The organism is Methylomarinum vadi (assembly GCF_000733935.1).
Lineage (GTDB): Bacteria > Pseudomonadota > Gammaproteobacteria > Methylococcales > Methylomonadaceae > Methylomarinum > Methylomarinum vadi.
The window spans coordinates 1,782,501-1,839,629 of the sequence record NZ_JPON01000001.1 but is presented as its reverse complement, the minus strand read 5'-3'; the positions used below and the strand labels follow the sequence as shown (position 1 = coordinate 1,839,629).

The 57,129-nt window shown below is 51.9% G+C and carries 56 protein-coding genes and 2 pseudogenes (2 of these 58 running past the window's edge); 38 read left to right on the top strand and 20 right to left on the bottom strand.

What is annotated here, in order from left to right; all coding sequences use genetic code 11:
* The 6 genes and pseudogenes from EP25_RS0109345 to EP25_RS21895 all read left to right on the top strand — a co-directional run.
* On the top strand, nt 1-677 hold the 3' portion of the coding sequence (locus tag EP25_RS0109345) for an ammonium transporter (RefSeq protein WP_031433618.1). It extends 613 nt beyond the left edge of the window; the window shows 677 of its 1,290 coding nt (coding positions 614-1,290); its start codon lies off the left edge, out of view; it ends in the stop codon at nt 675-677.
* Between the two features lie 239 nt (nt 678-916).
* A complete protein-coding gene (locus EP25_RS0109340; RefSeq protein WP_031433617.1) occupies nt 917-1,396 on the top strand; it encodes an MASE1 domain-containing protein in 480 nt (159 codons plus the stop codon).
* A gap of 71 nt (nt 1,397-1,467) precedes the next feature.
* A pseudogene (locus tag EP25_RS0109335) lies at nt 1,468-2,375 on the top strand (tyrosine-type recombinase/integrase).
* Nucleotides 2,372-3,469, top strand: a complete 1,098-nt coding sequence (locus EP25_RS0109325) for an IS91 family transposase (protein WP_036300033.1) — start codon at nt 2,372-2,374, stop codon at nt 3,467-3,469. The pseudogene EP25_RS0109335 and the gene EP25_RS0109325 overlap by 4 nt, the downstream one beginning before the upstream one ends.
* A gap of 336 nt (nt 3,470-3,805) precedes the next feature.
* Nucleotides 3,806-4,948 (top strand): hypothetical protein, encoded by a 1,143-nt coding sequence (locus tag EP25_RS0109315; RefSeq protein WP_031433616.1) that lies wholly within the window; start codon nt 3,806-3,808, stop codon nt 4,946-4,948.
* Between the two features lie 12 nt (nt 4,949-4,960).
* Nucleotides 4,961-6,127, top strand: coding sequence for a diguanylate cyclase domain-containing protein (locus tag EP25_RS21895; protein WP_031433615.1), 1,167 nt, complete (start codon nt 4,961-4,963; stop codon nt 6,125-6,127).
* Between the two features lie 12 nt (nt 6,128-6,139).
* Here the strand turns inward: EP25_RS21895 and EP25_RS0109305 are convergent, their stop codons facing one another.
* The 5 genes from EP25_RS0109305 to EP25_RS0109285 all read right to left on the bottom strand — a co-directional run bounded on the left by EP25_RS0109305 (nt 6,140) and on the right by EP25_RS0109285 (nt 11,530).
* Entirely contained in the window at nt 6,140-7,036 is an 897-nt protein-coding gene (locus EP25_RS0109305) for a sulfite exporter TauE/SafE family protein (protein ID WP_031433614.1), read from the bottom strand.
* A 9-nt stretch (nt 7,037-7,045) separates the two neighbouring features.
* On the bottom strand, nt 7,046-7,762 hold the full coding sequence (locus EP25_RS0109300; RefSeq protein WP_031433613.1) for an MBL fold metallo-hydrolase: 717 nt from the start codon (nt 7,760-7,762) through the stop codon (nt 7,046-7,048).
* Nucleotides 7,763-7,845: 83 nt separating this feature from the next.
* Entirely contained in the window at nt 7,846-8,769 is a 924-nt protein-coding gene (gene hemF, locus EP25_RS0109295; RefSeq protein ID WP_031433612.1) for an oxygen-dependent coproporphyrinogen oxidase, read from the bottom strand.
* Between the two features lie 93 nt (nt 8,770-8,862).
* The gene (locus EP25_RS0109290; protein ID WP_084191000.1) at nt 8,863-10,821 is read right to left on the bottom strand and encodes a sensor histidine kinase; all 1,959 of its coding nucleotides are present in this window, start codon (nt 10,819-10,821) and stop codon (nt 8,863-8,865) included.
* Between the two features lie 13 nt (nt 10,822-10,834).
* Nucleotides 10,835-11,530, bottom strand: coding sequence for a response regulator transcription factor (locus tag EP25_RS0109285; RefSeq protein ID WP_031433610.1), 696 nt, complete (start codon nt 11,528-11,530; stop codon nt 10,835-10,837).
* Nucleotides 11,531-11,693: 163 nt separating this feature from the next.
* Between EP25_RS0109285 and EP25_RS0109280 the strand changes: the two genes are divergently transcribed.
* Both EP25_RS0109280 and EP25_RS0109275 read left to right on the top strand, forming a co-directional pair.
* Nucleotides 11,694-13,091, top strand: coding sequence for a VWA domain-containing protein (locus EP25_RS0109280; protein WP_031433609.1), 1,398 nt, complete (start codon nt 11,694-11,696; stop codon nt 13,089-13,091).
* A gap of 112 nt (nt 13,092-13,203) precedes the next feature.
* Complete coding sequence (locus EP25_RS0109275; RefSeq protein WP_031433608.1) at nt 13,204-14,658, top strand: helicase HerA-like domain-containing protein; 1,455 nt, start codon at nt 13,204-13,206, stop codon at nt 14,656-14,658.
* Nucleotides 14,659-14,722: 64 nt separating this feature from the next.
* On the opposite strand, the gene EP25_RS0109270 is transcribed toward EP25_RS0109275, so the two are convergent.
* Together EP25_RS0109270 and EP25_RS0109260 are read right to left on the bottom strand one after the other, a co-directional pair.
* Nucleotides 14,723-15,079 (bottom strand): HvfA family oxazolone/thioamide-modified RiPP metallophore, encoded by a 357-nt coding sequence (locus tag EP25_RS0109270; protein ID WP_031433607.1) that lies wholly within the window; start codon nt 15,077-15,079, stop codon nt 14,723-14,725.
* A gap of 320 nt (nt 15,080-15,399) precedes the next feature.
* Nucleotides 15,400-15,588 (bottom strand): hypothetical protein, encoded by a 189-nt coding sequence (locus tag EP25_RS0109260; RefSeq protein WP_031433606.1) that lies wholly within the window; start codon nt 15,586-15,588, stop codon nt 15,400-15,402.
* Between the two features lie 221 nt (nt 15,589-15,809).
* Between EP25_RS0109260 and pap the strand changes: the two genes are divergently transcribed.
* From pap to EP25_RS0109235, 5 genes are read left to right on the top strand one after another with little or no spacing between them, the layout of a single operon-like run.
* Nucleotides 15,810-17,327 carry a polyphosphate:AMP phosphotransferase gene (pap, locus tag EP25_RS0109255; RefSeq protein ID WP_031433605.1) on the top strand — a complete coding sequence of 506 codons (1,518 nt, stop codon included), beginning with the start codon at nt 15,810-15,812 and terminating at the stop codon, nt 17,325-17,327.
* Complete coding sequence (locus EP25_RS0109250) at nt 17,327-18,205, top strand: TRAP transporter TatT component family protein (RefSeq protein WP_152555627.1); 879 nt, start codon at nt 17,327-17,329, stop codon at nt 18,203-18,205. Before pap ends, EP25_RS0109250 begins: the two co-directional genes overlap by 1 nt.
* Before the next feature lie 15 nt (nt 18,206-18,220).
* Complete coding sequence (locus EP25_RS0109245) at nt 18,221-19,228, top strand: TRAP transporter substrate-binding protein (protein ID WP_031433603.1); 1,008 nt, start codon at nt 18,221-18,223, stop codon at nt 19,226-19,228.
* A complete protein-coding gene (locus tag EP25_RS0109240) occupies nt 19,225-19,713 on the top strand; it encodes a TRAP transporter small permease (protein ID WP_031433602.1) in 489 nt (162 codons plus the stop codon). Before EP25_RS0109245 ends, EP25_RS0109240 begins: the two co-directional genes overlap by 4 nt.
* A 4-nt stretch (nt 19,714-19,717) precedes the next feature.
* Nucleotides 19,718-20,998, top strand: coding sequence for a TRAP transporter large permease (locus EP25_RS0109235; RefSeq protein ID WP_031433601.1), 1,281 nt, complete (start codon nt 19,718-19,720; stop codon nt 20,996-20,998).
* A 29-nt stretch (nt 20,999-21,027) separates the two neighbouring features.
* Here the strand turns inward: EP25_RS0109235 and ppgK are convergent, their stop codons facing one another.
* Nucleotides 21,028-21,777, bottom strand: a complete 750-nt coding sequence (ppgK, locus tag EP25_RS0109230; RefSeq protein ID WP_031433600.1) for a polyphosphate--glucose phosphotransferase — start codon at nt 21,775-21,777, stop codon at nt 21,028-21,030.
* A 158-nt stretch (nt 21,778-21,935) separates the two neighbouring features.
* Here ppgK and EP25_RS0109225 point away from each other — a divergent pair, with 158 nt between their 5' ends.
* Nucleotides 21,936-22,787 (top strand): DNA ligase, encoded by an 852-nt coding sequence (locus EP25_RS0109225; protein ID WP_031433599.1) that lies wholly within the window; start codon nt 21,936-21,938, stop codon nt 22,785-22,787.
* A gap of 26 nt (nt 22,788-22,813) precedes the next feature.
* Here the strand turns inward: EP25_RS0109225 and EP25_RS0109220 are convergent, their stop codons facing one another.
* Nucleotides 22,814-23,308: a flagella synthesis protein FlgN gene (locus EP25_RS0109220; RefSeq protein ID WP_031433598.1), complete on the bottom strand. Its 495-nt coding sequence runs from the start codon at nt 23,306-23,308 to the stop codon at nt 22,814-22,816.
* Between the two features lie 2 nt (nt 23,309-23,310).
* The gene (gene flgM / locus EP25_RS0109215) at nt 23,311-23,616 is read right to left on the bottom strand and encodes a flagellar biosynthesis anti-sigma factor FlgM (RefSeq protein ID WP_031433597.1); all 306 of its coding nucleotides are present in this window, start codon (nt 23,614-23,616) and stop codon (nt 23,311-23,313) included.
* A gap of 155 nt (nt 23,617-23,771) precedes the next feature.
* Between flgM and tnpA the strand changes: the two are divergent.
* A pseudogene (tnpA, locus tag EP25_RS0109210) lies at nt 23,772-24,203 on the top strand (IS200/IS605 family transposase).
* 41 nt (nt 24,204-24,244) lie between these two features.
* Here the strand turns inward: tnpA and flgA are convergent.
* A complete protein-coding gene (gene flgA, locus EP25_RS0109200) occupies nt 24,245-24,970 on the bottom strand; it encodes a flagellar basal body P-ring formation chaperone FlgA (protein WP_051906505.1) in 726 nt (241 codons plus the stop codon).
* A gap of 282 nt (nt 24,971-25,252) precedes the next feature.
* Here flgA and EP25_RS0109195 point away from each other — a divergent pair, with 282 nt between their 5' ends.
* From EP25_RS0109195 to flgL, 13 genes are all read left to right on the top strand, one after another.
* Complete coding sequence (locus tag EP25_RS0109195; RefSeq protein ID WP_031433595.1) at nt 25,253-26,188, top strand: chemotaxis protein CheV; 936 nt, start codon at nt 25,253-25,255, stop codon at nt 26,186-26,188.
* 59 nt (nt 26,189-26,247) lie between these two features.
* The gene (locus tag EP25_RS0109190) at nt 26,248-27,102 is read left to right on the top strand and encodes a CheR family methyltransferase (RefSeq protein WP_031433594.1); all 855 of its coding nucleotides are present in this window, start codon (nt 26,248-26,250) and stop codon (nt 27,100-27,102) included.
* 448 nt (nt 27,103-27,550) lie between these two features.
* Nucleotides 27,551-27,949 carry a flagellar basal body rod protein FlgB gene (gene flgB, locus EP25_RS0109175; protein ID WP_031433593.1) on the top strand — a complete coding sequence of 133 codons (399 nt, stop codon included), beginning with the start codon at nt 27,551-27,553 and terminating at the stop codon, nt 27,947-27,949.
* A 2-nt stretch (nt 27,950-27,951) separates the two neighbouring features.
* Entirely contained in the window at nt 27,952-28,368 is a 417-nt protein-coding gene (gene flgC / locus EP25_RS0109170) for a flagellar basal body rod protein FlgC (protein ID WP_031433592.1), read from the top strand.
* A gap of 10 nt (nt 28,369-28,378) precedes the next feature.
* Nucleotides 28,379-29,053 (top strand): flagellar hook assembly protein FlgD, encoded by a 675-nt coding sequence (locus EP25_RS0109165; RefSeq protein WP_031433591.1) that lies wholly within the window; start codon nt 28,379-28,381, stop codon nt 29,051-29,053.
* 14 nt (nt 29,054-29,067) lie between these two features.
* Nucleotides 29,068-30,396, top strand: coding sequence for a flagellar hook protein FlgE (gene flgE, locus EP25_RS0109160; RefSeq protein ID WP_031433590.1), 1,329 nt, complete (start codon nt 29,068-29,070; stop codon nt 30,394-30,396).
* A gap of 17 nt (nt 30,397-30,413) precedes the next feature.
* Nucleotides 30,414-31,154: a flagellar basal-body rod protein FlgF gene (flgF, locus tag EP25_RS0109155; RefSeq protein ID WP_031433589.1), complete on the top strand. Its 741-nt coding sequence runs from the start codon at nt 30,414-30,416 to the stop codon at nt 31,152-31,154.
* Between the two features lie 49 nt (nt 31,155-31,203).
* Nucleotides 31,204-31,992, top strand: coding sequence for a flagellar basal-body rod protein FlgG (gene flgG, locus EP25_RS0109150; RefSeq protein WP_031433588.1), 789 nt, complete (start codon nt 31,204-31,206; stop codon nt 31,990-31,992).
* Between the two features lie 14 nt (nt 31,993-32,006).
* Nucleotides 32,007-32,678, top strand: coding sequence for a flagellar basal body L-ring protein FlgH (locus tag EP25_RS0109145; RefSeq protein ID WP_031433587.1), 672 nt, complete (start codon nt 32,007-32,009; stop codon nt 32,676-32,678).
* A 10-nt stretch (nt 32,679-32,688) separates the two neighbouring features.
* Nucleotides 32,689-33,786, top strand: coding sequence for a flagellar basal body P-ring protein FlgI (locus EP25_RS0109140; protein ID WP_031433586.1), 1,098 nt, complete (start codon nt 32,689-32,691; stop codon nt 33,784-33,786).
* A 13-nt stretch (nt 33,787-33,799) separates the two neighbouring features.
* Nucleotides 33,800-34,780, top strand: coding sequence for a flagellar assembly peptidoglycan hydrolase FlgJ (flgJ, locus tag EP25_RS0109135; RefSeq protein WP_031433585.1), 981 nt, complete (start codon nt 33,800-33,802; stop codon nt 34,778-34,780).
* A gap of 55 nt (nt 34,781-34,835) precedes the next feature.
* Nucleotides 34,836-36,548 carry a flagellar hook-associated protein FlgK gene (gene flgK / locus EP25_RS0109130; protein WP_031433584.1) on the top strand — a complete coding sequence of 571 codons (1,713 nt, stop codon included), beginning with the start codon at nt 34,836-34,838 and terminating at the stop codon, nt 36,546-36,548.
* Nucleotides 36,549-36,556: 8 nt separating this feature from the next.
* Nucleotides 36,557-38,200: a flagellar hook-associated protein FlgL gene (gene flgL, locus EP25_RS23870; RefSeq protein WP_084190999.1), complete on the top strand. Its 1,644-nt coding sequence runs from the start codon at nt 36,557-36,559 to the stop codon at nt 38,198-38,200.
* Here flgL and EP25_RS0109115 read toward each other — a convergent pair.
* The gene (locus EP25_RS0109115) at nt 38,197-38,931 is read right to left on the bottom strand and encodes a flagellar brake protein (protein ID WP_031433583.1); all 735 of its coding nucleotides are present in this window, start codon (nt 38,929-38,931) and stop codon (nt 38,197-38,199) included. The genes flgL and EP25_RS0109115 overlap by 4 nt on opposite strands.
* 89 nt (nt 38,932-39,020) lie before the next feature.
* On the opposite strand from EP25_RS0109115, the gene EP25_RS0109110 reads away from it, so the two are divergent.
* From EP25_RS0109110 to rimO, 4 genes are all read left to right on the top strand, one after another.
* Nucleotides 39,021-39,341 carry a DMT family transporter gene (locus EP25_RS0109110; protein WP_031433582.1) on the top strand — a complete coding sequence of 107 codons (321 nt, stop codon included), beginning with the start codon at nt 39,021-39,023 and terminating at the stop codon, nt 39,339-39,341.
* On the top strand, nt 39,341-39,634 hold the full coding sequence (locus tag EP25_RS0109105; RefSeq protein WP_031433581.1) for a DsrH/TusB family sulfur relay protein: 294 nt from the start codon (nt 39,341-39,343) through the stop codon (nt 39,632-39,634). Before EP25_RS0109110 ends, EP25_RS0109105 begins: the two co-directional genes overlap by 1 nt.
* The gene (locus tag EP25_RS0109100; RefSeq protein ID WP_031433580.1) at nt 39,625-39,957 is read left to right on the top strand and encodes a TusE/DsrC/DsvC family sulfur relay protein; all 333 of its coding nucleotides are present in this window, start codon (nt 39,625-39,627) and stop codon (nt 39,955-39,957) included. Before EP25_RS0109105 ends, EP25_RS0109100 begins: the two co-directional genes overlap by 10 nt.
* Nucleotides 39,958-40,093: 136 nt before the next feature.
* Nucleotides 40,094-41,404, top strand: a complete 1,311-nt coding sequence (rimO, locus tag EP25_RS0109095; RefSeq protein WP_031433579.1) for a 30S ribosomal protein S12 methylthiotransferase RimO — start codon at nt 40,094-40,096, stop codon at nt 41,402-41,404.
* Between the two features lie 121 nt (nt 41,405-41,525).
* On the opposite strand, the gene EP25_RS0109090 is transcribed toward rimO, so the two are convergent.
* The 4 genes from EP25_RS0109090 to EP25_RS0109075 form a co-directional block, all read right to left on the bottom strand.
* Nucleotides 41,526-41,735 (bottom strand): cold-shock protein, encoded by a 210-nt coding sequence (locus tag EP25_RS0109090; protein ID WP_031433578.1) that lies wholly within the window; start codon nt 41,733-41,735, stop codon nt 41,526-41,528.
* A gap of 672 nt (nt 41,736-42,407) precedes the next feature.
* On the bottom strand, nt 42,408-43,454 hold the full coding sequence (hypE, locus tag EP25_RS0109085; RefSeq protein ID WP_031433577.1) for a hydrogenase expression/formation protein HypE: 1,047 nt from the start codon (nt 43,452-43,454) through the stop codon (nt 42,408-42,410).
* Complete coding sequence (hypD, locus tag EP25_RS0109080; protein ID WP_031433576.1) at nt 43,447-44,538, bottom strand: hydrogenase formation protein HypD; 1,092 nt, start codon at nt 44,536-44,538, stop codon at nt 43,447-43,449. The genes hypE and hypD overlap by 8 nt, the downstream gene beginning before the upstream one ends.
* The gene (locus tag EP25_RS0109075; RefSeq protein ID WP_031433575.1) at nt 44,535-44,777 is read right to left on the bottom strand and encodes a HypC/HybG/HupF family hydrogenase formation chaperone; all 243 of its coding nucleotides are present in this window, start codon (nt 44,775-44,777) and stop codon (nt 44,535-44,537) included. Before EP25_RS0109075 ends, hypD begins: the two co-directional genes overlap by 4 nt.
* Before the next feature lie 341 nt (nt 44,778-45,118).
* Here EP25_RS0109075 and secA point away from each other — a divergent pair, with 341 nt between their 5' ends.
* From secA to trmL, 3 genes are all read left to right on the top strand, one after another.
* Entirely contained in the window at nt 45,119-47,863 is a 2,745-nt protein-coding gene (gene secA, locus EP25_RS0109070; RefSeq protein WP_031433574.1) for a preprotein translocase subunit SecA, read from the top strand.
* Between the two features lie 120 nt (nt 47,864-47,983).
* The gene (locus tag EP25_RS0109065) at nt 47,984-50,485 is read left to right on the top strand and encodes a glycogen/starch/alpha-glucan phosphorylase (protein WP_031433573.1); all 2,502 of its coding nucleotides are present in this window, start codon (nt 47,984-47,986) and stop codon (nt 50,483-50,485) included.
* Nucleotides 50,485-50,958 carry a tRNA (uridine(34)/cytosine(34)/5-carboxymethylaminomethyluridine(34)-2'-O)-methyltransferase TrmL gene (gene trmL / locus EP25_RS0109060; protein ID WP_031433572.1) on the top strand — a complete coding sequence of 158 codons (474 nt, stop codon included), beginning with the start codon at nt 50,485-50,487 and terminating at the stop codon, nt 50,956-50,958. Before EP25_RS0109065 ends, trmL begins: the two co-directional genes overlap by 1 nt.
* A gap of 34 nt (nt 50,959-50,992) precedes the next feature.
* Here trmL and EP25_RS0109055 read toward each other — a convergent pair whose 3' ends face one another.
* The gene (locus tag EP25_RS0109055; RefSeq protein ID WP_031433571.1) at nt 50,993-51,838 is read right to left on the bottom strand and encodes a sulfurtransferase; all 846 of its coding nucleotides are present in this window, start codon (nt 51,836-51,838) and stop codon (nt 50,993-50,995) included.
* 2 nt (nt 51,839-51,840) lie between these two features.
* The gene (locus EP25_RS0109050) at nt 51,841-52,818 is read right to left on the bottom strand and encodes an NAD(P)H-quinone oxidoreductase (protein WP_031433570.1); all 978 of its coding nucleotides are present in this window, start codon (nt 52,816-52,818) and stop codon (nt 51,841-51,843) included.
* Nucleotides 52,819-52,899: 81 nt separating this feature from the next.
* Between EP25_RS0109050 and argC the strand changes: the two genes are divergently transcribed.
* Nucleotides 52,900-53,931 (top strand): N-acetyl-gamma-glutamyl-phosphate reductase, encoded by a 1,032-nt coding sequence (gene argC / locus EP25_RS0109045; RefSeq protein ID WP_031433569.1) that lies wholly within the window; start codon nt 52,900-52,902, stop codon nt 53,929-53,931.
* Nucleotides 53,932-53,996: 65 nt separating this feature from the next.
* The gene (gene erpA, locus EP25_RS0109040; RefSeq protein ID WP_031433568.1) at nt 53,997-54,329 is read left to right on the top strand and encodes an iron-sulfur cluster insertion protein ErpA; all 333 of its coding nucleotides are present in this window, start codon (nt 53,997-53,999) and stop codon (nt 54,327-54,329) included.
* On the opposite strand, the gene EP25_RS0109035 is transcribed toward erpA, so the two are convergent.
* A complete protein-coding gene (locus EP25_RS0109035; protein ID WP_084190998.1) occupies nt 54,312-55,436 on the bottom strand; it encodes an anhydro-N-acetylmuramic acid kinase in 1,125 nt (374 codons plus the stop codon). The two genes, erpA and EP25_RS0109035, sit on opposite strands and share 18 nt — an antisense overlap.
* Before the next feature lie 5 nt (nt 55,437-55,441).
* Nucleotides 55,442-56,782, bottom strand: a complete 1,341-nt coding sequence (locus EP25_RS0109030; RefSeq protein WP_031433566.1) for an OapA family protein — start codon at nt 56,780-56,782, stop codon at nt 55,442-55,444.
* A 164-nt stretch (nt 56,783-56,946) separates the two neighbouring features.
* Here EP25_RS0109030 and tyrS point away from each other — a divergent pair, with 164 nt between their 5' ends.
* Nucleotides 56,947-57,129, top strand: the beginning of a protein-coding gene (gene tyrS, locus EP25_RS0109025; protein ID WP_036300398.1) for a tyrosine--tRNA ligase. Its footprint extends 1,002 nt past the window's final position; 183 of the gene's 1,185 nt are visible here — the first part of the coding sequence; the start codon lies at nt 56,947-56,949; its stop codon lies beyond the right edge, outside the window.

The following is a 57,129-nucleotide window of genomic DNA, read 5'->3' as shown; positions in this document are numbered from 1 at the left end:
TCGGTAACCGTAAAGGCTTCCCGACCACGCCGATGCCGCCGCATAATATGACGATGGTGGTGACCGGCGCCGGAATGCTGTGGGTGGGATGGTTCGGCTTCAACGGCGGTAGCGCGTTGACCGCCGACGGCTCCGCCGGCATGGCTATCCTGGTCACGCATATAGCCGCCGCCGCTGGCTCGTTAACCTGGATGACGATCGAATGGATGCGCTTCGGCAAACCCAGCGTGCTGGGTATTGTGACCGGCATGGTGGCTGGGTTGGGCACGATCACTCCGGCTTCCGGTTTCGTTGGTCCCGCGGGCGGTTTGTTTATCGGTATCGCTGCCGGAGCACTCTGTTTTTACGCCACCCAATATATGAAGCGGGTGTTGAAAATCGATGATTCCTTGGACGTTTTTCCGGTACACGGCGTCGGCGGCATCGTCGGTTCGATTTTAACCGGCGTGTTTGCCGCCGAAAGCTTCGGGGGCCTGGGACTGGCTGGTGTCAGTATCGGCGAACAAGTTACTGTGCAGGCCTTGGCCGTATTGGTGACCATCGTCTGGAGCGCCGTATTCAGTTTTGTGATCTTGAAAGTCATCGAGAAGACGATCGGGCTTCGGGTCACTAACGACGAAGAGGTGGAAGGCCTCGATATCGTGCTGCACGAAGAGACCGGCTACCATAACCTCTAAGCGGGGCAGTTTAAGTCCTACTTAACCAATCTTTGTTCGCATCCGCTCCGGCAAGCCGTTTTTAGGGTTGCCGGAGTTTTGCTTTTCTGAGTCTTCAAGCAGCGTATTTAGCGCTATTCGAACGGGTTTGCCGACCAGGAAACTTGGAATGAGGGAGATGAGCTACTAGACTTTTAACACAACCAAAGACCAACGCCTCGTCTTTGCGTGTGCATTAATACTCCACTCTCGATAAAATCATGCAGCAAAGAAAGGTATTGCGCGTCATTCGAGATAATTTCCTGCTATTTCTGGTTTATTATCTCGCCGGCCATTTGTCCATGGAATTTTTGGCTACGCCGCCCAGCAATGCGGCGGCAATTTGGCCTCCGGCCGGCATATCGCTCGCGGCGGTGTTGGCATGCGGTTATTCCGTTTTACCCGCCGTGTTTATAGGCGATTTGGTCATCGCGATGGAAATTTTCGGGTTCGCCGATTTTTCCGCCATCGTTTTTTCATTGATGGTCGGCTTTCAGGCGTGTTGGGCGGCCTGGTTTGGCGGTTTTCTGATCAATGGCTTGCTCGGTAAAAACAATCCGTTATTGGATAATCGTTCGATAGTGATGTTTTTGCTGCTCGGCGGTCCGGTCAGCCATATTGGACCCTCGGTATTGGCGATCGCCACGGAACTGTGGTTGGACGAAGCCGCTAACGCGGAGAAAAGCGGCAGTAGCCGGTAATTTATAAAATGTAATCTCACGCCCTCTTTTAAGAGGGATTATTCCATGACGAATCATGAGGTTACGCGACAATGACAACATCATTCGAATCCCATTTCAAGCAAAACTATCAAAGCCATCTGAAACACCTCAAACTTAAAGGGTTGCAGCCCAAGACGATCGAGGCCTATGCCCGTGCGATTCGACGTATCGGCCAGTATTTCAACGAAGACATCAATGCGTTGACCGAACAGCAACTGACCGATTATTTCACCGATTTGCTGGAGTCGCATTCTTGGAGTGCGGTCAAGTTGGACCTGTACGGTCTCAAGTTTTATTACACCCATGTACTGCGCAAGCCTTGGGTCGCGCCGCAGTTGGTCAAGCCGCCGAAGGCGCAACGTTTGCCGGATATCGTCACTGTCGACGAGGCGCGGTGTATCTTCCAGTCCACGCGTATTCTCAGTTACCGGGTGTTCTTTTTCACGCTCTACAGTCTAGGTTTGCGCCTCGGCGAGGGATTGCGTCTTGAGGTTGGGGATATCGATGCCGGTCGCCAACGCGTGCATATCCGAGATGCCAAGGGCAATAAGGATAGACTGGTGCCGTTGCCGGCTGCCACCCTGGATTTGCTACGCCGCTTCTGGCAAGTTCACCGGCATCCGGTCATGTTGTTTCCCAATCGCCATGGCGGTTTGAAGGGCGCGCAGCGCGCGCAGAGCCCTTTGGATCGCGGTGGCGTGCAAAAGGCTCTGCGCCAAGTCGCGCAAGACTGCGGTTTAAAAAAAAGATTACCCCGCACTGTCTGCGGCATAGCTATGCCACACATTTGATTGAAGCGGGCGTCGATCTACTGGAAGTGCAGAAAATCCTCGGTCACCACAGTATCCTCACCACTGCCCGCTATACTCACCTGACCGACGGCACGAATCAAAATACCGGCCAGTTGATTAATGCCTTAATGAATGGCTTCGACATCGACTGGGGGGCGGTCAAATGATCTTGCTTTCCGCCATCATCCAAACCTTCGAAGCCGAGTTTCTGGTCGCTTACCAGGGTCGCTTGTCACCCAGTCAGCGTCAGGCGCTGGCCGCGATGAAACACTGCCGCACGTCGCAAGGCCCTGTGATGTTGGCGCAATGCGATGATTGCGATCGGCAACGCTTGGTGCCGCATTCCTGCGGCCATCGCAGCTGCCCGCATTGCCAGTCGCACGAATCGCAACAATGGCTGGAAAGGCAGTTGCAGAAGCAGGTGCCGGCCGAATATTTTTTGCTGACGTTTACTTTGCCCAAAGAACTCAGGCCGTTGGCCTGGCAACAGCAACGTACGTTGTATGATCTGCTGATCCGCTGTAGTTGGGATACCGTCAACACCTTCACCCGCAACGATCAACAGCTTCAGGGCAATGCCGGTGCTATTGCTGTGTTGCATACCCATTCCCGCCGATTGGATTACCATCCGCATGTACACTTGGTGATGCCGGCGGCCGCCATCGATCCTGATAAACGACTGTGGCGCACCAAACAGGGTAAAAAGGGCCGGAAAGGCTATTTGTTCAATCACAAGGCAGTGGCCAAAGTGTTTCGGGCCAAATTGCTTGAAGCGATCTCGCAGGCCGGTTTGACATTGCCTGACTACTATCCGCAACAATGGGTCGTTGACGTCAAGTCGGTCGGACGCGGCGATAAAGCCTTGGTTTATCTGGGACGTTATCTCTATAAGGGCGTTATCCAGGAAAAGGACATTATTGCCTGCCGAGATGGCCAAGTAACCTTCCGTTACCAGGACAGCAAAACCAAAAAGTGGCAGACTCGAACACTACCCGGCGTGAAGTTTCTGTGGCTGATGCTCCGCCATGTTCTGCCCAAAGGCTTTAGGCGGACTCGCAACTTCGGCTTTTTGCACCCCAACAGCAAACGGCTGATTCGTCTGCTGCAAGTCTTGCTCGGCGTCAATCCCAATCGTGCTATCGCTTGGCTCAGGCCCCGCCCGAAACTCCAATGCCCATGTTGTGGTGGAACCCTGCAGATTATCAAAACGCGCATTCTCGGTTCTTCGGCTGTCATGGCATTGAATTCGACCAAAGCGTAGAGGCAAAACCGGTTATGTAAGCGGCATTTCTCACTGACCCAAACCGATCATCGGGCATTTTAGCACCGAGGCTTTCGTTCGGTCTGAATTCAGGGCAAAATGCCGCTAAAATCCGAAATTCCGGGTGTGATGATCAGCATCACGCCCATTTCAGCCCGTTTATCGACGTCAACGCTTGAAATGGGCCAACACATCCCCCAATCCTTCGAAAAGCTATTTTCTTATATAACGCTCCCTCCGAATACCGGGCTTGTCCAACAAACGGTTCAGATTGTGGCTCGCTCCGCGATTACAATCTAACCTTATTCGTTAGGCGCGATCAATCCCGGCGATACGATGTCCAGCATTTTTACCTGGTGGCTGGGCGGCAGTATCGGCGTCATTTTGTTTACACCGCTGGTTTTAATCTTCATTGCGCAACCGCGCTCGGCTTGGCAACCGCGTATCATCCCCGTCTTTTTACCGCTTATTTTCCTGTGCGTTGCCGGGGTTTGGTTTTTTACTTTCATTAAAATGGACGAACAAAAAAGGTTGCAACATCTGTTCGAACAAACCGCTTCTGTCGTGCATCGACAGGTTATCGAGGAAGGCTCGGAGCTGGTCGAAAAAGGGGAGGACCTGCGCCTGTTCATCAGCGCTTACGGCGGAATATCGCAAACGGAGTTCCGTATTCTTAGCCGAGCGGCCTTGCATGAGCGCTTTGAAATTGCCGCACTGTCCTGGATTCCCGGCACTAGGCTTAATGCAACCGTTGCTCAAGCGGCCGAGAAAGTTGGATTGATCGAGCCATATTTTGCCCATGATTTGCTGCAACTGATCGGCCGTGCCGATAAGAGCGAATGGTATGCGATGCTTCATCGCCTACAAGATCGTGGCGCAGTTGGATTGATCGAGCCGATAACAGTGAAATCCGCGAACGGTTCCCGCACCCTGGCGGCAATGGCCTTGCGTGTAGATCCTTATGAGGGCGAGGAAGGACGGGTTGGGGCCAACAATGACGGTGTGTTGGGTTTTCTGACGCTTTTTTTCGATTACGACAAATGGCTCTACAAGGCGCAACAATTGGCCGATAGCCGCAACATCACGTTACGGCTGAGCAAAAAGGCCGCTGCCGAACCCAAGGCAGGCGGTTCCGAAGCCGTCATTACCGATTATGGTTTCGAAATAACGATGCCGGTTAACGTATTGGGAACGGTTTGGAGGTTTACTTATCGACCGAGCGACGAATTTATTATCAGTCACACGACATTCTCGTATTGGTGGGTTGTAATAGCCGGCTTTTGCGTCATTAGCCTGTTCGGCTTCTTGCTTCTGTCCACGACCGGACAGACGCTGCAAACGCAGAATTTGGTGGATGAACGCACCCATCAATTGAACAATGAGCGGCGCTTGTTGGAATCGATACTGAACAATATCAGGGAAGGCATCGTCGCCTGCGACAGAAGGGGGAGGCTGACCATGTTGAATAGGGCCGCCTAGGAACAATACGGTTTGGAAGCCCGCAACCTTTCTCCGAGGGAATGGGCCGACTATTATCGGCTATTGGAAGCGGATGGAAAAACGCAGTTGCTATTGATGCGTAATCCGCTGTATCAGGCGTTAACCGGAAAATCGGTTGCGGCCTTCGAGATGATGATGAGACTGCCCGATGAGTCGCTTATCGCTTTGTCGGTCAATAGCCAGCCGCTACGGGACGACCAGAACAAGATCGTCGGGGCCGTGGCCTCCTTCCAGGACATTACCAGCCGGAAGAAAAATGTTAATGAACTGAAGAAGTTATCCCTGGCGGTTCAACACAGCCCCAGCGGGATCATGATGACCGATATTTCCGGCAGGATCGAATATGTCAATGACAAATTCGAACAAATCAACGGCTATACGCTGGCCGAGATCATAGGCAAAAATCCCAGCTTTCTGAAGTCGGGCCGGACATCGGAGCAAACCTATAAGGAACTTTGGGAAACGTTATTGAGCGGCCGCGATTGGCAGGGGGAAATCCTCAATCAAAAGAAAAACGGTGAGTATTACTGGTCGATACAATTCATTTCCCCGGTGAAGGATGAGCAAAATAAATTGACTCACTTTGTCTGTATCATGGAAGACGTGACCGAAGTGCGCAAAAAGTCGGAAATGATTTCCTATCAGGCCAGTCATGATGATTTGACCGGTTTGCTGAATCGGCGGGAATGCGAGAAGCGCCTGGAAAGAGTGATCAAAGGCGCCAGGGCCAACAATACCCGCCATGTGTTTTGTTTCCTGGACCTGGATAAATTCAAGATCGTCAACGATACCTGCGGCCACCTTGCCGGCGATGATTTATTGCGCGGCATAGCTGGTCTGTTAGGCAAACAACTGCGTCAGCGGGATACGCTGGCACGATTAGGCGGCGACGAATTCGGCATCATCATGGAGCATTGCCAGTTAAAACAAGCCCGGGAAATTGCGGAAAAGATCTGCCTTGAAATCTGCAGTTACAATTTTCATTGGCAGGGACATTGTTTCAAGATCGGCGTCAGCATCGGCCTGACCGAAGTCAATAAGCTTTCCGCCGATTTTACCACGGTGATCGAGCAGGCCGACCAGGCTTGTTACCGGGTCAAAAAACAAGGCCGGGGACAAGTGGCCTTGTTTTCGGACAATAACATCGTGCCGTTCTGAGTTGGACTGGTGCTATTGCTGGTTGGGTTTCTGCCAATGCAGCCAGCTCCATAAACGGTACAGCATTAGCATGACGACGATGCTGACGGCGCCGGTCACGAATTCTTTGTGTTGTATCAGTAATTGTTTGATCTGTTCGATCAGTTGCGCCGACAGTTGCTGGTACAACAGCAGGCAGCCCAGCGCGAACACGAAGAAGCCGAAACCCTTTTTCAAATAACGGCTATCGATGTATTTGCTCAGGCTGCTGCCGATAAAGCTGCCGCCTATAGTGCAAGCCAAGACTATTAGCGTCAGATCCCGGTCTATCGCCATGTGGTTGGCATGGCCGGCCAGGGCCGCCGTCGATTGCAAAACGATGATGAACAGCGATGTGCCGATGGCGGCCTGAATGGGCAGGCCGGCCAGTAGAGACAAGGCCGGCACCAGCAAAAAACCGCCGCCGACGCCGATCAAGCCGGTGACGACGCCGACCAGGATGCCGTCGAATAGTATCGCGGCAAACGGCAGGTCCATCGGGCAAAAATCGCCGACACTGTTGCTTTCGTTCGCGGCCGCGTTTTTATTGCGGATCATCGCAAACGAGGCTAACAACATGACGGTGGAGAATAACACCAGCAAAATGGGGCCGGGAATGAATGCCGCCAGCCTGCCGCCGATAAAAGCGCCCAGCATGCCGGCGATGCCAAACGTGAAACCGGTTTTCCAGCATACCATTTTGCGTTTGGCATAACGAACCGTCGTGATGGCGCTGCTGATTCCGACCACGATCAATGACGTGACGATGGCGCTTTTGGCCGGCTGATCCGCCAGGTAGACCAGCATCGGTACGGTCAGGATGGAACCGCCACCTCCCAGTAGTCCCAGCAGGATACCGATGACAATGGCCGAGCCGGTGATTAATGCCATGTCGGCCGCTTAACCTTGGATGATGGCGCCCCGGTCCTTGTCCGGTTGGCCGCAGGATTGATTGGCGGGCAATGCCTCATCGATGAATTTGGGATAGGGCAGGTCGAGCTTGTTCATGATGTCGATAAATTCCTCGCGCGATTTATTGTTGCCGAGGCGGGCATTGAGAGCCTTTTCCTGTTTGATGGTCGAGACGGTCATGCCTTTATAGTCGTGGCCGGGATACACCAGGGTATCGTCGGGCAGGGTAAACAGTTTTTGCGTGATGCTGTCGTACATAACGCCCGAGTCGCCCTGCTGGAAATCGGTGCGGCCGCAGCCGTTGATCAACAGGCAATCGCCCGTAAAGACGCGGTCATCCACCAAATAACTGGTGCAGCCGTTGGTATGGCCGGGAGTGTGCAGTACCTTGATCTCGATGTCGCCGACTTGCAGTTCCACGCCGTCGGTGACCAGCAGGTCGGCGCACATCGCGCCGGCATCGCGGTGGACCACGCCCTTGCTGCCGATGCGGTCGCGCAGATCGCCGGCGCCGGTAATATGGTCGGCATGAACGTGGGTTTCCAGCGTATAGACCAGGTTTAGGTCCAGCGCCTCCAATTGTTCGATATAGAAATCAACTTCGCTGGCGACCGTATCGATCAGGATGGCCTTACGGGTATATTCGCAGCCCAATAGATAGGTGTAGGTGGAGGTTACCGGTTCGAAAAATTGTCGGAAAATCATAACAGTCCTCCTGCAAATGGTTGCTGAAATTGTTTATTATTAAACACTAATATACAAAGAAAAGCCAGTCTTTATGGGCGATGTTAGCCGTCGTTTTCGCTCAGCCAGTCTCGGGGTTGCAAATAATGTTCGTACAATAGGGCTTCGCGGCTGCCGGCTTCCGGTTGCCAGTTGTATTTCCAGTGCGCGACCGGCGGCATGGACATCAGGATAGATTCGGTGCGGCCGCCCGATTGCAGGCCGAACAGCGTGCCGCGGTCGTAAACCAGGTTGAATTCTACATAGCGGCCGCGCCGGTAAAGCTGAAACTCTCTCTCGCGTTGGCCGTAGGGCGTATCCTTGCGTTTTTTCACGATCGGCAGGTAGGCATCGAGATAATGGTTGCCGACGCTTTGCATGAAGGCAAAGCTTCGTTCGAAACCCCATGCGTTCAAATCGTCGAAGAACAAACCGCCGACGCCGCGGGTTTCCTGGCGATGTTTCAGATAAAAGTAGTCGTCGCACCATTTTTTGTAAAGGGGGTAGACCTCTTCGCCGAACGGCTGGCAAGCCTTGCGCGCGGTTTCGTGCCAGTGGATCACGTCTTCCTTGAAAGGGTAAAACGGAGTCAAATCGAAACCGCCGCCAAACCACCAGATCGCTTCCTCGCCTGGTTTTTCCGCGATGAAAAAACGCACGTTGGCATGGGAAGTCGGTACGTAAGGGTTGCGCGGATGGATGACCAAGGAAACGCCCATGGCTTGAAAGCGGCGGTTGGCCAGTTCCGGCCGCGCGGCCGTCGCCGAGGCCGGCAGCTTGTCGCCGTGGACATGGGAAAAATTGACGCCGCCCTGCTCGATGACCTCGCCGCCGCTTAAAACCCGGGTCCGGCCGCCGCCCCCTTCCGCTCGTTGCCAATTATCTTCCAGAAAGCGGGCTTTTGTTTCGACGCCTTCCAATGTTTGGCAGATGCGGTCCTGTAAATCGAGTAAATAGTCTTTAACGCGGTCGATATGGTCGTTGTTCATTGCTATCGGGTTTTTATTGTTGCGAGGGTGACAAGCGATTCAGCTGTATGAATACTTTTGATTTTACCGGAAACGGTCGGTCCGTTGGGAAAATCAGTCCGCCGCGAATGCTTTGGCGGCGAAACGGATTTGGAATTCCGCGCCGGGCGAGCGATTGACCACGCTGACTTTTGCCTGCATCGACGCGGCCAGTTGCGCCACCAAGGCGAGGCCGATACCGGTGCCGGGGGTGGCGCGGGTCAATTCGTCGCCGGGCCGGTAGAACAACCGGAAGATTTTGTCTTGTTGGCGCCTGGCAATGCCGGGGCCGTAATCGCGAACATAAAATTCCAGCCATTTCGCCGTTAGACGATAGCCGATATCGATGACCGGTTTTTCCGCGCCGGCGGCAAATTTCAAGGCGTTGTCCACCAGATTGATGATGATTTGAAAAAAAGCGTCTTCATCGATCTCGATGGCGGCTGGCGGTTCTTGGTCTGCGGCGACCAGGTCGACCTTAAAACCGGCGTTGGCGACCTGGACTTCGATTTTTTCCGGGATTCTCTGTAACAGGCTGGCCGCCGGCGTTGGCTGCAGTTCGAGAGGATGGCGGCGATGATCGATACGGGCAAGTTGCAGCACATTGGCGATCAGACGTGACAGCCGCTCGCTTTCGAAGAAGATGAAGTCGTAATATTGTTGTTTTTTCCGTTCGTCGCCGATCCAGCCGGAGCGCAGCATTTCGCCGTACATCCGGATCGAGGTGATCGGCGTTTTCAGTTCGTGGCTGACCGCGGAAATAAAATTGCGTTGCTGCCGGCTTAATTCGATTTGGCGGCTCAGCAAACGGTAAAAGAACCACAGGCCGGCGATCAGCGTGAAGGCGATCGACCCTGCCAGTAGATCCACCAAACGGGTTTCGCCGCCGGCACCGCTAGATGCGTATATGATCTGCAATTCCAGCGGGTCGAAGGGCGGATTCAATGGGCGCTTGTATAGCGCTTGTTTCCCGTTGCCGGCGGCGAGCCTTAGTCGGGACAACATCTGTTGTCGATGAAGAATGCTGATGCTGGTTAAGCTTCCAGGGGTGGCGATGGATTGGGTCACGGCGTTAAAAAAAGTTTCGATAGCGACCAAAAAGCCTTGGGTGTAGCGGCTGTTGTCATGCCAGACATGGCGGTAAAAACAGAAGTAATGTTGTTTGACGATCAACAATTGGAGCGGCGAAATCTCGCTCTCGAAGCTCATTATCTCAATTTCGCCGGCATTGCCGGGTTCGGCTTCCTTCAGCATCGCGGCGTCGGCCCGCGAGGATTCGTCGACGACCGGTCGCGGCGGGCGTTTAAAAAAACTGCTGGCCATCGCCTGGTTGGGAAGTTGAACCTGTTCCTTGCGGTTTTGCCGCAAGCCGGATTGTTGTTTGCCGGGCCGGCTGGCAATGACGTCCGCATCCTTTGCCTTGGTCAGCTTTTTTGCCGCTCCGAGCGATTCGGTTTTTTCTGTCGCCTGGCCAACGATGTAGTGTTCGGCTTCATCCTCCTCGGCCGATTGCTTTGCATCCGCATCGGCGAATGCCGATTGTGGTTTTTTTTCCTTGGCTAACAGATCTTGCAGACGCCGTTTTAAGGCCAGCCGGCTTGCCAGCTCTTTGGTACTGAGGCCGGCATGATTATTGTGCTCTAATTCGGGCAGGGCGGGAATATGGAAGGAACCGTCCGGGTCGATGCGGAAATAACCGACGATACCCGGTATGTCCGTTTTAGGCGGCACTTCCGATAACGGCGAAAATTTAATGGCGCTGGATTCGATCAGCGGGTTCGCCGAGACATTGAAAAAACTGTAGTCGGCGCTAGGGCGCCGTTGTTCGCCGGCGATCAAATCCTGCAGAGCCGATTCCAGGCGTTCGGCCCATTGTTCGGCTTGTCGTCGGGCCTGATACGATGCCTCGTTTTGCAGTTGCCGGTAAACGATTCCGGTCAGCACGGAGACCGGGACGGCAAAGAGGAGAAAAAAAAGGCCCAGCCACAGTTTCAGGCGTTTCTTGTGGAGCGTCGTATCCATTGGCTGTTTCATGAGTCGCCGCCGGTTACGTCATCAGGCGGTAGCCTTCACCGCGCACGGTCACCAGGTATTCCGGTTGTTTCGGGTCGGTTTCGATTTTACGCCGCAGCTTGGCAATATGGATATCGACGGTGCGGGTTTCGATGACCTCGGCATGGCGGTAGCCCCAGACGCGTTGCAATAATTCTTCGCGCGACACCGGCCGATCGCAATGGCGCAGCAGATAGTGCAGTATATCGATTTCGCGGCGGGAGAAGTGATTGGGCCTTCCGCCGTCGATTTCACACAGATTGACGCAGTCGATTCGCCTCTCGCCCAGTCGAATCACAGCGTGCTGCCGTGCCGGCCCGCCACTTCTTTTCAAGACCGCTTCAACCCGCAACACCAGCTCCCGCACCGAAAAGGGCTTGGCGATATAATCGTCGGCGCCTAGCGTCAAGCCGGCGATGATGTCTTGTTCCGACGATTTCGCGGTCAGCATGATGATCGGCAATTGCTTGTCTTGTTCGCGGATTTTGTTGCAGACGCCGAAGCCGTCCAACTTCGGCAGCATGATGTCGAGGAGGATCAAGTCATATTGGCCGGATAACGCCTTGTCCAGGCCGAGTCGGCCGTCCGGCGCGGAATCCACCTGGTAACCGTGGTAAACGAAGACATCGATCAACCCCTGCAGAATCGCCTGTTCGTCTTCGATAATCAGTAGTTTGGCTTTCTCCGTCATGTTTCCCTCCTAAGTGAAGCGGGACTACAGCTTACACTGACTGCGGGAACGGCGTGTAAAAAATAGGTAAAAATTCAGGCGCAATTTTTACAAAGGCGTGTCTGCCATTTTGTGTCCTAGAGCGGTACTTTGAAACGGTCTAATTCATCACAGGAGAGCAGTCATGATTATCGATACGTCAACATCATTCGTCCGGTCCGTAAAAGCGTGGCTGGTCGGCGGAGCGCTGGTAGCCGGCTTGGCCGTTCCGGTTGCGACGATGGCCGGGCAAGGTTCGGTTAGCATCGACACCAAATTATCGCAGAGCAAATTGGTGCAAAGCGGCGATAACATTGTTTATCTGAATGTGACTATCCGGCCGTCGCCACAACACGAACGAATATCCGAACGCCGCGCCACCGACCTTTTATTGCTGTTGGACCGCAGCGGTTCGATGAGCGAAGCCCGCAAAATGCCTTACGCGAAAGCCGCGATCAGGGAGGTCCTGGGGCGATTGGATGGTAACGACCGCTTTGCCCTGGTGACGTTTTCCGATCAAGCGGTCGTGGCTTCGCATTGGCTCAACGTCGACGCGGCCAACCGGTATCATCTCGATCGCCTGGTCGAGGGTGTCAGCGCTTCCGGCGGCACCAATATGGGAGAGGGGCTGCAGGCCGTGTTGCGTTTACTGCAGTACGGGGACAGCGAGCGGGTACGAAAGGTGTTGCTGCTGTCGGACGGCCAGGCCAATCAAGGCATCACTCATCCCGACCTGCTGGCCAATATGGCCACGCAAGCGACCCGATACGGCGCGGTGATGTCGACTATCGGCATGGGCTTGGGATTCAACGAACGTTTGTTGGCAAAATTGGCCGATTACGGCATGGGCCATTATTCGTATCTGGAGGACTTGTCCGGGCTGGCGGCGATTTTGAATCGGGATTTGCAGGACAGCCGGCGGTTGTATGCCAGTCGCAGTACTCTGGAGATCCGTTTGGGCGAAGGCGTGCAGCTGGTCGATGCCGGCGGTTATCCGTTGAGTCGAGGCGGCTCGACGGTGACGATTACGACAGGGCAGTTATTGAGTAATACCGCGAAGCATTTCGTCATCACCTTGAGGGTGCCGAATGTCCGTACCGGTTCGCTTACGCTGGGCGATTTGCGTTTGAATTACCGGGTCGATGGCGAAACTTTGCAAGCGGTTCCAGACCGGCAATTGACGCTGTCGGTCGTGGCGCCGGAGCGCCGCGACGAGGCCAGACAATCGATCGATAGGGAGGTGTATCGACAAAGCTGGTTGGAAAATAATCTCGGCCGGGCCAAGAAACAATTGGGCCGCTGGCTCCGGGAGGGCAAGCGCGAGCAGGCCGAGCAGGTTATCGGCAACTACAAACGGGAACTGAAGGAGGCCGAACGAGACAGCGCAATTGAATTGGCGTCGCCGGCCGTCAATGAAGCGTTGCAGCAGATGGAATCGCAGGTCGACGAGGCATTCAGCGGCAGTTTACAAGAGCAACACATTAAACAGAACCGTGCCGCTAAGAGTTTGCAATACGAGGCGATAAAGCAACAGCGGAAATAATTTTGCGATAGCGGCAAGATCAGGAATGATCTTGCCGTGTTTTTTTCTCTTAAGCCTGACCCTGAAACAGTACAATAGGAGGAAATGTTGTTGATTGGCGAAGGATGAGAAGATGAAGCGAATATTGTTGGGGGGAAATGGACGGGGGCAAGTCGTCATGGATGCGGCGATGGGCAATCGTCATGGCATGATCGCCGGTGCCACCGGGACCGGAAAAACGGTGACGCTGCAGGTGCTGGCGGAGGCCTATTCTCGCCTCGGCGTGCCGGTGTTTATGGCCGATGCCAAAGGCGATCTATCGGGTATCGCCAAAGCGGGGTTGACGAATGCCGAAATCGAACGGCGTCTCCAGGCTATCGGCATCGCCGATTTTCGTTTTCGCGAAAATCCGACCGTATTTTGGGATGTGTTCGGTCGCAACGGGCATCCGGTAAGGACGACGATTTCGGACATGGGGCCGTTATTGCTGGGCCATTTATTGGAACTGAACGAGACCCAGACCGGGGTTCTGTACAGCTGTTTTCGCCTTGCCGATGACCAAGGCTTGTTGCTGCTGGATTTAAAGGATCTGCGCGCCTTGCTGAATTGGATGGCGGATCATGCTGCGGAGCTAAAATCCGACTATGGCCATTTTTCCCGAGCCAGCATAGGCGCCATTCAACGGCGCCTACTGGTATTGGAGGAACAAGGGGCGGGCGATTTTTTCGGCGAACCGGCGATACAGTTGGAGGATTTCTGCCGTAGCGATTTCTCCGGCAATGGCGTGATCAGCCTGTTGGATGCGACCGAGTTGATCAACAAGGCGCCACGGTTGTATGCGGCTTTCTTGTTATGGTTGCTGTCGGAATTGTTCGAAACGCTGCCGGAAGTGGGCGATGCCGATAAACCCAAGCTGGTGCTGTTTTTCGACGAGGCGCATTTATTGTTCGATCAGGCGCCGAAGGCCTTGCTCGATAAAGTCGAGCAGGTCGTTCGATTGGTTCGTTCCAAGGGGGTTGGCATTTATTTTATCAGTCAGTCTCCGTTGGATATTCCCGAGGATGTATTGGGGCAATTGGGCTTGAAGATCCAACATGCCCTGCGGGCTTTTACCCCCAAGGATAGGAAAGTGATCAAGGCGGTGGCGGAGAATTTTCGCGAAAATCCTACGCTGGAGACGGAAAAAACGATACAGGAATTGACGACCGGCGAAGCGTTGGTATCGGTCTTGAACCGGGACGGCAGTCCGTCCCCGGTGGAGAGGGTTCTAATGTGTCCGCCGGGTTCCCGGATCGGTCCTTTGAGCGAAATGGAAAGAAAGGAACATATTCAGCGCTCTCCCTATCACGGCCGCTACGAGCAAGCGGTGGATCGTGAATCGGTCTATGAAATACTGAAAAATAAGGCGGAACGCATGGTCGCTGTGGCTGAACGGCAAGACATTGGATCATCTTATGGTCGGCGAGGGAGAAATCGGCAATCGGTTGGCGAGGCCATGCTGAAAAGTGCTGCTCGCAGTATCGGCAGCCAGCTGGGGCGGCAGATTATCCGGGGGCTGTTAGGGTCTTTGTTGGGCGGCCGGCGTTAGCGGCCATGGTGCGGGAAGAGGGGGGGGGACTGGCCGCCGGGGCCAGTCGATCGTCTGTTTTGGATTATTGCATCGAGGCGCCGCACTTGCCCTCGCCGCATTTGCCTTCCATGCCTTTCGATTTGTCTTTAGGCATTGGTTTGTTGCCGGCGCATTTGCCTTCAACGGTTTTTTCTTCATTGCCTTGCATCATAGCGCCGCCGCATTTGCCTTCGCCGCAAGAACCGCCTTTCATTTTCTTGGAGCCGGAGTCTTTATCGGCTTGGGCGGTTTGCAGATAGCCGGAGGATAGTTCGGTCATGGCGAAGGGGTTGCTATCCCTGTCGGTAGTATTGTTTGCTTGCGCCGCAGTTGCGGACAAACCGGAAACTAAAGAAGTACCCAACGCAATTGCAAAAGGGGTCACGGTATTTTTTTTCATAACTTCTCCTAATGGTTAATGAGCTGATTGAGTCAATCAGTTTATGTAATTAATAACCTAAAATCAGACTTGATAATAACAAGGCAGTTCAATATTAACGTCGCCATTTAACGGATGTAAACATAATGACTGCGATATAATTAAGAAAAGTCTAATATTAATGTTTTTTAATAATATGGCTTGTATGATCCTTTAATCTGATAACAATCAAATTTACTATGGATTCAAAAAAATGGGACGGAAGAAAGTATAGGAAGAAGGTAATTGCCGAGGATTTGAAAAACTCCCCTGATAGAGCATCAGGGGAGTTTTCAGCTGAATTATTCTAAGACGTTATTGAAATCTCTAGCTTTTTGCAAAACTTGAGCTTCCGCTTCTGGAGTTGTTTGCGATGACATTTGTAAATGCTCGGTTTCTCTGCCTTTCAATAACAGAACGAATGCGATCATAATGATAGCAGATACTGCAACAACGATTGTGTAAGTATTGCTTTGTTTTTCTTCAGCCATTTTCATAATCCTCTTGGTAATTATTGTAATAATAACCCTTAAATACTGCTCTAAGGGAGCAACTCGAGTTGCATGTCGAATGTCTTTATATTGTTCTTAAGTCGACGGGGCTATTTGTATCACGGTCACAGGTTTTCTGTCAAAACTAAAATTCACAATAATGGGCAATTTATTTTTGCTATGCTTTAGTGAGTGGAAAATACGGCATATAAGGAGCCTATGTGTTTGAAATTGCAGAGTTAGGTCATAGCGTTAAAAAATCGGAATATCAGGAGAAAGTTTCGCTATTGCGCACGCAGTTATTGTTGGCTCAGCAACAACTAAAATCGTGCGATTTCCCCGTCATCATTTTGATATCCGGCGTCGATGGCGGCGGTAAGGGAGAAGTCATCAATTTATTGAACGAATGGATGGATCCGCGCTATATGAGAACCGTCGCCTTCGACGAACCTTCGGACGAAGAACGGGAACGGCCCGATTTCTGGCGTTTCTGGCGTACTCTACCGCCAAAAGGGTCTATCGGCATCTATGTCGGTTCCTGGTATAGCGAACCCTTGGCGCAGCGGGTCTATCAGGAAACCGGCGACAATCAGCTGCAAGTGCAACTCATGCACATTCGACAGCTGGAGCAGTTGCTGACGGACGACGGTGCCTTGATTATCAAATGTTGGTTGCATCTGAAAAAAGAAGAACAAAAAAAACGCCTGAAGTCGCTGCAAAAGAATCCGGAAACGCAATGGCGGGTGACGGACAAGGACCGCAAACATTTAGAGCTATATGACGAGTTCGTGAGCGTCGCCGAAAAGGTCTTGACGGAAACCAGTACCGCTTTTGCCCCTTGGTTGATCGTCGAAGGGTCCGATATTCGCTATAGCAGCCTGACGGTGGGGCAGCATATTCTCAACCGAATCGATCAGCATATCGCGCAACGGGAGGCGTTAAACCAGTTGCATAAGGAATCTAACTGGCAAACGATTAACCATGTCAGTCAGCAAAGTTTGCTGGATGCTCTCGATTTGTCGCTGCAACTAGAAAAGAAGGATTACAAACGGGAGCTGGAAAAATATCAGGGCAGAATCAACAAGCTGGTGCGTCAGGCCTGCCAGTTGAAACGTTCCAGTATTCTGGTATTCGAAGGTTGGGATGCGGGAGGCAAAGGGGGAGCCATCCGGCGTTTGACGCATGCCATAGACGCCCGCCATTATCAGGTTATTTCAGTCGGGGCGCCGACCGACGAGGAACGGGCGCATCATTATTTGTGGCGCTTTTGGCGCCATATCCCGCGCGCCGGCAAGGTGACGATTTACGATCGCAGCTGGTACGGCCGCGTTCTGGTCGAGAGGGTGGAAGGTTTCGCCAGTCATCAAGAGTGGCAGCGGGCCTATTCGGAAATCGTCAATTTTGAGGAAGCATTGGTCGATCACGGCATCGTGCTGTTAAAATTTTGGCTGCATATCGACAAGGATGAACAACTAAGGCGTTTCAAGGAGCGCGAACAAATCAGCTATAAACAGCATAAAATAACCGAAGAGGATTACCGCAACCGGGAAAAGTGGGATGACTATAAAAAGGCGGTTAATGAAATGATTGCCAGAACCAGTACCAGTAGGGCGCCCTGGATTTTGGTGGAAGGCAACGATAAATACTATGCGCGCATCAAAGTGTTGAAAGCTTATTGCGAACGCATGGAAAAAATGCTCGATGAATACGAGAAAGAGCATGACAAGGAGAAAGGCTAGTGCGGAAAGGATTGAATATGGGCAAGGTACTGGTGTTGTCGCTCGTTTTGCTCTATGTGAATGGGTGCAGCTTTTTCATTTCTCCCGCACTCGAGGAGTTGGGAGGTAATCTGCAACAGGTCATGTTGGATTCGGATGACCCCGATACCGTGACCGAAGCGATACCCGCCTATCTGCTGCTGCAGGAAGCTATCCTGGCCAGCGATCCCGAAAATATTGCATTATTGACTTCCACGGCCAGGTTGTATGCTGCCTATGCCGCCTTGTTGACCGACCAGGATGCCGATCGAGTTGAACGCACCGAACGCTTGAGTAACAAGGCATTGTTATTGGCGTCCCGTGCTGTTTGTCTCGATAAAGAGCAGTTTTGCAATTTGCAGGCGCTGAATTATGCCAATTTTGCGGCGATTATCGAGGAGGCGGAAAGCGATGATCTGGATAGCCTTTATCTATTGGGCACAGCCTGGGCCGGCTGGATCATGGCGCATAAGAGCGATTGGAATGCCGTCGCGCAATTGGCCCAGGTTAAGCTGATTATGAGCCATATCGTTGCCTTGGACGAGAATTACCGGCAGGGCGAGGTATATTTGTATTTGGGCTTGCTGGAAAGTATTTTGCCGGCCGCGTTGGGCGGTAAGCCGGATCTGGCCAAACAGTATTTTGAAAAGGCGAGAACCATGACCGGGGGCAGAAACCTGATGGTTTTGGTTTTTTATGCACAGCATTATGCGAGAATGGTGTTCGATCGCGAGTTGCATGATCGCTTGTTGAAAACCGTCATGGCCGCCGATCCGCAACAGAAGGGCTTGACCTTGATCAATACACTGGCGCAGCAACGCGCCGCCGAATTGTTACAAAGCGCCGACGAATATTTTTAACCTCTTATCCAGCCTATGAAATTTCTAATTCGCAACGTCATTCTGCCACTCTGTTTATGGTTGTTTAGCGTTAATACGGCATTGGCATTTACTTTCAAAATAGCCACTCTGTCGCCCGACGGTTCCTATTGGATGCAGCAATTGCGGGCGGGCGGCGATGAAATCAGCCGTAAAACCGAGAGGCGAGTCAGGTTCAAATTCTATCCCGGCGGCGTGATGGGCGATGATGTCAGCGTCATGCGGAAAATGCGTTTGCACCAATTGCATGGCGCGGCGGTGACCAATGCGGTATTGAGTAACATCTATCCGGATATTCAGCTTTATAACCTGATGCTGAAATTCCGTAATTTAAAGGAAGTCGATTATGTTCGGCACAAAATGGATGCAGAACTAATGGAAGGACTGGAACAACAGGGCATCGTCCCGTTGGGTTTCGCCGAAGTCGGCATGGCTTATGTCATGTCGACGGTGCCGGTGCGTACGCTGGATGACATGCGTAATAACAAGGTTTGGGTACCGGACGATAACCATGTCGTGCTCGAGGCGATGAAAGCTTTTTCCATTTCGCCGATTCCGTTGCCGTTACGCGATGTGTTGATGGGGCTGCAAACCGGCATGATCGACATCGTCGCCGGTTCTCCGGTTGGCGCGCTGGCGCTGCAATGGCATACCAAAGTCAAATACGTATCGGATATTCCGTTGCTGTATGCGTTCGGCGTGTTGATATTGGATAAGCAGGCGTTCGACAGGATTTCCCCGGCGGATCAGCAAATCGTCCGTGATGTCATGGCGCGCGTGATCGGGGAAATAGATCAGCGCAGCCGCGAAGATAATTTGCAGGCGGTCGAAGTGTTGAAAAAACAAGGGATCCAATTTTTGCAGCCGACGGAACAAGCGGCCGATGAACTACGGCGGACGATCGTCAGCGCCAATCGACGTATCGAGCAAGACGGCAATATGTCGGCGGCGAAAGTGCAAGAGTTAAATGACTACCTGGCGGAATTTAGACGGCAACAGCCATGAATTGGTCTTTCTTGCATTACCTCCATCGATTCTTTTTGAGAACGGAAACGTTTATCCTGGTGTTGTTGTTTTTATCCCTGATCATCCTGGCGGTGGTGCAGATTCTGTTACGCAATGTTTTTGCCAGCGGCCTAATTTGGGCCGAGTCCTATGTCCGTATCAGCGTGTTGTGGATCGCGATGATCGGCGCGATGATCGCCAGCCGTGGCGACCGGCATATCGCGATCGATGTCGCGGTAAAAAAATTACCTAAAGCCATCCGCGCCATAGCCAAGCGCCTGACCGGCCTGTTTTCCTCCGTTGTTTGCTTCATCATGGCCTGGTATAGCCTGCAGTTGGTCATCCAAGAATACCAGTACGGCGGTTATGCTTTTGGCGTGGTTCCGAATTGGTCGTGCGAGGCCATCATTCCATTCGCTTTTGCCATTATCGCGCTTCGTTATTTAATCTTCGGCATATTGCCTCGGCCAGACAGGGATTCTTGAGCCGATGACGATTGTTGCGATCATAATTATTCTGTTGATGGCGCTGCTTGGCGCGCCATTGTTCGTCGTGATTCTGGCCGCGACGATGCTGGGTTTCCTGAGTGCCGACGTGGATTTGGCGATTATTGCCGCGGAACTCTACCGGCTGGCGGAAACTCCGCTATTGCTGGCTTTGCCGCTGTTTACCTTTGCCGGTTATATCCTGTCGGAAAGCAATACCTCAACACGTATCATTCGCCTTACCCGGGTATTTTTCGGTTGGTTGCCGTCCGGGTTGGCGGTCGTATCGCTGGTTGCCTGTGCCGTGTTTACCGCCTTCACCGGCGCGTCCGGCATTACCATCGTCGCGCTGGGGGCCTTATTGTTGCCGGCATTGATACAAGAGGGCTATCAGGAGAAATTCAGTCTGGGCCTGGTAACGACTACCGGTAGCCTGGGCTTGTTGTTGCCCCCTTCGATACCGTTGATTCTTTATGGCATCATCGTGCAACAAATGGAGTTGGGGCAAAAGTTTACCTTGCCGGAGTTGTTTATGGCCGGTATTTTGCCGGCTTTATTGATGATCGTGCTGTTGGCGTTATGGGCTGCTTGGACATCCCGGCATCTGCCCTTGCGAAGGGGCGCATTTTCCGCCGCGGAAGCCGTTGCCGCGGTTAAGGAGGCCGCCTGGGAACTTCCATTACCGGTATTTATCGTCGTTGGAATTTTCGGCGGGTTTTTGACGATCTCCGAAGTTGCCGCGGTCACCGCCTTGTATGTGATGCTGGTCGAGACAATCGTCTATAAGGAAATCAAAGCGCAACATTTGATCAAGGTGATTACCGATTCGATGCAAATGGTGGGAGGGATTTTACTGATTCTGGGCGTGTCGTTGGCTTTCACCAATTATTTGGTGGATGCGCAAATACCGATGCATTTGTTCGAATGGGTCAGCGCCAATGTCGACAGCAAGTTGACTTTTTTGATGCTGCTGAATGTCTTCCTGCTGATTCTGGGCGCCATATTGGATATTTTTTCGGCACTGGTCATCGTCGTGCCGCTGATCGTGCCGATCGCATTGAATTACGGCGTTCATCCCGTCCATCTCGGGGTCATTTTCCTGGCCAATATGCAGATCGGCTATTTTACCCCGCCGGTCGGTATGAATTTGTTCATCGCCAGCTACCGTTTCAACAAGCCGATTACCGAGCTGTATCAGGCCACCATTCCGTTCATGTTGATTTTGCTGCTGGCGGTGTTGATCATTACCTATGTGCCGTGGTTGAGCACCTGGTTTATTCGCTAAAAGCCGAAGGCGCGGTGGAGTTGTTAGCCTTATTTCTTTTGGTTTTTGGCTTCGGCATGAAGTGCGGCGCCGATAATGCCGGCCTGGTTCAATAAGGCAGCCGGTTTAATGGGGGCTTTGACGCTGATTTGCTGTTTGAACTTGTCGAATTTTTTGCTGGCGCCGCCGCCCAGGATAATCAAATCCGGCCAGAACAGGTCTTCCATCAGGCAGAGATATTTATTGAAGCGTTGCCCCCAGCTTTTCCAGCCCAGGTCTTCTTTTTTGCGTACGGCGTCCGAGGCATAATGTTCGCCTTCCTTGCCGTTGGCCATATAGACATGGCCCAGTTCGGTATTCGGCAGTAACACGCCATCGGTGAAAAACGCGGTCCCGAGCCCGGTGCCGATTGTGATTAACAGTACGACTCCGTTTTGTCCTGCGCCAACGCCGAAATGCATTTCGGCGATACCGGCGGCATCGGCATCGTTTAAACAAAAACAAGGGCACTGCGTCGTTTCGCTGAATAATTTATCGATATCGGTGCCGATAAAGCCCGAGGAAAGGTTGGCCGCGGTGCGGGCCACGCCATGCTGGATCGAAGCCGGAAAACCGCATCCTACCGGTCCTTGCCAGTTGAAATGAGAGGTCAATTGAGCCAATACCTCGGCAACGGCTTCGGGGGTGGCCGGTTTCGGAGTATCGATACGATGGCGTTCGCCCACGAACTCGCCCGTTTCCGTATCCACGATGGCGCCTTTGATTCCCGAGCCGCCGATATCGACACCTAGAATTTGCATGACAATTCCTTAATAATTGTTGTAAGGCTATTGTAGATAAAGCCCTTGCAAATGCAACCCGTAGCCCTTGATAAGTGTAGCTTACAAGGAAAATGATTATCTTTAAAATCTGTGAAAATTAGGCGAGCGCGCGTTATTGCAATATTAAGGAGGCGATCATGAAATCTGCCCATCGAATCTCATATCTGTATCCGGTCATATTGTTTATCCTGCTGACGGTTTCATTAGCACGGGCCGTGGACAAGCCAGCTATCATGCAGGCCGAGGTTTATCAGCCGTCGGTTGATGTCGCGCAATATTGGGTTAGCGAAAAACTCGACGGTGTCAGGGCACGCTGGGACGGTCGGCAACTGATATCCAGGAATGGCAATGTGTTTCATGCGCCCGCCTGGTTCAGCAAGGATTTTCCGGATCGTATAATGGATGGAGAATTGTGGTCGGCTCGGGGGCAATATCAAACTATTGTATCCATCGTCAGTCGGCATGATGCGCATGACGGTTGGAGAAAAATTAAATTGATGGTGTTCGACTTGCCGGATGTTCCCGGTCCTTTTTCGGCCAGGGTTGACGCGATGCGGCGTATGGCAAACACTAACCATTCACCGTATCTGCAATTTATCGATCAATTCCGGGTGGCATCCCATGAAGCATTAATGCTGGCATTGGAACGAGTGACCGGGCAAGGTGGCGAGGGGTTGATGCTGCATCATCAGGATGCCCATTATCGCTTCGGCCGCAGCAAGCGATTACTGAAATTAAAACGCTACCAGGATGAGGAAGCCATTGTTATCGGCTATCGTCCCGGCAAGGGGCAATTTTCCGGCATGATGGGGGCTGTTAAGGTCAAAACCGAGGATGATAAAGAATTTTATATCGGCAGCGGTTTCACGAAGCAAGAAAGACAGAATCCTCCGCCCTTGGGTAGCCGTATCACCTTCCGTTATCAAGGGTTCACCGATAACGGCTTACCCCGTTTCGCGGTATTTATGAGGATACGCGAGGAACCGTGAGCGGCTGACGGATTCAGTTGCTATCGCTAAACCGAAACCAGCGGCTGGGACAAACGTGCTCCGCGAGTGGCGCCGTCCGGGCCGTATGTCGTCGCCGTTTGCGGTTGTCCGCGGAGAATTTCCATCAGGCGATGGTTGTGGCGAGTCAGGAGATGGATAGCCGCGCCATTTTGTTCGTTCAATGCTTGGCATTTTTTGCCGACCGAGGTGATCTGCTGCCATTGATTGGCGGCTTTATCTATCGTGAAGCCGGCGTTGAGCGCGGTTTGGAAGTATTTTGCCATGTCCTGCTGATGCAGTGACAGGTTCTCGGTGGCCAGGACCTGTATCAATTGCTTGCTGAATTGTTCTAACCGTATGATAGTGTCCTTCTTGTCGTTGGCGATTCGCGCGAGTTCTTCGGCAGGCAGGCGTTTTTTTAACACCCCCTGTTCCCGCGTGAGCAAATCGTATAACTTGAGACTCAATTCCAGGCCTTTGTCTAACAATTTTTCGGTGATGGGGTAGGTTTTGTTAATCATAGTTATGTACTGTCCAGATGGCGGTCTAATTCCAACATTTTTTCAGCGATGCTTTCGGCATTGATTTGATATTGGCCGTTGCGTAAAGCTTCCTTCACCTCCTTGACTTTGTCTAAATTCACTACCGATGTTGAGTTAGCCGACTCGAATGCTTGTTTTATGTTTTCGGTGATAGCGGTAACATCGACTTGAGGCGGCGTTGGGTTACTGTCAATCTTGCCGGTGTTCTCCATTTGTTGTTTTTTGCCCGTGGCAATAGGAGGCGTCCCCCCATTATTCACTTTGCCGGTAACTGGATTAATAGCCATGTCGAATGTCCTGTCTCTATTTATCTGTTTTTGTAAGCGGCATTGTAAGCAAAAACTTTAATCCAATTAAACATTTTAATTATCCATCATAAGGTTTAAACCACCGGCTTTAGCCGGTCAGCTTTAGCTGCGATAATTTGCCCAAGGAGGTGGCGATGGACTATAGATACGGCAGCCATACGGTTTACCAAATTGAGTATCATTTTGTTTGGGTTACGAAGTATCGTTATAAAGTGCTGAAGGATGAAATAGCCGAACGAGTGAGAGACTTGGTGCGGCAGACATGCGAAGCCTTTGAGATACGGATTATCAAAGGTGTCGTGAGCAAAGATCATGTGCACATTTTGGTGAGTGCGCCGCCGACTATGGCCCCAAGCGAAATCATGAGGCGAATCAAGGGACGAACTTCGAGCTATCTGTTCGAAGAGTTCCCGCACTTGAAAAAGCGATATTGGGGTCGACATTTTTGAGCCCGCGGTTATTTTTGCGCCACAGTGGGGCAAATGACTGATGAGATGATAAAGCAATATTTGGAGCATCACTTTGAACCTAATCCAAACGATAATTTCAAGATGGAGCCCGACTAAGACGCGTCGTTTAGTCGACGCGTATCCGGACTTTCAGTCCGTTATTGGAACCCACCCGCTTGAGCGGGTGGTTGTTTAGTAACCGAAACCAAGCCGGGGTCGATCACCGTGGCTTGAATAATACGTTTCGATTTGATGTTTTTAACCCGGATAGGTTGCCCTTTGCTTCCGTCCATCAGCGCGATTCCGGTCATGCTGATGCTGAAATAGGGTGATGTCGCTTGAATGGTGACTTTTTCCCCCCTTTTGACCAGCTTGGGCTCGACGAAATGAGTGCTGTTAATTACGGTGCCGGAGGCAAGATTGCGTTTGGCTTGCTGACCGATTATGTACTCCGGAGCGGTTAGATAGCCCTGGCGGAGATCGGCGATGTCGCGCGATTTTATGGTTAAATGGCGTTTGCCGAGGATGGCGCCACGACGCAGCGGCTGCGACAGTACCAATACTTTCTTATAGGCCTTGATTTGCGCGACCGTAAAAATAGTCCATTTTTTGTCGCCGTCACAATGAATGCCGATTGAATTTGCGCCGGCCCTCAGCGATCCGCTTTGGCTGAATACCTGCAGCGTTTGCGGACATGCAGGTAATTGTAAACGCGGATCTAATGACGACACACTGACTTCGAACTCCTTGGTCTCCTTGAACTCGGCGTTGATAAAACGGCTTATAGCGCCTTGTATCGAGGCGATCGATTGTGTCGAAGCATAACCGTTGTAGCTACAGAGCAGTAGTAATAGAAAAATGCGGTGTGGACGTATTGAATACATGGCGTCTGTCAAAATTTAGTCTCTTGCTTTTTTCCGATGCAGAAATTGGGCCAACTAAATTTCTAAAGTAAAACAGCGGAAAGTCGTTATACTTTAAAAAGTTTGTTTTAGTGTAATGCTGATTAATTCGGCATTGCCTGGAGTACAGGGACGCACTGAGACATCCAGGACGGATTTATTGAGTGAGAGCTTCCTTATAATTAATAAAGAGCAAAGACTGCTGGCTTGAGTTGTTTATCGTAGTATGCAGAGTCATTGCAATGACGAACATGAGAGGTTTTTATGGCTGGGGTATTGGAAGGCGTCGATCAGCGAACCAAATTAGCCGGACATAACAGATTCGAATTATTGCTGTTTAAGTTACACAGCCGTCAACGTTTTGGCATTAACGTTTTTAAGGTTCAGGAAGTTATTCAATGTCCAGCATTGACTCAAATTCCGAGGTCGCATTCCGTGATTTGTGGCGTGGCTCATCTACGCGGCAAAACCATTCCGGTCCTGGACCTTTCGATGGCGATCGGCTTGCCGTCGTTAAACCGGGAAACAGGCTCCTATGTGATCGTCACCGAATATAATCGAGCTACCCAGGGGTTCTTGGTCAATTCGGTCGATCGAATTATCAATATCGGGTGGGATGCCGTTAAGGCGCCGCCAAAAGGCGCTGGAAGAGGGGGGTATTTAACGGCGGTGACTGAGTTTGAAAAGGAATTGATCGAAGTGATCGATGTGGAAAAGGTCATGAAGGAAGTGATGGGGGCCAGGGAGGAGGCCTCGAACGAGCTGATCGATGCCGACTTTAAAGGGAGAGGCGATCATGTCATGGTGGTGGATGACTCCATGGTGGCGAGGAATCAGATCAAAAAAGTCTGCGATCAAGTGGGTGTGACGTGTTCAATTTTCAAGGATGGGATGGAGGCCTGGGAGCATTTAAACGATTTGCTTCAGCAAGGAATCGACATTTCGGATTATTACAGCATGATCATTTCCGATGTGGAAATGCCGCGCATGGACGGTTATACCCTGGCGACCAAGATCAAAAATGAGTCGCGGATGAGGGATGTCTATTTGATTTTGCATACGTCGTTAAGCGGCGTTTTCAATACTGCCATGGTGCAGAAAGTGGGAGCCAATGAGTTTTTGGCAAAATTCGATCCGGATGAATTGGTGTTGACGGTGCAAAAGCAGTTGAAACGCCATCATGAGCAGTGTGCGCAATGAACGGTTTTTGGGTTTTGCCTGGTAGCGCTTTTTCAGTATGTTTTCGCGGTGACTAAGGCATGTTGGCCAAGACCTCGCAAACCAACAAAAAGGCCGTCGTATCTGGTGCCGATTATCAAGCGATTCGTGACTTTTTAAATCGATCCTCGGGGATCGTTCTGGGTGAAAACAAGCAGTATTTGGTGCAAAACAGATTGTCGCCGTTACTGAAAAAATTCGATTTAGCCTCGTTTGCCGATCTGGTTTCGGCATTGCAATCGCCGTTGGGGGCGGCTCGGCAAATTAGAAGCGCGGTGATAGACGCGATGACGACCAATGAGACGTTTTGGTTTCGTGACAATATGCAGTTCACCGTGCTCAGCCAATCCGTCTTGCCTGAATTGTTAAATCAGAAAACGGGGACGATTAAAATCTGGTCGGCGGCCTGTTCGACCGGTCAGGAACCTTATTCGATCAGCATGTGCGCGGAAGATGTTGTGCGTTCGGTCGGAAGAGGACGGAATATTCAGATCATCGGCACCGATATTTCCGAATCGGTGTTATTGGAAGCCCAAAATGCCGTGTATTCAGAACTGGCTTTATCCCGGGGAATCGAGCCGATGGACAGGCAGCGTTTTTTTCTGAAAATGCATGAAGGCTACCGGGTAAAGCCTGAAATCAATCAGCGCGTGCGCTTTCAGCAGTTCAACCTGCTGAAGCCTTTCTCGGTATTGGGGCGTTTCGATGTGATATTTTGCCGTAACGTACTGATTTATTTCTCCGATGATGTAAAGCGCGACATACTGCGGCGCATGGCCGGTGCGTTGGAGCCTGGCGGTTATCTGTTTCTCAGCACTACCGAATCCATGCCGGTCGGCTTAAAGGAATTCGAGCCGGTGAAGGGTGGCGTGCGTTATTTTAAAAAAGTGGGCTAACTATCCAGCATAAAAACTACTTTTCTATCGGTTGCTTGTTTCGGAAGATGCCAAAAATACGTCCCTTTTCGCAAATCACTGATAGTCATGGTGATTTTCTCTTCGAATTTAACTGATTAGTTATAAAGGAGGTTACACTTTTTCCTCCGGCTAAAGCTGCAATCGCCTTCCTTAATTAGGCGCAAAATAACCTAAACGACGAATTCTTGACGCCATGGTTTTTTAAACCAAGCCCATTATCATGAGAATAGGCCGGCGGCGAATTTTTGCCGCTTTGCCTTGAATGGCGGCAATCTTTTATCAACTTCTTGAATTGTTGAGAAGTTTCCAACGCTGTGATTGGCTTGCAATTACCGTTTCCTCTGTTAATTCCGTTAGAAATCAACAAAAAATCATTTCTGGTACATAAACTGCTTATTGTTTTTTGACAGAAACAAAGGTGGTAATTATGGCTATCAATTTCGATCAAGCCTTGGGGATCCATCCCCAGGCCTTAATGTTGCGGGAAAAACGCAGTGAATTGTTGGCGGCAAATCTGGCCAATGCCGATACGCCTAATTACAAGGCGCGCGATTTGGATTTCAAAGCGGTATTGGAAAATACCCGCAATACGCTCGAGGCTCAATCAATGGAGCGCACTCAGGCCGGACATATGGCGCCGGATAAACAGTTGCTCGGCGCGACGATGATGTACCGTAATCCGCAGCATGCTTCATTGGACGGCAATACCGTGGAGTCGCAAATCGAGCAGGCCAAATATGCGGAAAACGCGTTGCAGTACCAGGCTAGCTTGCGTTTCATCAACAGCAAGTTTTCCGGGCTCATGACGGCTATAAGAGGAGAATAACCATGTCTTCGATGAAAATATTCGACATCGCCGGCAGCGGCATGAATGCCCAATCGTTACGGCTGAATCTGGTGGCCAGTAATATTTCCAATGCCAACAGTGTCAGCAGCAGTATCGATCAAGTCTATAAGTCCAGGCAGCCGGTGTTTGCCGCCGAATTGCGCAACATCATGGAAAAAAATAACGCGGCCGGCGGGGTCAATGTGCTGGGCGTGGTGGAAAGCCAGGCGCCGCCGGTGATGGAATACGCTCCCAATCATCCCATGGCGGACAAGGCGGGCTATATCTATAAGCCCAATGTCAATACGGTGGAGGAAATGACCAATATGATGTCGGCGTCGCGTTCCTATCAGAACAATGTCGAAGTGCTCAATACCGCCAAGGATCTGATGTTGCAGACCTTGCGCATGGGACAATAGGAGGTGAATGATGGCTGTTAACGCATTGGATACATTTCGGGAACTGGGCCTGTCGACGGTTGAGAAAGCGAAAAAAGAGAACCAAAGTCTGCAACAGGAGCAGTTTTTGGAATTACTGACCACCCAGTTGACCCATCAGGACCCGCTCAAGCCGATGGAAAACGGCGAATTTTTGGGGCAGATGGCACAGTTCAGCACCGTTTCCGGAATTCAGGATTTGCAGGCCTCGTTCAAGGATTTCGCCAACTCGATCAGTTCCGACCAAGCTTTGCAAGCCGCTTCCTTAGTCGGCAGGTATGTCTCCGCGCCGACCAGCGAAGGTTTGTTGGGTGCCGGCGGCACCCTCAGCGGTAGTTTCGAACTGCCGGCGTCCAGCGCCAACGTTAACCTCAAATTTATCGATGCCTTGAGCGGCGAGGTGGTCAGGAGTATCGATCTCGGCAACCAGGCCGCTGGCGATGTGGCGTTTGAATGGGACGGCATGACCGGCAACGGAGATTTTGCCGACCCGGGGCTTTATAAGGTGCAGGTGGAGGCCAACCTCGACGGCGAAAACACCGTGCTGCAGACCCAGATCAAGTCGCAAGTCGAAAGCGTGACGATGGCGAACGGCAACCACGGCTTGCAGGTCAACCTGGCGGGGCTGGGGCCGATTAATTTCAATCAGATCAAACAGATTCTATAACAGGCAGGTGTGAAATGGCTTTTACGACAGCATTAAGCGGACTGAATGCCGCATCCAACAATCTGGCGGTGACCGGCAATAATATCGCCAACGCCAATACCACGGGATTTAAAAAATCGCGTTCCGAGTTTGCCGACGTCTATGCGGCCAGCTTGGGCGGCGTCAGTTCGATCACGCCCGGAGCCGGGGTGCGGGTGGCCAATGTCGCCCAGCAGTTCAACCAAGGCAATCTGCAATTCACCGATAATAATTTGGACCTGGCGATCAGCGGCGAAGGTTTTTTCGCCCTAGCCGCCAGCTCCAGTCCGAACGATATCAACGACCGGGTCTATAGCCGGGCCGGCGAGTTTAAATTGGACAAGGACGGCTATATCGTTAACAACCAGGGCCAGGCTTTGCTGGCGTATAGGCCGAATGGCACTGAAATCGCGGATGGTTTCAGTACCGGGGTTTTGCAAACGATACAAATCAACACCATTTCCGGACAACCCAATCCGACCGATCGGATCGATTTGACGGTCAATCTGGATTCTGAGGCAACGCCCATTACCAGACCCGCTCCAACTGATACGTTCGATCCGGAAAATAGCGACCAGTATTCTTATCAAACCTCCGTGACGGTATACGATTCCTTCGGCAGTCCGCACATTATGACGGCCTACTTTGCTTACCGAGGAAATATCGATAACGATAGTAATGGCAGTGATGAACCCACCTGGGATGTCTATCACTATATCGATGGTACGCTTGTTCCACCGGATGATGGTTCGGGTAGTGACTATGCGACGTTGACGTTCGACCCGGTAGGAAATTTATTGACACCGGCTAATAATGCGGGGGTCGTTGATGGGTTGGTTGATTTACAACCTTATAATATTTCGCCCGCGACAGGAGCGAATCCAATAAATATCGATAATTTGAGCTATGCCGGTTCCACGCAATTCAACCAAAAATTCAGCGTCAATACCCTGACGCAAAACGGCCTGCCGGCCGGTCAGTTGACCGGTATCGATATCGATGACGAGGGGGTTATTTTCGCCCGCTTCAGCAACGGCGGTTCCAGAACATTGGGACAGGTCGCCTTGACCCGTTTTGCCAATCCGCAAGGTTTGTCCAAGCTGGGTGACACGACCTGGGGACAAAGTGCCGATTCCGGCGAGCCGGTGGCGGGCGAACCCGGTGCCAACAATTTCGGTTTGATTCAATCGGGATCGTTGGAGGCGTCCAACGTTGAAATAGCTGCGCAATTGGTCAACTTGATCGTCGCGCAACAGGCCTATCAGGCCAATGCCCAGACGATCACCACCGAAAACACCATCATGCAGACCATTCTGAATATTTAACCGAGTGGGGAACGGCTATGGACCGCAGTCTTTATATCGCGATGAGCGGCGCCAAGCAGACGTTGCTGGCGCAAACGGCCAACGCCAATAATCTGGCCAATACCCAAACCACCGGTTTCAAGCAGGATTTCGAGCAATTCCGCGCCATGCCTGTGTTCGGGCCGGGTTATCCGACCCGGGTGTATGCGATGACCGAGCGGCCGGGCTCCGATTTGAGCGTCGGACCGATGCAGACCACCGGACGCGACTTGGATGTCGCGGTCAAGGGGGACGGCTGGCTGGCCGTTCAAGGCAAAGGCGGAACCGAAGCGTATACGCGTGCGGGCGATCTGCGCGTGACCCCGCAAGGGCAATTACAGAACGGCGCCGGCCAGCAAATCTTGGGTCAGGACGGTCCGATTGCAATTCCGCCTTACAATAAAATCGACATAGGCCGTGACGGCACTATCAGTATCGTGCCGCAGGGGCAAAATGCTGCCACCCTGGTCGTGGTCGACCGGATCAAGCTGGTCAATCCGAACCTGGCTAATCTGGAAAAACGCGATGACGGGTTGATGTATTTGAATCAGGGCCGGCCGCCCGAGGCGGATGCCGATGTCGTATTGGTCCAAGGAGCCTTGGAAGGCAGTAACGTCAATGCGATCTCCGCAATGGTGGATATGATCGAGCTGGCGCGTAATTTCGAATTGCAAACCAAAGTCATGAAGAATGCCGATGACAATGCGGCGGTGACCGCCAAGTTGATGCAAATGGCATAAAAAATGCAGTCTTTCTGATAAGACGAAAATTTGTCATCAGGAGGGCAATATGACAGAACGAGCACTGTGGGTAGCCAAGTCCGGTTTGGATGCCCAGCAAACACGAATGGCGGTTATTTCCAATAACCTGGCCAACGTCAATACCACCGGTTTCAAGAAGTCGCGGCCACTGTTCGAGGATCTGGTCTATCAGAATATCCGGCAGGTCGGGGCGCAATCGACGCAAAACACCGAACTGCCTTCCGGCCTGCAATTGGGTACCGGGGTCAGAACGGTGGCCACCGAGAAACTGCATACCCAAGGCAACATACAACAGACGGAAAATTCGCTCGATGTGGCGATCAGCGGTCGCGGTTTTTTTCAAATTCTGATGCCGAACGGCGATATCAATTACACCCGCGACGGTTCCTTCAAACTCAATTCCGACGGTCAGATCGTGACTTCCGGCGGCTTGGAATTGGAACCTGCCATCAACGTCCCGGCCGATACCATCAGTATCACCATCGGCCGCGACGGTACGATCTCGGCGTTGCAGCCCAACAATCCGACGCCGACGCAGCTGGGCCAGATCGAGCTGGCCGATTTCGTCAATCCGACCGGGCTGGAACCGATCGGCGAAAACCTGTTCCGGGAATCTGTCGCCAGCGGCCCGCCGATCGTAGGCATACCCGGCGAGGAGGAATACGGCAGTTTGTTGCAAGGTTCATTGGAAACCTCGAATGTCAATGTCGTTGAAGAACTGGTCAATATGATCGAGACGCAACGGGCCTATGAAATGAATTCCAAGGCGATTTCGACCACCGACCAGATGCTGTCCTTCGTCACGCAGCAACTCTAGACTAGGAGGCGATGATGAAAACCCGGAATTGTTTATTGTGGTTGTGTGTCGCTGGCTTGTTCGGCTGCGATACCCTGCCGAAACGCGATCCGAACTTCTCGCCGGTGCAACCGGCCGATTTGCGCCCGCCGCTACAAAGTAACGGCGCTATTTATCAGGTCAATTACGACATGCGACTGTTCGAAAACCATGCCGCGAGACGGGTCGGCGATGTTCTGACCGTGACGTTGAACGAACGGACGCGGGCGCAAAAAATCGCCGATCAGAATGCTGCAAAGGACAATTCCATCTCAGTCAGCGCGCCGACCCTTTGGGGGGTTGCCAGCCAGGCACTGTTGGGCCACGATCTGAAAACCAGTATGACTTCCTCGCATGAATTCATCGGCGAAGGAGAGGCCAATCAAAGCAACAGCCTGACCGGCGATATTTCGGTGACGGTGGTCGATGTGTTGCCCAACGGCAATCTGAAAATACGCGGTGAAAAGCGCCTGACGATGAATGACGGCAGCGAATATATTCGCTTGTCCGGCATCGTCAGGCCGCAGGATATCACCGTCAGCAATACCATCCCGTCGACCAAGGTGGCCGATCCGACCATCATGTATACCGGCGACGGTTCGGTGTCGGATTCCGGCAAGATCGGCTGGTTCGCGCGCTTTTTCCTGAGTCCGCTGTTTCCGTTCTAGGGGGCTGGAGATGAACAAGTTATTCGTTATTTTCCTCTGTTGTCTTATCTGGGTCTCTGAGGCGGTTCAGGCCGAACGCATCAAGGATCTGGCCGCCGTGGCCGGCGTGCGCAGCAACCAGCTGGTCGGCTATGGTTTGGTGGTCGGTTTGCCGAAGTTGGGAGATAAGACTAAATTTACCGGCCAAAGCTTGGTCAATATGTTGACTCAGTTGGGCATGAATTGGCCTCAAGGGGTCAATCCCAAGGCCAAGAATATCGCGGCCGTGGCGGTCAGCGCCGAATTGCCGCCGTTCGCCAAGCCGGGGCAGACGATCGATGTGACCGTGTCCTCAATCGGCGACGCCAAAAGCCTGCGTGGCGGAACCTTGTTGATGAGCCCGTTAAAGGGGGCGGACGGTAAAGTTTACGCCGTGGCCCAGGGAAACCTGGTGGTCGGGGGGCTCAGCGCTTCGGGCAGGGACGGATCGAAGATTACCGTCAACAATCCGACGGTGGGCCGCATTCCGAACGGAGCGACGGTAGAACGCAGCGTACCGACGCCATTCACGCAGGGCAATGCGCTGATTTTTAATTTGCATAATGCCGATTTCACGACCGCCAATCGCATGGTGGAAGCCATCAACCGAATGTTGGGGCCGGATACTGCGCGGGCGCTGGACGGCACTTCGGTCAAGGTCAGCGCGCCGGCCGATCCGTCGCAACGGGTCATTTTCGCGTCGATGATCGAAAACATTACAGTGCTGCCCGATGACGCGCCGGCCCGTGTGATTGTTAATTCCCGCTCCGGCACCGTCGTGATCAACAGCAAGGTCAGGGTACAGCCAGCCGCCGTGTCGCACGGCAGCCTGACAGTGACGATCAGCGAAACGCCGCAGGTCAGCCAACCGGCGCCATTGTCGCGCGGACAGACCGTCGTGACGTCGCAATCCGAAATCAGTGTCGAAGAGGAAGGGGCCAATCACATGTTCGTGTTCAATCCCGGCGTATCGTTGGATGAAATCGTCAAAGCGGTCAACGACGTCGGCGCGGCACCCAGCGATCTGGTGGCCATCTTGGAAGCCTTGAAGTCGGCCGGCGCATTGCGGGCGGAATTGATCGTCATATAAGGGGGGGAACGGGATGTTGAATGCACACAATGCCGATGTCTATACAGATTTCAACGGCCTGGCCAAATTGAAAACAGAAGCCAAAAGCAACAGTCCCGAAGCGATCAAGGAAGTCGCCAAGCAGTTCGAATCGGTGTTTTTGAATATGGTGCTGAAGAGCATGCGCCAGGCCAAATTGTCCGACGGTTTGTTGGATAACGATCAAAGCGAGTTCTACCAAGATATGTACGATCAGCAACTGGCCGTTCATTTATCGGGCGAGCCGGGGATCGGGCTGGCCGAGCTGATTGCCAGGCAATTGAGCCCTAAAGAGCAAAAACAGCAGGAGTCGATGGACGTCGAGGATTATCTGAACCGCTCGGTTGCGCCGGCCGTTAGGCCGCCCGTGAAACAATCTGAACAAATTCCGATCAGCGCTGTAAATTCCGCAGTAGACTCCGTCGAGGAAGCCGGCGGCCCTTCAGCGACATCGGACGCGGCGGTAAAGAATGTCAATGAGCGGCCGCTAACCAGTCAAGCGCAATTCGTCGCCCACCTGCGACCTTATGCCGAGCAGGCGGCGTCCGAACTGGGCGTGGATGCCGGCGTGTTACTGGCGCAGGCGGCGTTGGAAACCGGCTGGGGCAAGGCGGTGCTGAAATATGCCGACGGCAGCAGTAGCCATAATTTGTTCAATATCAAGGCGGACCGATCTTGGCGGGGGAATCAAGTCGGTCATAAAACGGTTGAATTTGCCGACGGCATCGGGCGGCAAGAAATGGCCGCTTTCAGGGCCTACGATTCGTATCGGGACAGCTTCAAGGATTATGTGCGTTTCGTCAAAGGCAATCCGCGCTACGCTAACGCCATGAAAATGGCGGGCAACCCGGAACGATATATGCATGAGTTGCAACGGGCCGGTTATGCCACCGATCCGACGTATGCCGCCAAGGTGATGCGCATTTACCATGGCCAGGCGATCGGTGGCGGAAGCGACGTGGTGGCGATGAAATGACGCGATATTTTGGGGCGGCGCTGAACGATGAACTTTTTATATCGATGGTAACAACATGACAACGGGAATATTAGGAACCGCATTGACGGGGCTGAAGGCCTTTCAGCGTTCGCTCGATACCACCAGTCATAATATCGCCAATGTCAATACCGAAGGCTATAGCCGCCAGCGGGTCGAACTGGGCACGATGCCGGCGCAATATACCGGTGCCGGTTATGTCGGTAACGGCGTCAAGATCGAAAACATCGCCCGCGTTTACGACCAGTTCATCAACAATCAACTGCGTTCCAGCACATCGGCTTACGGCGAAGCCGATCGTTATCGGCAATTGACCGAACAGATCGATAATCTGTTGGCCGATCCGACCACCGGCATGTCGCCGGCCATCAAAAATTTCTTTAATGCCGTCAACGAAGTGGCCGATGACCCATCTTCGATTCCGGCCCGGCAAGTCCTGCTGTCGGAAGCCGAGATTTTAACTCAGCGCTTCGCGACGATGAACGGTCGTTTCGGGCAAGTGCGCGAGGAGGTTAATCAGGACTTGAATGGCGTGGTCGACAACATCAACTCCTATGCGTCGGCGATCGCCGATCTGAACGTCAGGATCGCGGCGGAATACGGCCGGCCCGCCGGAGACCAGGTACCTAACGATCTGATGGACGAACGCGATCGCCTGCTGGTGAAATTGGGCAAGTTAGTCGATGTTTCCGTGGTTCCTACAAAGAGCAATATGGTCAGTGTTTTCATCGGCAAGGGCCAGTCGCTGGTATTGGACGGCACCTATAATCAATTGGCTACCCAGCAGTCCGACTTGGATCCCGAGCATTTGGAGATTGCTCTGAAGCAGCCAGATAGCACTACTCAGGTCATCACCCGGCAATTAAGCGGCGGCGAATTATCGGGGATTTTACGTTTTCGCGACGAAGTGTTGGACCCGTCGCAGCAACAACTGGGAGCGATCGCCGCCAGTATGGCGATGGAGTTCAATGCTGTTCATAGTGGCGGTTATGATCTCGATGGTAACGAAGGATTGGATTTTTTTGCCGGTATTGCCAATAAACCCGTACCGGTCATTGCCACGGGTAATACCGGTTCGATCTCGGTAAGTTACGATCCCGATCCGGCCGGTTTTAAAAATATTGCCGCCAGCGATTATCGGCTCGATGTGAGTGGCGCCGGGCCAACGTATACCCTGACCCGGCTGAGCGATAATACCTCGATTAATTTAACTATCGATGGTTCCGGTAATTTAACCGCATCCGGCTCTGACGTGTTGCCAGGTATTACGATCGCAACCGATGGCAGTCTGGCGGATGGTGATTCATTCCTGATCCGGCCAGCGTATTTTGCCGCCAAGAACATCGCGGTCGGTATCACCGATCCGCGCGATATCGCCGCGGCGACCAATATCGACGCGGATGGGGCCTCGGTGATTAACGGTCCGATGCCCGGCGACAATCGCAATGCGCTGGCGTTGGCCGGATTGGAGAACCAATTAGGGATGTTGGGGGGCACGGCGACATTCCAGGATGCTTACGAACAGATGGTGTCGGAGGTCGGCATGCAGGCCAATGAGGCGCGCATCAGCTCGTCCGCGCAGGAGACCTTGCTGAATAACGCCAAGGAATCCTGGAGCAAGGTGTCCGGCGTTAATCTGGACGAGGAAGCAGCTAATTTGATCAAGTTTCAACAGTCCTATCAGGCCGCGGCGCAAGTGGTCGCGATAAGCAATACCTTGTTCGATTCGCTCCTGAACGGCTTGAGGTAGGAGGAGGTATGAGAATTTCAACGACGTGGAGTCAACAATTAGGCGTCGATTCGATGCTGGCGCAGCAGGCCAAGCTGAACAAAACGCAAATGCAATTATCTACGGGATTGCGGGTGTTGACGCCGGCCGACGATCCGATCGCGTCGGTCAGAACACTGGACTTGCAGGAAAGTATCGACAAGACCGCGCAATACCAGAACAATATCGCCACGGCGCGGGCGCGCTTGAACATCGAGGAAGGCAGCCTGGAAAGCGCCGAAAATATCTTGTTCCGAGCCAAGGAGCTGACGATTCAGGCGTTGAATGCGCCGCTCAGCGAAAACGACCGATTATCGATCAAATACGAAATAGACCAACTGCTCGAAAACATGGTCGGTGTCGCCAATACCAAGAATGCCAACGGCGAGTATATTTTTTCCGGCGATTTATCCAATGTTCCCGCCTTTGCCTGGAACGGCGCTGCCAACGCCTATGTTTATCAAGGCGGTGTCAACCAGCGCACGCTGGATATCGCGCCGGAACGGCGGGTGGCCGACGGCGATCTCGGTTCGGACGTGTTCAAATTGGTTTCGTCGGTGAGCCAGGAAGGCGAGGCGGAATTCAAAGGCGAGCCGCTGGAGCAGCGCAGCATCATGGATACCTTGCAGACCTTGTCGGAGGCTTTGGCCGGAGAATACGACATACCCCGTGCTTCGATCGTCGGCAGCCGTTTTGCCCGTTACGGCGTGGATTACTCGGTGAACAGTACCTCATTTGATTTGACCGTTACCGACGCTGTAAATGGCACTTCCAGCAGCGTGACCGTAACCTTGCCGAATGATCCAGCCGATACCGGCATCTATCAGAACCTCGATGAGGTGGCGGCCGCTATCAATAAGCAGTTGGATGGTTCGGGCATGCAGGCGATCGCCAACGGCAATCAGCTGGAATTTGTTTCGACGGAAGGGGGGCAGGCCTACACTATTTCTATATCCGAAGATAGCGGCAGTTTTTTAACGGATTTTGGATTCGACAATGGCACTACCGGAACGGGGGCCGACCTGGGAGGCGTGATCACCGGAGGAGCTGGCGAGTTCGGGTTCCCTGCGAGTTATGTTGGTTCTCCATCATCCTTCGAACTAGTGGCTGGCGACGGAACTGCGATGGAAATTACGTTGGGTGGTTCATATAACAATTTGAACGATTTGGTTATCGATATTCAGACTCAGCTAAATGCACCACCAATGGATGGACAAATAATCATAGACCCTGATGCCAATCCTTTGTCATTTATCGCGGCCAGCGACGGCTCTCCAGCCTCGGTAACGATCAATGACATCAGCGGGACATTCCTGGAAGATGCCGGTTTCAGCGATGGGCAAACCAGCCGCGTCTACGATGTTACCCTAAACGATGTGTTGAGCGATCTGGATACAGGCCTCGAAAACCTGTTGAAAGCGAGAACCAGCGTCGGGGCCCGGCTCAATGCGCTGGATGATCAGGAAAACCAGAACGACAAGTTCACCCTGGACATGAAATCCACATTGTCGGAAATCCGAGATCTGGATTACGCCGAGGCGATCAGTCGTTTCAACCTGGAAAATACCGCACTGCAAGCGGCCCAGCAGGCTTTTTCCCGGGTACAGAATCTGTCCTTGTTCAATTACATTTAAAGAACTGTTCTCAGTTCCCGCTCGATATTCTGCATGTAGCGCTGGATGTGCGACTCGAATAGCGGCGTTATCTCGGTAAATTCACAGCCGATGCGTTGCCCTTTGTCGGGTTTGTCCGGATTCAGGTTGAATTTGTTTTTGATGACGAAGGAAACATTTTCTTCCTCGCCGTCGTGCAAATGTAATGTACAATTTTCGAATTCCGCGGTGGGGATTAGATCCTTGGACAGCTTCAGCTGTTCGTTGATGATGGCGAAACCGGAAATGCTGATATCCATGAGTTTGAAGCGGATGATTTTTTCGCTATTGTCTTCTTCATTAGTGAACCCGATTGCGCAATAACTGTTATGAGCGAGGGGAACCTTGAGGCGATAGAATTTTCTTCGCTGCATCCAAAATATGGCATCGGGAATGGGCATGGTAAATACGGCATGGCCATCAATGCGGGTCTTGGCGATTTTATCGGCGCTGAAAGCCACCTTGATGCCGTCTAATTCCGTGCGAAATTCCTTGTGCTCGGATTTCAGCAATAGTTTGTTCAAGTATTCCTTGGGGCCGTAATCTAGGATCAGCAAATTTTTTTTCGGATCGATATCGACAATCGTGGTAATGAAGGAATCGTTGTTGTCGCCAAAATGCGCCGAAAGCAGGCATTTCTTTTTCAATAAATGGCTCAGATAGCTATGTATGCGCTTCGGATTGTTGACGAAAAAAGCGGAATCGGTATCCATAGAGATAAGCAAATATATTACATGCAGACCAGCCCGGTATTGTAAAATATTTACCTTTTTGTTGCATGATTTAAAAAGGTTGTTAATCGATGGGGTGGTTATTATTGTTCATTGCCGGTTGTTCGGAAATTATATTTGCCTTGAGTCTTAAATATAACGAGGGCTTTACGCGCTTATGGCCCAGTATCGTCACCATGATTTCCGGTGGCGCGAGTTTCTATCTGCTGATGTTATCGCTGAAAACGCTGCCTGTCGGCACCGCTTATGCGGTTTGGACCGGAATGGGCGCGGTCGGTGTCGCGATCCTGGGCATTATTTTATTCAAGGAATCCGCCGAATTGGTGCGCTTGGCCTCCATCATGATGATCATTATCGGTATCGTCGGTTTAAAACTGACGCATGTAGAATAATGCTGCATTTGATCGTACAGGCGCCGATCGAGAGTGCCGTCTTGGCACGCATCGATGCCGGCGACGCCGTGGTTTTTCAACAGCGCGCCATATGGAACGTCATGGCAGGACATGTTTTGCAAGAACGGCTCCAGCGTTTACTGGAAAACAATTGCCGATTGTATGTTTTGCAAGACGATATGGAAGTTAATGGTATCAAGCCGGAGCAGTTGATAGAAGGAATAGGAATAATCGATTACCAAGGATTGGTCGAATTGTCGGTGGCCAACAAGGTGAGCAAAACATGGTATTGATGGTCGACGGTGTCGAACTGGAAACGACCGAAGAAGGTTTTTTATGCGATTGGCGGCAGTGGAACGAGAAGGTGGCCCAAGCCATCGCGCAACGAAATGACATCGAAATCAGCGACGCGCATTGGGAAATTCTATTTTTTATTCGCGATTATTATCAACGCTTCAAGCATTTGCCTAACGCCCGTGTTTTCACCAAGGCAATCCGAAACGAATTAGGCGAGGATAAAGGCAATAGCCGCTATCTGCATAAGTTGTTTCCGGAAGGCCCCCTCAAATTCGCTTGTAAATGCGCCGGTTTGCCTAAACCGCCTACCTGTTTGTGAGTGGTTGGAGTTGGAGTATATTTGTTCCTTAGGAGCGCCGCCCTCGGTGCGAATTTAGCCGTGAAGTCTGTTTAATTAATGTGCAGGTTGCCGCTTGAGGTAAAATAAGCGGTTTTTACTTATTTGAGATGTATTTATGAGTAATCCCCGCGTCGGATTTATCAGCCTCGGTTGTCCGAAGGCCTTGGTCGACAGTGAACAGATTTTGACCCGATTGCGCATGGAAGGCTATCAGGTTTCGCCCAGTTATCAAGAGTCGGATCTGGTGATCGTCAATACGTGCGGCTTCATCGATGCTGCGGTCGAGGAGTCGCTGGATAGCATCGGAGAGGCGCTGGCGGAAAACGGGAAGGTGATCGTAACGGGATGCTTGGGGGCCAGGCAGGACGAAATTCTGGCGCGCCATCCGCAGGTGTTGAAAATCACCGGCGCTCATGCTACCGATGAAGTGGTCGATGCCGTTCATGAACATTTGCCGCCGGCCCATCATCCGTTCACCAGTCTGATCCCGCCGCAAGGGATTAAATTAACGCCCAAGCATTACGCCTATTTGAAAATCTCGGAAGGTTGTAATCATCGCTGCACGTTTTGCATTATTCCTTCCATGCGCGGAGATTTGGTCAGTCGGCCGGTGGATGATATCTTGCGGGAAGCCGAACGTTTGGCGGAAGCTGGTGTCAAGGAGCTGCTTGTGGTGTCGCAGGATACCAGTGCCTACGGTTTGGATCTTAAATATCAGAGCCGTGAATGGAGGGGGCGACAGGTTAAAACGCAATTTTATGATTTGGCCGATGCGCTGGGTGAGTTGGGTATTTGGGTCAGAATGCATTATGTCTACCCTTATCCCCATGTCGACGAGGTCATTCCTCTAATGGCGGAGGGCAAAATTCTGCCTTATCTGGATATTCCGTTTCAGCATGCCAACAGCCGCATCCTCAAGTTAATGAAACGGCCGGCGGCCGCGGAAAATAATCTGGAAAGAATTCGGGCCTGGCGCCGAGTTTGTCCCGATATTACGTTGAGGAGTACGTTTATTGTCGGATTCCCGGGGGAGACCGAGCAGGAATTCGAAGAATTGCTGCAGTTTTTAAGCGAAGCGCAGCTGGATAGAGTCGGTTGTTTTGCCTATTCTCCGGTCAAGGGCGCAGCGGCGAATGCCCTGCCCGATGCGGTTCCCGATGAAGTCAGGCAGGAACGGTTGGCCCGGTTCATGGCGCACCAAGCGGAAATCAGCGCGGCAAGATTGCAGCAACGGATCGGAAAAATCGAAACGGTGTTGGTCGATGAAGTAGTCGAGGAGGGGGCGGTTGCGCGGAGCAAAGCCGACGCGCCGGAAATTGACGGGCAAGTGTTTATTGACGGCGCCACGCATTTGTCGGTTGGGGATTTCGTTGCTGTCGAAATCGAAGAAGCCGACGAATACGATTTATGGGGTAAGTTGCGTTAGAAAATAGTCTATGGCGAGGGACAGTCAATCGTATTCGATTGACTGTCCTTTCTTGAATCTAAAACCTATTACTGCGATCCAGGCGCTAGCACACGCTGGCACAGTCTGGTTTTGATGGGGGTTATAGAGGGGTGACGTTTTCTGCTTGTGGTCCTTTTTGTCCCATGCTCACTTCCATCGTAACGCGTTGTCCTTCGCTCAGGGTCTTACGTCCGCTGCCATTAATGGCGCTGAAATGGACAAAAACATCCTTAGAGCCTTCCCGCTCGATAAAGCCGAAACCTTTCTCATCGTTAAACCATTTTACGGTGCCTTCTACTAGATCTGACATAATATTTCTCTTGCTATTTTCTTGCTAAATAAAGTGCCTGTTTTCACAAGCGGTTGGGGGTTGGGTTTTTCCGAGTACGTGACTTGATGCGGGGATATTTACAGATTATGGGGCTTAACGAATTTTTATCAGGATAACGTTTGTTCGATTCTGTAGGCCGAAGTCTGTAAACCTATACCGAAATGTTGTTACGAACTCAGGGTTTAATAATGCGGGTAGTGGAAAACTATGACGTTGATCCGATTGAAGACTTTTGAGGCAACAATTTCTTACCAAGCAATATTTGTTAGTCATTATACATAGCTAGACGGCCGTGTCACATAGAATAGAAAGATTCTATCTGTTAAGTGCGTAATTTTTTGTGTAAATTACTGTCATCTATTTGTAATGATTGAAAAAAAATTAATATTTTCAATGAATTGTTATGTTGGGCTGTCGTCGTGTCGGTAAGTTTTAACGCGCGATTTTTTTACCGTTTTTTGCGTAACGGGCGCAATTGCCGCTCCTTGATTGCGCTGTTTCGCACCCTTGCGCAAGGTAAATTAAGTAAACCCCGAAGCAGGAAGGCGGCGTTGAAGCCACTTGTAATAACTTTCCAAGCGAGCCGCAAGGCATGGATTAGCATGAGAGTACGTGAATAAGGGCTATAAAGCGAGGAGACTTAGGGCGCCGCTAGCAGATCCTCGGCAGTTGTTCGCCGCTAATCAATTCCAGAACGCGATCGATTCCTAATGCGGTTTGCAGGGTTACTCGCCCTTGAGAATGGAAATCCGTTACCGTACCGATTTGTAGCGCTTGCCGGCTGTTAGGGTGGGCTTGTAACGTTTCGATTGCCGCTTTCGCTTGCGCCTGCGGGACGAATAATACGAAACAGCCTTCATTGGCGATGTAGAGAGGGTCGAAGCCCAAGAGGTCGCACGCACTCCGGACTTCGTCACGGACCGGTAAGTTATTTTCCATGATGTTGAACTGTTTGCCGGCAGAGCCGGCCAGTTCGATCAAGCAACTGCTCAAGCCGCCGCGAGTCAGGTCGCGCAGGCAATGGATGTCGAAGCCCGAGGCCAATAGGTCTTGAATAGGGGCTGTAAGGCTGGCGCAATCGCTCTCGATTGGGCTGTTAAAATCCAAACCTTCGCGCTGCAGCATGATGGCGATGCCATGGCGTCCCAGGTCGCTGTTGACGATAATGGCGTCGCCAATTTGGATATTGCCGGGATTGATCGTTTGCGCGTGCTCGATGATGCCGATGCCGGCGGTATTGATATACAGTCCATCGCCTTTGCCATGTTCGACAACCTTGGTGTCGCCGGTAACGATATCGACGCCAGCCTGTTGGGCGGTGTCGCGCATCGATTGCGCAATGCGTCGCAGATCTTCAATGGCGAAACCTTCTTCGATAATGAACGAGCAACTGATATAAAGTGGCCGGGCGCCGCTCATGGACAGGTCGTTGACGGTGCCGCAAACGGCTAATTTGCCGATGTCGCCGCCTTTGAAAAACAACGGCTTGATGACATAAGAGTCGGTGGTGAATGCAAGGCGGCCGGCAGCAGGCGGGAGGACCGCGCTGTCATGCTGTTGTTCCAGAATATCGTTGGAGAAAGCCGGTCGAATGATCGAGTCCAGCAATTGCTGCATCATGCGGCCGCCGCCGCCATGGGCCATGACGATTTGGTCGTATTGCAGTGGCAAGGGGCAATTCAGTTGAAACTCAGTCATTATGGCTGCGATAGCGGTAATAGGCGGCGCAGGCGCCTTCGGATGAGACCATGGTGGCGCCCAATGGATGTTCGGGAGTGCAGTTTTTGCCGAATTCGGGGCAAGCTTCCGGTTTCAGCAGGCCTTGTAACACTTCGCCGCTACGGCAGGCGCTGGGTTCGATAGTTTCTATGGCGCCGACGGGAAAGCGCTGTTCGGCATTCCAGGCCGCGTAATCGGCTTTCAAGGTCAGCCCGCTACGGGGAATGATGCCTAATCCCCGCCAGTTTTGGTCGACGACATCGAAAACCTGTTGCAGCAATTGTTGAGCCGGCTGGTTGCCCGCCTGCGTGACAATGCGTTGATACTGGTTTTCCACCTCATGGCGGTTTTCTTCCAGTTGCTTGATGCAGAGATACAGGCCTTGCAGTATATCGACCGGTTCGAAACCGGTGATGACAATTGGTATCCGGAATTTTTTCGCTAAAGGCAAGTATTCATGGAAGCCCATGATTGAGCAAACATGGCCGGCGCCGAGAAAACCTTGAACGGTGTTGTCGGTCGAGCTCAAGAGGACTTCCATTACCGGGGGGACGCGGACGTGGCAAATCAATAAAGAAAAATTCGCTAATTTTAACTGGCGTGCCTGATAGGCGGCCATTGCCGTGGTGGGGGCGGTCGTTTCAAAACCGACACCGAAAAAAACAACGTCCCGATCGGGATTTTGTTGCGCCAGTTTGAGAGCGTCGAGCGGCGAATAAACGATGCGGATATCGGCGCCTTGGGCCTTGAGGCTCAATAGGTCCTGATGCGACCCCGGCACCCGCAGCATGTCGCCGAAGGAGCAAAAAATGACGTTGTCCTGGGCGGCGATGGCCAGCGCCTTGTCGATGTATTTCAATGGCGTCACGCATACCGGGCAACCGGGTCCATGGATGAGGTTGATCGATTCCGGTAATAGTTGGTCCAGGCCATGTTTGATAATGCTGTGCGTCTGCCCTCCGCACACTTCCATGATGTTCCAGGGGCGGCGAGTGGCGGCGCGAATGGCGTCGACCAGTTTGCGCGCGGTGCGCGGGTCGCGGTATTCATCGACGAATTTCACTGCGGTGCCCCGAGTTCGTCCAATTCCTGGAAGGCTTGCAGGCTGGCCCGGGCTTCTTCTTCGTCGATCACGGCGATGGCGAAACCGGCATGGACGATGACATAATCGTCGACTTCTGCTTCCGGCAGATAGGCAAGGTTGATTTGTCGGGAAATGCCGGAGAAATCAATGATTCCCGTGCGCGACAGGGGGTCTTCATCGGAGATGCTGATTATTTTGCCGGGAACCGCTAAACACATAGGCTTGTTAGGTTATGAAAGTTAACAGGCATTAGCCGTGATTCGGCCAAGGTGGTAACCGCTATTTTTTCATGTGAGCTTACCTGAATGCCACCCTTTTTTTATTTTTTTGTTGCGCGTTGTTTAAAGGAAAAGAGCCGGTTTATATTGTAGTTAGGCATAGGGTTATGCCGAGGTATCCCATGCGGTTGAATAATAAGAGGTTCCTTGAGTTTTTGTGCGGGGAAAGTGTCGCTTGGAGTTGGACGAGGACGGCTTTCGGCTAGTCACTCAGCATGGATACAGTATATAATCTACAGATTTTGAATCGATTTTTTTAGTAATTCTCACCGGAAATAAACATGCTGGGTAAGCTGGTTAAATATGTTGTTGGCAGCCGTAATGACAGGCTGGTAAAGAAGAAGCGGAAGCTGGTCAAAAAGGTCAATGCGCTGGCCGCTGAATACGAAAAGTTGTCCGATGACGCGTTGAAAGCAAAAACACAGGAGTTTCGCGATCGCCTCGCGCAAGGTGAGAAGCTGGACCATTTGATTCCGGAAGCATTTGCCACCGTCAGGGAAGCTTCCACCCGGGTGTTCGGTATGCGCCATTTCGATGTGCAGCTGATCGGCGGCATGGTGTTGAATGACGGCAAGATCGCCGAGATGAAAACCGGTGAAGGTAAGACGTTGATGGCGACATTGGCCGCTTATCTCAACGCTTTGCCAGGACGCGGCGTGCATGTGGTGACGGTGAACGATTACCTGGCTCGACGCGACGCCGAATGGATGGGCAAACTGTACAATTTTTTGGGGTTGACTACCGGTGTCATCGTCAGTGAGTTGGGACATCAGGAGCGAAAGGATGCTTATGCTGCCGATATCACATATGGCACCAATAACGAATTCGGTTTCGATTATTTGCGCGATAACATGGCTTTTAATCTGGACCAAAAGGTGCAGCGTGACTTGAGTTTCGCCATCGTCGACGAGGTCGACTCGATTCTGATCGACGAGGCCCGCACGCCATTGATTATTTCCGGGCCGACCGAGGATGCCACCGATATCTATCTCAAGACCAATGCCATCATCCCTTATCTGACCAAGCAGGAAAAAGTCGACGACCCGGAAAAACAGGAACGCATGCCGGGCGATTATTATGTCGACGAGAAAAGCAGGCAAATTTATTTGACCGAAGCCGGCCACGAACGTGTCGAGCACTTGATGGTCGAGCATGGCTTGATGGTGGACGGCGCCAGTTTGTACGATGCGGCCAATATCCGCCTGATGCATTATCTGAATGCGTCGTTGCGGGCCCATGTGTTATTTCAAAAAGATGTCGACTATGTGGTGCATAACAACGAAATCATTATTGTCGACGAATTTACCGGCCGCATGATGACCGGCCGGCGCTGGTCGGAAGGGCTGCACCAGGCTGTGGAAGCCAAGGAAGGAGTGACTATCCAGAATGAAAACCAGACTTTGGCTTCGATCACCTTCCAAAATTATTTTCGCCTATACGAGAAGTTGTCCGGCATGACCGGAACGGCGGATACCGAGGCTTTCGAGCTGAACAAAATTTATGGGCTGGAAGTCGTCGTCATTCCGACGCACCGGCCGATGATTCGCGAAGACAAGGGTGACCTGGTTTTCCTGAGCGCACGGGAAAAATATAATGCGATCATCGCCGATATCAAAGATTGCGTGCAGCGCGGTCAGCCGGTACTGGTCGGTACGACTTCGATCGAAAAATCCGAGCTGATCTCGAGCTTGTTGTACAAGGAAAATATCAAGCATGAGGTGTTGAACGCGAAACAGCATGAACGGGAAGCTCATATCATTGAGCAGGCCGGCATGCCCGGGGCCGTAACGATCGCCACCAATATGGCCGGCCGGGGAACCGATATCGTGCTTGGCGGCAATTTGGAAGCGGAGCTCAAAGCCCTGGGGGAAGAGGCTGCCGAGGAGCAAAAACAAAAGGTGCGTGGCGCTTGGCTAGATCGGCATGAGCGCGTATTGGAGAGTGGCGGGTTGCATGTGATTGGTTCGGAGCGCCACGAATCCCGTCGTATCGATAACCAGTTGCGCGGTCGTTCAGGTCGTCAGGGCGATCCGGGGTCATCCCGTTTTTATCTGTCGTTGGAAGATGATTTGATGCGGATCTTCGCTTCGGAACGCGTCGCCGGGTTAATGCAGAAATTGGGCATGGAAGAGGGCGAAGCGATCGAGCATCCCTGGGTAACCCGCTCGATAGAAAATGCCCAGCGCAAGGTAGAGGGCCGTAACTTCGATATTCGTAAGGAAATTCTGGCTTATGATGATGTCGCCAACGATCAACGGAAAGTGATCTATGCTCGTCGTAATGAATTGATGGCCGCCGATGATATCAGCGAAACGATCACCGCTATCCGGGCCGATGTCATCAATGACGTCATCACCCAATATATCCCGCCTAAAACGATGGAAGAACAATGGGATATTCAAGGCTTGGAAGACCACTTGAAGCAGGAGTTCAATTTAGAGATAGCGTTGCGCGAGATGTTGGAACAGGATCATTCCCTGCATGAGGAGAACCTGCGCCAACTGATTGTCGACCGCATGGAACAAGCCAGTCAAGAAAAAGAAGAAAAGATCACCCCCGAGGTGTTCAGGCATTTCGAAAAATCAGTCATGCTCCAAGTATTGGACAACAGCTGGAAAGAGCATTTGGCGGCGATGGACCAATTACGCCAAGGGATTCATTTGAGGGGCTATGCCCAAAAAGATCCCAAGCAGGAATACAAGCGCGAAGCGTTCGAGATGTTTGCCAGCTTACTGGACCATATCAAATACGAGGTCGTCGGCATTTTAGCCAAGGTGCAAGTCACTCAGGAGGAGGATGTGCAAGCCATTGACGAACAACGCCAGGCGCCTCAGGAGCTGCATTATGAGCATGCGGAAGCCAGCCCGATAGAAGATAATGAGCAAGTCCTGCAGGCGCAGGCCGAGGAAGAGCCAAAAACGTCCGAACAACCGTTCGTCAGGGAAGGCAAAAAAGTGGGACGAAACGAACCTTGTCCTTGCGGTTCGGGGAAAAAATTCAAGCACTGCCACGGCAGACTGAATTAATGGCTTAGTCCTGCAATAAATACAGTCTTCATTTCGGAAAAGGCCGGATATAATCAGAGTTTTCTGTAGCAATCCGGCTTTTCTATTTGCAGAATTAAAACTCACAGACAGGTATTGATTATGCCCACAAGTATCTTTCAGAAAAGTAACCCCAAGTCCGATATCACTAAACTACCCAAGTTGGGGATGTCGAAGAAAGATTTTATCGATGATTTCAAGCATTACTACAGTCATCGCTTGGGGCGCGATGAAAATTGCCGTTCACCGCATTATGCCTACGAAGCTTTGTCGTTGGCGATAAGCGACAGGCTGGTGGAGCGTTGGAAAAACACTTACAACGCCTATCGCAATGAAAACTGCAAAACCGCCTTCTATCTGTCGATGGAATACTTGATGGGGCGCTCGTTGAGCAATGCGATGCTGAACCTAGGCGTCAACGATGTCGTCGGCGAGGCGCTTTACGATTTAGGGCTGGAGTTGGAAGAACTGATCGATGCCGAACCGGATGCCGGTCTCGGCAATGGCGGTCTGGGGCGCCTGGCGGCGTGTTTTATCGACAGTTGCGCGACCTTGCAATTGCCCGTCACTGGCTATGGTTTGCGCTATGAATACGGAATGTTTTGCCAAGTCATTGAGAACGGCGAGCAGGTGGAGAAGCCGGATCATTGGTTGCGTAATGGCAATGTGTGGGAAATCGAGCGGCCCGAGTATACGCATCGGGTCAAATTTGGCGGCCACACCGAAGCCCATATCGACGAACGCGGCCGTAAACGGGTTTGTTGGGTCAATACCAACGATGTGTTAGCCGTACCTTATGACACCCCGATCCCCGGTTATAAAAATGGTACCGTAAACACTCTGCGTCTGTGGAAGGCAACTGCGACGGAAGAATTCAATCTGCAGGAATTTAACGCCGGCGATTACGCTGAATCGGTCGCTGAGAAAAACACCGCGGAAAACATCACCATGGTGCTTTACCCGAACGATGCCAACGAAAATGGCAAGGCATTGAGGCTGCAGCAGCAATATTTACTGGCATCGGCCAGTTTGCAGGATGTGATCGCCAATTGGGTGGGACGCCACGGCAATGATTTTACCCACTTTGCCGAGAAAAACTGCTTTCAATTGAACGATACCCATCCAAGCATCGCCGTTGCGGAGTTGATGCGTTTGTTGATGGATATTCACGGTTTGGATTGGCATGCCGCTTGGAACATCACCCGCAATACGATGGCCTATACCAACCATACCTTGCTGCCGGAAGCGCTGGAGAAATGGTCGGTCGGTCTGATGCAGAGCTTGCTGCCGCGCTTGATGGAAATTATTTTCGAAATCAATGCCCATTTTATGGCCGAAGTATCGGCCCATTGGCCCGGCGATTTCGACCGTATGCGCAGAATGTCCATCATCGAGGAAGGGCACGACAAGCAGGTGCGTATGGCTTATCTCGCGATCGTTGGCAGTTTCTCGATCAATGGTGTTGCCGAACTGCATTCAAAACTGCTGCAGGAAGGATTGTTCAGGGATTTTTATGAGTTCTGGCCGGAAAAATTCAATAACAAAACCAATGGCGTGACGCCTAGACGTTGGTTGGCTGCATGTAATCCGGAATTGGCCAAATTGATTACCGAAACGATCGGCGATGGCTGGATTACCGATTTGTCCGAGTTGTCTAAATTAAAGCCTTATGCCGACAATGCTGCATTCAGGAAGAAATGGTACGAATTGCAGCAATTCAGCAAACAGCGTTTGATCGATTACAAGAAGGAGGAGTACGACATCGAACTGAGTGTCGATGCCTTGTTCGATGTACAGGTCAAGAGAATTCACGAATATAAGCGGCAAACCTTGAACGTGTTGCATGTCATCCATCTGTATGACCGGATCAAACGGGGGGATATCGCTAATTGGACCAATCGTTGCGTTTTGATCGGCGGCAAGGCGGCGCCGGGTTACGCGATGGCGAAGAAAGTGATCAAATTGATCAATAATGTCGCCAATGTGATCAATCATGACCCCGATGTCGGCGATAAGCTGAAATTGGTCTTTTTGCCGAATTATCGCGTTTCGGCGATGGAAAAAATTTGTCCGGGGGCGGATTTGTCCGAGCAGATTTCCACCGCCGGCAAAGAGGCGTCCGGTACCGGTAATATGAAGTTCATGATGAACGGCGCGTTGACCATTGGCACGCTGGATGGCGCCAACATCGAAATCAGGGAGGAAGTCGGCGACGATAACTTCTTCTTGTTCGGCTTGACCGAGGAAGAAGTCCAGGAAAAACGCAACCATTACAATCCGCAGGCCATTATCGATCAGGACCCGGATTTACAGGGCGTGATGAAGTTATTGGAATGCGGTCACTTCAACCAATTCGAACCCGGCATTTTCGACGATATCGTCGGCTCGTTGAAAAGCCCGAATGATCCGTGGATGACGATTGCCGATTTCCGCAGTTATGTCGATGCGCAAAGACGGGTCGAAGAAGCTTACCGGGATAAGGAACGTTGGACTCGCATGAGTATTATCAATACGGCCTGTAGCGGCAAGTTTTCCACCGATCGCACCATCAGCGATTATAACAAGGAGATTTGGAAGCTGGATCCCGTTCAAGTCGACTTTTAATGCTCGATATCGTACTCTATCAGCCGGAAATTCCGGCTAATACCGGCAATATCATCAGATTGTGCGCCAACACCGGCGCACACCTGCATTTGATACAGCCGCTAGGGTTTGACCTTGACGACAAAAAACTGCGCCGCGCCGGTCTGGATTATCACGAATGGGTTAATGTGAGGCAGTATGCGTCCTTGCAAGGCTATATCGAGAAAGCTAGGCCGAACAGGCTTTTTGCCTTAAGTACCAAAGGCACGACGGTCTACAGCGAGGCGGCTTTTCAGCCCGGCGATGCGTTGTTATTTGGCCCGGAAACCCGCGGTCTTCCCATTTCCTTTCTCTCTCGGCACGACCCTGCATTAAAGTTGTATTTGCCGATGAAGCAGGAAAGCCGGAGCCTGAATTTGTCCAATACCGTCGCGATTGTGTTGTACGAAGCCTGGAAGCAGCTGTCTTTTGCTGGAGCATTGCTCAAATCATGAAGTATGGCTAAGATCGCTTTCGTATGAAAGCGCATCAGCCTTTGGCAATTCCCCGGTTTTTATTCCGTATCCATTCACTCCACGAGCCGGCGTATAGCTTCGAACCCGGCAAACCGGCGATTTCCATGGCCAGAAGGTTGTGGCAGGCGGTGACTCCGGAGCCGCACATGTGGACGACCTGCCGGTCATCGCGTTTTGCCAGCAATTCGAGAAACTGCTGCTTGAGTCGGTCGGCTGGCAGGAAGCAGCCTTGTTTATTCAGATTTTGCTGGAAAGGGCGGTTCAGGGCTTTGGGAACATGGCCCGCAATGGGGTCGATCGGTTCCTGTTCGCCGCGAAACCTTTCCGGCGGTCTGGCATCGATCAAGGTAATGCTTCGAGTGGCTAGACCGTCTTCCACCTGTCTTGCGCTCAACCATTGTTTGCTATCGAGATAGGCCCTGAAATGAGTCTTACGTATTTTAGGCAGGGCAGTCGTTAAGGAGTGGCCCTCGCGTCGCCATTGCGGCAAGCCGCCATCGAGTAAGGCGACCCGGTCGTGACCCATACAGCGCAGCAGCCACCACATTCTCCCCGCAAATGCTCCGCCGGCGTCGTCGTAAACGACAACCTGGGAGGAATGTTTAACGCCCCAATGACCAAGTTTTTTCGCCAATAGGGAAAAGTCCGGCAGCGGATGGCGTCCGCTATAGTCGCTGATCGCGGAGGACAAATCCTTATCGAGATGGACATAGCGGGCATTTGCTATATGGCCGAGGCGGTAGGCTTTACCACCGGCTTCGCTATCGGCGAGAGAAAAGCGGCAATCGAAAACGATCCAGTCGGGATTGTCGAGATGGTTGGCCAGTTGTTCGGCCGAAATGATCGTATTGTAGGACATGGTTATACCGTTAAGATGATTTTTCCTAGGTGTTGGCTGCTTTCCATCAAGGCGTGGGCGGCGGCCGCCTCGGCCAGGGGAAAGATGCTGTCGATTACCGGTTCGATTGTTTTATTTGCCAGCAGCGGCCAGACTCTTTGCCGTAGCCGTTCGGCAATTCCGGCCTTGAAGCTGTCTTCCCGAGCCCGCAAGGTCGAGCCGGTGATGGTGAGGCGTTTTTGCATGACCGCCCATAAATTGATCTCGCTTTTGGCGCCATTTTGGATTGCGATTTGCACCAAGCGTCCTTCGTTTGCCAAGGCTTTCAGGTTGCGGGGGAAGTAATCGCCACCGATGATGTCCAAAATCACTTCGACGCCGTTTCCAGCGGTTAACTTTTCGATCTCTTCAACAAAATCTTGAGTGGTGTAATCAATGGCGGCATCCGCGCCGAGTCTTTCGCAGAAACGGCATTTTTCAGCGTTGCCGGCCGTAACGATCACTTTGGCGCCGAAGGCTTTGGCCAGTTGTATCGCTGTCGTGCCGATACCGCCGCTACCGCCATGGACCAACAACGTTTCTCCGCATTGTAAGCGTGCGCGGTCGAAGAGATTGTTCCACACGGTAAAGAAGGTCTCCGGTAGCGCCGCAGCTTGCACGAAATCGAACCCCTCGGGGATCGGCAGGCAGAGGTCTGCGCTGGCAAGGCAATATTCGGCATAGCCGCCCCCCGAAACGAGGGCGCAGACCCGATCGCCGATTTTCAGGTCTTCGACCCGGTCGCCGATAGCCCTGATTACGCCGGCTACTTCCAGGCCGGGAATGTCGGAAGCGCCGGCAGGAGGCGGATATAAGCCGCGGCGCTGCATTACATCGGGTCGATTGACGCCTGCCGCGGCGACTTGAATGACAACCTGCCGAGAGGCTGGATCCGGAACGGGTCGCTCGCTTGGCTTGAGTACGTCCACCGGTCCCGGTTCTGAGATTTCTATGGCGATCATGGTTAATTATTAACTAAAAATCTGTATTATATAGGCAGTTATATTTTGTTGATAAATGGAAAAAGAGAGATAAGGCATAACATGATTCGAGTGGGAGTTGTCGGTGGAACCGGCTATACAGGGGTGGAGTTGTTGCGGTTGTTGGTGTTGCATCCCGATGTGGAAGTCGCGGTGGTTACTTCGCGTTCGGATGCCGGAATGCGCGTCGATGCTATGTATCCGAGCCTGAGGGGATTATGCGATGTGGTGTTCAGTGAACCGGCAGTCGATAGTCTGGCCGATTGCGACGTAGTGTTTTTCGCTACGCCCAATGGGACGGCAATGCTGATGGCCGAGCAATTGCTGGCCCAGGGGGTGAAAGTCATCGATTTGTCGGCGGATTTCCGCATTAAAGACCCGCAGGAATGGCAACATTGGTATGGCATGGAGCACGCTTGCCCCGATCTGATCGCCGAGGCCGTATACGGGCTGCCGGAAGTCAATCGTGCGGCAATCGAGCAGGCGCGCTTGCTGGCTTGTCCGGGTTGTTATCCTACCGCCGTGCAGCTAGGGTTCTTGCCATTGATCGAGCACGGCTTGATCGATTTCGATAATCTGATAGCGGATGTTAAATCCGGTGTCAGCGGAGCGGGGCGTAAGGCCCAGGTTTCCACGTTGATGAGCGAGACCGGTGAAAGTTTCAAGGCTTATGCCGTCAGCGGGCATCGGCATCTACCCGAAATCAAGCAAGGTTTGCAAACGGTTGCCGAGCAAAGCATCGGGTTGACCTTCGTGCCGCATTTGTTGCCGATGATTCGCGGTATCCATGCGACCTTATATGGACGAATCATAGGCGATGTGAGTGACGTTCAGGCGCTTTATCAGCAGCGTTATGCGGAAGAGTCTTTTGTCGATGTGTTGCCACAGGGAGCTCAGCCGGATACACGCAATGTGAAAGGCAGCAATAATTGCCAGATTGCCATTCATCGGCCTCAACAGGGAAACACGATCGTGGTGTTGTCGGTCATCGATAATTTGGTCAAAGGCGCCGCGGGCCAGGCCCTGCAGAATATGAATCTGATGTTCGGGCTTGATGAGCGGGCCGGTTTGGAGATCGTGGCGCTTTATCCGTAATTCTTGACTAAAATGCTGGGTATGGTCATACTTTACCCATCCTAGTTAATTGTTTTTAAGTTTTTATGGCAGATCCAATTATTTTTACAGACAGTGCGGCCGAAAAGGTTGGCGCTTTGATCGCAGAAGAAGGTAACGATAATCTCAAATTGAGAGTCTATATTTCCGGTGGCGGTTGTTCCGGTTTTCAATACGGTTTTACCTTCGACGAGGAAGTCAATGAAGACGATACTAAAATCGAAAACGGCGGCGTGACCGTGCTGATCGATTCGATGAGTATTCAATACCTGCAGGGCGCGGAGATCGATTATAAGGAAGATTTGTCCGGCGCCCAGTTCGTGATCCGAAACCCCAACGCAACCACGACCTGCGGTTGCGGTTCATCTTTCTCGGCGTAATCCGCGTTCGCCGGGATAAATTCCCCCTAGAATCACGGGAGCCTCGGCTCCCGTTGCTTTCGGTAGATTGCCGGGGTGGTTATGCAGGGTTTGCCTGGCCAGCCACGCGAAAGCGATCGCCTCAACATGATCCGGGTCTATGCCATAGTCGTCCGTGGATGAAACCGGGTGATCCAGGTTGCTCCCGATCATTTCCAATAAATAATGGTTATGACAGCCCCCGCCGCAAATCAAAGTTTCTTCTGTTGCCGGCGCGTATTTTTTAATGGCCTCGGTGATCGTATCGGCCGTTAATCGGCATAATGTCGCCTGGATGTCTTGGCTTGGGACGTCACTGTAATTGCCGAGATGTTTTTCCAGCCAAAGGCCGGAAAAATATTCCTTGCCGGTGCTTTTCGGAGGGGCTAGTTGAAAGTAAGGGTCTTTTTTCAATTGCTCCAACAAGTCATCGACCGGTTTGCCCTGTCGGGCCCATTCGCCACCTTCATCGTGGCTTTTTCCCCGGTTTCTGCCGATCCAATAATCCAGCAGCGTGTTGCCCGGGCCGGTATCGAAGCCTATTGCCGTTTCATTGCTTAAGACGGTAATGTTGGCGATGCCGCCGATATTGACGACACAAATGTTTTTTTGTCGTTTTCCGAAAAAGTGGTGATGGAATGCCGGAACCAGCGGAGCGCCTTGTCCGTGGGCGGCAATATCGCGTCGACGGAAGTCGGCCACCGTAGTGATTCCGGTGGATTGGGCGATGATATTGGGATCGCCTATTTGCAGGGAAAAAGGAAATTCTGCTTGTGGCGCGTGATAAATCGTCAAGCCGTGACTGCCGATCGCTTCAATGCTATCGGCAGGAATTTGGGAGTTTGCCAGTAAATTGTGTACCGCCTCGGCAAACAGGCGGCCTAGCCGGGCGTCCATGGCGCCTAGGTCGGTCAAGAATACGGGTGTATCCGGTTGACTAAGAAGGCGCAATTGTTGTTTGAGTGTTTCGTCAAAGGGGGAATAGTGAAAAGCGATGATTTCGCATTTGTTATCCCTAAAATCGACGAGACCAGCATCGATTCCATCGAGGCTGGTCCCTGACATTAAGCCGATATAAAGTTCAGACACACGGTTTATTGTTGGTTCTGTGCCAATAAGGTGCTTGCTTTCGCTTTATCCAATTGGGCCAATAAAGGCGCGGTTTGAGCTTTAAATTCCGCTAGCATCGAAGGCTTGATCGGACTGGCTTGCGGTAGTTTGACGGTCAATGGGTTGCGGTGTACGCCATTGATGCGGAATTCATAATGTAAATGAGGACCTGTGGCTAAGCCTGTTTTGCCGACATAGCCGATGATTTGCCCCTGTTTGATCCGCGAACCTCTTTTTTGTCCTCGCTTAAAGCCGTTTAAATGAGCGTAGAGGGTGGAGTATTTTTGGCCGTGTTGAACAATGACGACATTGCCGTAGCCGCCTTTGCGGCCGCGAAAAACGATCTTGCCGTCGCCGGTTGTTTTAACCGGGGTTCCTGTGCGTGCCGCGTAATCGACGCCTTTGTGAGCGCGGATGCGGTTTAATACGGGATGTTTGCGTTTTAGGTTGAAGTGCGAACTGATGCGGGCAAATTCCACCGGTGTGCGTAAAAACGCCTTGCGCATGCTGTCGCCTTGCGGTGTGTAATAGTTGGCATTGCCCTGTTTGTCTTCAAAACGAACGGCGGTATAAGTGTGTCCTTGGTTGACGAATTCGGCGGCGATAATGTTACCGGTATCGATTTCTTCACCGTCCACGGACAGCTTTTCATATACCACGGTGAATTGGTCGCCCTCGCGCAAATTCAGGGCAAAATCGATGTCCCAGGCGAAAATATTAGCCATCTCCATGATCAACTTATCCGATAAGCCGGCCTGTTTGCCATCCCAAAATAGTGAGGAATGGATGGTGCCTTGGGCGCTGGCCGATTCCTTGCTGATGATTTTACTGATTTTTTTTACATCGAAGTCTTCGCCGTCGCGTTTGGCAATCAAGGTGTCGATGTAATCTTTTTGATAAATCAACTGTTGCAGTTGATTGTCGCTATCTAGTTTGGCGACAATTTCCTTGCCGGGAGTGATGGATGCAAATAATTTTCCAATCTCGTTGGCATGAATGATTTTGTGCAAATCGGTTTTGCTTAAATTCAGCGCGGAGAAAATGGTGGAGAGGCTTTCTCCTCGTTTGACGGTGTGATTGATCTCTTTAAGGTTTTGCGAGGATGCGGATAGCGTTTCCTTGGGGGTGTTTTCCAAAGCGGCGCTATCGTCTAAAATCAACGGGTTGTTGATTTGTGGCTTAGCGCTGGTTGCAAGAATGCTGGTTTCAGTCGACGATTCATTGTCGTTACTGCTGCTGATAGGTGAGATCAATGCGTAGCACGCCCCAGCCGCTACTATCGTGCTGCTGCCTAATAACAATGATTTGAAGAGTTTATTTTTCACTGGACTGCACTCAAATGATTTTTATTGAAAGTTACATATTGTATGTAAACTAATAAATTAATGACAAATTATAGCGTAATTAGGAATTTTGTTCTTAAGAGCGTCTTAATCCAATTATAATAGGCAAATTTTAAAAAATTTAGGGGAATAAATTGCAGCAAGAAATGTTGGGGCAACTCCGCCGGGGCGCGGATGAAATTTTAGTTGAATCTGAATTTCTTAAAAAGCTTGAAGAGGGGCGTCCGCTGAGAATCAAAGCGGGTTTCGATCCTACCGCGCCGGATTTGCATTTAGGGCATACCGTCCTGATCAACAAATTAAAACAATTTCAGGATTTAGGTCATCAA

Bases quoted from the DNA above. Each gene is read 5' to 3' on its own strand.
- EP25_RS0109340 (WP_031433617.1), top strand. From the start codon at position 917: ATGCAGCAAAGAAAGGTATTGCGCGTCATTCGAGATAATTTCCTGCTA.
- EP25_RS0109325 (WP_036300033.1), top strand. From the start codon at position 2,372: ATGATCTTGCTTTCCGCCATCATCCAAACCTTCGAAGCCGAGTTTCTG.
- EP25_RS0109315 (WP_031433616.1), top strand. From the start codon at position 3,806: ATGTCCAGCATTTTTACCTGGTGGCTGGGCGGCAGTATCGGCGTCATT.
- EP25_RS0109305 (WP_031433614.1), bottom strand. From the start codon at position 7,036: ATGGCATTAATCACCGGCTCGGCCATTGTCATCGGTATCCTGCTGGGA.
- EP25_RS0109300 (WP_031433613.1), bottom strand. From the start codon at position 7,762: ATGATTTTCCGACAATTTTTCGAACCGGTAACCTCCACCTACACCTAT.
- hemF (WP_031433612.1), bottom strand. From the start codon at position 8,769: ATGAACAACGACCATATCGACCGCGTTAAAGACTATTTACTCGATTTA.
- EP25_RS0109290 (WP_084191000.1), bottom strand. From the start codon at position 10,821: ATGAAACAGCCAATGGATACGACGCTCCACAAGAAACGCCTGAAACTG.
- EP25_RS0109285 (WP_031433610.1), bottom strand. From the start codon at position 11,530: ATGACGGAGAAAGCCAAACTACTGATTATCGAAGACGAACAGGCGATT.
- EP25_RS0109280 (WP_031433609.1), top strand. From the start codon at position 11,694: ATGATTATCGATACGTCAACATCATTCGTCCGGTCCGTAAAAGCGTGG.
- EP25_RS0109275 (WP_031433608.1), top strand. From the start codon at position 13,204: ATGAAGCGAATATTGTTGGGGGGAAATGGACGGGGGCAAGTCGTCATG.
- EP25_RS0109270 (WP_031433607.1), bottom strand. From the start codon at position 15,079: ATGAAAAAAAATACCGTGACCCCTTTTGCAATTGCGTTGGGTACTTCT.
- EP25_RS0109260 (WP_031433606.1), bottom strand. From the start codon at position 15,588: ATGGCTGAAGAAAAACAAAGCAATACTTACACAATCGTTGTTGCAGTA.
- EP25_RS0109245 (WP_031433603.1), top strand. From the start codon at position 18,221: ATGAAATTTCTAATTCGCAACGTCATTCTGCCACTCTGTTTATGGTTG.
- EP25_RS0109240 (WP_031433602.1), top strand. From the start codon at position 19,225: ATGAATTGGTCTTTCTTGCATTACCTCCATCGATTCTTTTTGAGAACG.
- EP25_RS0109235 (WP_031433601.1), top strand. From the start codon at position 19,718: ATGACGATTGTTGCGATCATAATTATTCTGTTGATGGCGCTGCTTGGC.
- ppgK (WP_031433600.1), bottom strand. From the start codon at position 21,777: ATGCAAATTCTAGGTGTCGATATCGGCGGCTCGGGAATCAAAGGCGCC.
- EP25_RS0109225 (WP_031433599.1), top strand. From the start codon at position 21,936: ATGAAATCTGCCCATCGAATCTCATATCTGTATCCGGTCATATTGTTT.
- EP25_RS0109220 (WP_031433598.1), bottom strand. From the start codon at position 23,308: ATGATTAACAAAACCTACCCCATCACCGAAAAATTGTTAGACAAAGGC.
- flgM (WP_031433597.1), bottom strand. From the start codon at position 23,616: ATGGCTATTAATCCAGTTACCGGCAAAGTGAATAATGGGGGGACGCCT.
- flgA (WP_051906505.1), bottom strand. From the start codon at position 24,970: ATGTATTCAATACGTCCACACCGCATTTTTCTATTACTACTGCTCTGT.
- EP25_RS0109195 (WP_031433595.1), top strand. From the start codon at position 25,253: ATGGCTGGGGTATTGGAAGGCGTCGATCAGCGAACCAAATTAGCCGGA.
- EP25_RS0109190 (WP_031433594.1), top strand. From the start codon at position 26,248: ATGTTGGCCAAGACCTCGCAAACCAACAAAAAGGCCGTCGTATCTGGT.
- flgB (WP_031433593.1), top strand. From the start codon at position 27,551: ATGGCTATCAATTTCGATCAAGCCTTGGGGATCCATCCCCAGGCCTTA.
- flgC (WP_031433592.1), top strand. From the start codon at position 27,952: ATGTCTTCGATGAAAATATTCGACATCGCCGGCAGCGGCATGAATGCC.
- EP25_RS0109165 (WP_031433591.1), top strand. From the start codon at position 28,379: ATGGCTGTTAACGCATTGGATACATTTCGGGAACTGGGCCTGTCGACG.
- flgE (WP_031433590.1), top strand. From the start codon at position 29,068: ATGGCTTTTACGACAGCATTAAGCGGACTGAATGCCGCATCCAACAAT.
- flgF (WP_031433589.1), top strand. From the start codon at position 30,414: ATGGACCGCAGTCTTTATATCGCGATGAGCGGCGCCAAGCAGACGTTG.
- flgG (WP_031433588.1), top strand. From the start codon at position 31,204: ATGACAGAACGAGCACTGTGGGTAGCCAAGTCCGGTTTGGATGCCCAG.
- EP25_RS0109145 (WP_031433587.1), top strand. From the start codon at position 32,007: ATGAAAACCCGGAATTGTTTATTGTGGTTGTGTGTCGCTGGCTTGTTC.
- EP25_RS0109140 (WP_031433586.1), top strand. From the start codon at position 32,689: ATGAACAAGTTATTCGTTATTTTCCTCTGTTGTCTTATCTGGGTCTCT.
- flgJ (WP_031433585.1), top strand. From the start codon at position 33,800: ATGTTGAATGCACACAATGCCGATGTCTATACAGATTTCAACGGCCTG.
- flgK (WP_031433584.1), top strand. From the start codon at position 34,836: ATGACAACGGGAATATTAGGAACCGCATTGACGGGGCTGAAGGCCTTT.
- flgL (WP_084190999.1), top strand. From the start codon at position 36,557: ATGAGAATTTCAACGACGTGGAGTCAACAATTAGGCGTCGATTCGATG.
- EP25_RS0109115 (WP_031433583.1), bottom strand. From the start codon at position 38,931: ATGGATACCGATTCCGCTTTTTTCGTCAACAATCCGAAGCGCATACAT.
- EP25_RS0109110 (WP_031433582.1), top strand. From the start codon at position 39,021: ATGGGGTGGTTATTATTGTTCATTGCCGGTTGTTCGGAAATTATATTT.
- EP25_RS0109105 (WP_031433581.1), top strand. From the start codon at position 39,341: ATGCTGCATTTGATCGTACAGGCGCCGATCGAGAGTGCCGTCTTGGCA.
- EP25_RS0109100 (WP_031433580.1), top strand. From the start codon at position 39,625: ATGGTATTGATGGTCGACGGTGTCGAACTGGAAACGACCGAAGAAGGT.
- rimO (WP_031433579.1), top strand. From the start codon at position 40,094: ATGAGTAATCCCCGCGTCGGATTTATCAGCCTCGGTTGTCCGAAGGCC.
- EP25_RS0109090 (WP_031433578.1), bottom strand. From the start codon at position 41,735: ATGTCAGATCTAGTAGAAGGCACCGTAAAATGGTTTAACGATGAGAAA.
- hypE (WP_031433577.1), bottom strand. From the start codon at position 43,454: ATGACTGAGTTTCAACTGAATTGCCCCTTGCCACTGCAATACGACCAA.
- EP25_RS0109075 (WP_031433575.1), bottom strand. From the start codon at position 44,777: ATGTGTTTAGCGGTTCCCGGCAAAATAATCAGCATCTCCGATGAAGAC.
- secA (WP_031433574.1), top strand. From the start codon at position 45,119: ATGCTGGGTAAGCTGGTTAAATATGTTGTTGGCAGCCGTAATGACAGG.
- EP25_RS0109065 (WP_031433573.1), top strand. From the start codon at position 47,984: ATGCCCACAAGTATCTTTCAGAAAAGTAACCCCAAGTCCGATATCACT.
- trmL (WP_031433572.1), top strand. From the start codon at position 50,485: ATGCTCGATATCGTACTCTATCAGCCGGAAATTCCGGCTAATACCGGC.
- EP25_RS0109055 (WP_031433571.1), bottom strand. From the start codon at position 51,838: ATGTCCTACAATACGATCATTTCGGCCGAACAACTGGCCAACCATCTC.
- EP25_RS0109050 (WP_031433570.1), bottom strand. From the start codon at position 52,818: ATGATCGCCATAGAAATCTCAGAACCGGGACCGGTGGACGTACTCAAG.
- argC (WP_031433569.1), top strand. From the start codon at position 52,900: ATGATTCGAGTGGGAGTTGTCGGTGGAACCGGCTATACAGGGGTGGAG.
- erpA (WP_031433568.1), top strand. From the start codon at position 53,997: ATGGCAGATCCAATTATTTTTACAGACAGTGCGGCCGAAAAGGTTGGC.